Origin of the sequence: Klebsiella sp. CN_Kp113 (assembly GCF_040064585.1) — a bacterium.
In the GTDB taxonomy this organism is placed as follows: domain Bacteria; phylum Pseudomonadota; class Gammaproteobacteria; order Enterobacterales; family Enterobacteriaceae; genus Klebsiella; species Klebsiella michiganensis.
In genome coordinates this window covers 1-57,671 of sequence record NZ_JBEAID010000008.1, presented here as the reverse complement: position 1 = coordinate 57,671, position 57,671 = coordinate 1, and the positions used below count along the sequence as shown (strand labels likewise).

Below are 57,671 nucleotides of genomic sequence, written 5' to 3'. Positions count from 1 at the left end.
CGAAGTCAAAGGTAAAGCGGCTCCGGGCATCACCGCCAAAGACATCGTTCTGGCGATCATCGGTAAAACCGGCAGCGCCGGCGGTACCGGGCACGTTGTTGAATTTTGCGGCGAAGCCATTCGCGATTTAAGCATGGAAGGCCGCATGACCCTGTGCAATATGGCTATCGAAATGGGCGCAAAAGCAGGCCTGGTGGCGCCTGACCAGACCACATTTGATTACGTGAAAGGCCGCCTGCACGCGCCGAAAGGCGAAGATTTTGCCGACGCCGTCGCTTACTGGAAAACCCTGACCACCGATGATGGCGCGACGTTTGACAGCGTTGTCACCCTGCAGGCGGAAGAGATTGCCCCGCAGGTCACCTGGGGCACCAACCCAGGCCAGGTCATCTCCGTCACCGATATCATCCCGGACCCGGCATCATTCACCGACCCGGTAGAGCGCGCGAGCGCGGAAAAAGCGCTGGCCTATATGGGCCTGAAATCTGGCGTACCGTTAACCGACGTGGCGATTGATAAAGTCTTTATCGGCTCCTGCACCAACTCGCGTATCGAAGACTTACGCGCGGCGGCCGAAATCGCTAAAGGCCGCAAAGTCGCGCCGGGCGTTCAGGCGCTGGTCGTGCCAGGCTCTGGTCCGGTAAAAGCGCAGGCCGAAGCCGAAGGCCTGGATAAAATCTTTATTGAAGCCGGCTTTGAGTGGCGTTTACCCGGCTGCTCCATGTGCCTGGCGATGAACAACGACCGCCTGAACCCGGGCGAGCGCTGCGCCTCCACCAGCAACCGTAACTTTGAAGGCCGTCAGGGCCGCGGCGGACGCACTCACCTGGTCAGCCCGGCCATGGCAGCCGCGGCGGCCGTTACCGGTCATTTCGCCGATATCCGTAGCTTGAAATAAGGAAACCATCATGGCAGAGAAATTTACCCAACATACCGGCCTGGTGGTTCCGCTGGACGCCGCGAACGTCGATACCGATGCAATCATTCCAAAGCAGTTCCTGCAGAAAGTCACGCGTACCGGTTTTGGCGCCCATCTGTTTAACGACTGGCGCTTCTTGGACGACAAAGGCGAACAGCCTAACCCGGAATTCGTGCTGAACTTCCCGGAATATAAAGGCGCCTCTATCCTGCTGGCGCGGGAAAACTTCGGCTGCGGCTCTTCGCGCGAGCACGCGCCGTGGGCGCTGACCGATTACGGTTTTAAAGTCGTCATCGCGCCGAGCTTCGCCGATATCTTCTACGGCAACAGCTTTAACAATCAGCTGCTGCCGGTCACCCTGAGCGAAGCGCAGGTCGATGAGCTGTTTAAGCTGGTCCACTCTCAGCCGGGCATTAAGTTTGAAGTCGATCTGGAAGCCGAAGTGGTTAAAGCAGGCGCTAAATCTTACAGCTTTAAAATTGACGCTTTCCGCCGCCACTGCATGCTGAACGGTCTGGACAGCATCGGCCTGACTTTGCAGCATGAAGAGGCGATCTCAGCCTATGAGAAAAAACAGCCGGCCTTTATGAATTAAGGCAGCCGCCATGTATATCTCAGCCCGGACCGCGATCCGGGCTTTTTTTCGCCGGTAAAAATGAGACCTGGCGCACATATATCAATATTCGTCGCTATAACGGGGCGACATTTTCACCGCGATAAAAATAAATCATTATCAATTGGGCATCTATTCAATCATTCCCCTACTCTTTTTGTGTCATTCCACAAGTACAAGTAAAAAATCGATTGAAATATTTAAGGTAAAAACACCAACGTGTAAATAAATTGTTAATCCCATAGAATCACGCTATAGCTCCGCGCAAAAAAAAGCATTATTTTTCTATTAAACGCCTCGTTATCTTTCCCCACAGAGAAATATTAACTTTGGACAGGCCAGAATCGCCGTAAAAGGCCATCAGGCATCCAGTGGAGAGAGCATATGAGCCACTATCCCCATCTTTTTTCCCCGTTGACCATTAACGGAATGACAATAAAAAACCGCATCATCATGCCGCCAATGGGCACTAACCTGGCGAGCCTGAACGGGGAAGTCACGCAGGAGCAGATTGACTACTATGAGCTACGCGCGCGGGGCGGCACAGGACTCATCACTATCGAGAATATTTGCATCGATTTTCCTTTCGCCTCTAACGGCACTACGCAGCTGCGTATCGATAACGATCAATATATTCCGCGCCTGTTCAAATTAACCGAAACCTTACATAAACACGGCGCCTGCGTCAGTATTCAATTAAACCACGCCGGCGCGTCGGCCTATGCGTATCGCCTGAACGGCGAAATGCCGCTGTCTTCTTCCAGCACGCCGTCCAAAAAGAACGGGAATATCCCCCGCCCGATGACGCACGATGAGATATATCATGCCGTCGATAAATTTGGTGACGCGGCGGAGCGCGTTCGCCGCGCTGGATTCGACTGCGTGGAAATTCACGCCGGCCACTCTTATTTAATTAGCCAGTTTTTATCACCGCTGTTTAATAAGCGCACCGATGAATTTGGCGGCAGCGTAGAGAATCGCGCCAGAATATTAACCCTAATCGTCGATAAGGTACGGGCCTGCGTAGGCCCGCGTTTTCCGGTCAGCCTGCGTATTAGCGCCGATGACTTTCTGAAAGGTGGAAATACGCTCGAAGACTCCTTGCAGATCCTCGAACTGTGTCAGGAAAAAGTGGATATTATCAACGTCTCCGCCGCGCAAAACGACAACCTCAATTTCCAGATTGACCAGATGTCTCTGGAAGATGGCTGGAAGCGCTATCTCTCTCGCGCGGTACGCGACAAATTCCACAAGCCCACGGTGATTGCCGGCAACATCCGTACCCCGAAAGTCGCCGAAGATATTATCGCCAGCGGCGATGCCGACCTGATTGCCATTGGCCGCGGCCTGATCGCCGAGCCGGAGTGGGTGCAAAAAGTTCAAAGCGGCAACGAACGTCTGATGCGGAAATGCATCTCCTGCAACATTGGCTGCGCGGATCACCGCATCGCCCGCTCCCGCCCTCTTCGCTGCTCGATCAACCCGGATATCATCCACGGCGACGCGTATAAGCAGCAGCGCGTGATCCGCGATACCAACGTCGTGGTCATCGGCGCGGGTACGGCGGGAATGGAAGCGGCCTGCACCGCGGCTGAAGTCGGCTGCCATACCTGGCTGCTGGAAGAGAAGCACAGCATCGGCGGACTGGCCAGCGAGATCTCCCTGCTGCCGGAGAAAAAGCGTATCGCTGATTTTCCGCAGTTTATGAAAAACCGTATCGCCTCGCTCGATAACCTGATGCTGCAGGTCGGCAGACGCGCCACCGTGGCGTCCGTTTCCGCTCTTCGCCCGGATTTAATCGTCAACGCCACCGGTTCAGTGCCCCTGCTGCCGCCCATTGAAGGACTGCGCGAGAACATCGATGTCGAAGGCGGGAACGTCTTCTCCATTACCAACATGATTCATCATCTGGACCAGTTTGCCGATGCTACAGGTAAACGCATCGCCGTCGTCGGCGCAGGCGCCGTGGGTCTGGACGTCATCGAGTACTTCTCCGCGCGCGGTGCCAGCGCCGTGCTTATCGAGATGCAGGACGCGCCGGGTCGCGATCTGGACATCATTACCAAAAACGCCATGTTGACCATGCTGGATGAACATCACGTGGAACAGCACATGCGCACGCAGCTGGTTGCCGTCACCCCGACGCATTTCACCGTTAAAAACGCGGATGGCACCTTCGACATTCCTTTCGATTACGGCTTCGTCTGCCTGGGAATGCGCGCCAACACCGCCGGTCTCACTGAGATTGAACAATGGGCCAGAGCCAATAACGTAAAAATAATGAACATCGGCGACAGCCTGATGGCCCGGCGAATCATTGATGGCGTGCGCGAAGGGCGCAACGTGCTGGACACCCTCGAAGATATGGGGGCTCTCGGCAACCGCGAATCGACAAAAATTCCATTTCTAACATATTGAGGATTTTATCATGGCAGAACGTATTACTGGACACACCGAGCTGATTGGCCTGATTGCGACTCCGATTCGCCACAGCATGTCGCCAACCATGCATAACGAAGCTTTTGCTCATCTGGGGCTGGACTACGTTTACCTGGCCTTCGAAGTCGGTAACGAAGAGCTGAAAGACGTGGTACAGGGCTTTCGCGCGTTAAAACTGCGCGGCTGTAACGTCTCCATGCCGAACAAAACGGAGATTTGCCAGTATCTGGACAAGCTCTCGCCGGCGGCAGAACTGGTTGGCGCGGTGAATACCGTGGTGAACGACAATGGCGTACTGACCGGCCACATTACCGATGGCACCGGCTATATGCGCGCGCTCAAAGAAGAGGGCATTGATATCATCGGCAAAAAAATGACCGTTCTGGGCGCTGGCGGCGCGGCAACCGCGCTCTGCGTTCAGGCCGCGCTCGATGGCGTCAAAGCGATCTCCATCTTCAACCGCAAAGATAAGTTCTTCGCCAATGCAGAACAGACCGTCGCCAAAATCCGTAACAACACCAACTGCGAGATCCACCTGTTCGATCTGGACGATCATGACAAACTGCGCGCGGAAATCGACAGCAGCGTCATTCTGACCAACGCCACCGGCGTGGGTATGAAACCGTTTGAAGGCCAGATGCTGCTGCCTGATGACAGCTTCCTGCGCCCGGATCTGATCGTGTCTGACGTGGTCTATAACCCGCGCAAAACTTATCTGCTGGAAGTGGCCGAGAAAAAAGGCTGCCGCACCATCAACGGTCTGGGGATGATGCTCTGGCAAGGCGCGCGCGCTTTTGAAATCTGGACGGGCAAAGAAATGCCGGTTGAACACGTCAAAAATATCCTGTTCTAAGGATGGGCGCGATGAAAAATCCATATGTCCCAACGGCGGCTGGGCTCTATCTTAACTACCTGATCCACGGCATGGGGGTTTTGTTAATCACCCTCAATATGGCGAATCTGCAGGAACAGTGGGGAACCGACGCTGCCGGCGTCTCCATCGTCATTTCGTCGCTCGGGATCGGTAAGCTCGCCACGATCGTCACAGGATTCCTGTCCGACCGTTTTGGCCGTAAACCTTTTATCTATCTCGGCATCGCCAGCTATCTGGTGTTTTTCCTCGGTATTTTACTGACGAAAAACATTTATATGGCCTACTTCTTCGGCATTATGGCCGGTCTGGCAAACAGCTTCCTCGATTCCGGAACCTATCCGGCGTTGATGGAGTCTTTCCCTAACTCCGCCAGCCGGGCAAATGTGCTGATCAAAGCCTTTGTCTCTGCCGGGCAGTTCCTGCTGCCGTTCATTATCGGTGCGCTGATTTGGGCGAATATGTGGTACGGATGGTCGTTTATCATCGCCGCTGTATTGATGATTATTAGCGCTATCTACCTGATAAAAATGCCTTTCCCGGACCATCGGGCGAAAAAGGAAACCGCAGAAAAATCGTCGGCCGCCGCCGCAGCCCCGCAGGCGAACGCCGGCAAGCTGGATATGGCCATCTTTACCCTGTACGGCTATATCGGTATGGCGACTTTTTATCTGGTCAGCCAGTGGTTAGCGCAGTACGGCGAGTTCGTTGCCGGCATCCCGCACGAGTCGGCCATTAAACTCCTGAGCGTCTATACTGCCGGTTCCCTGACGTGCGTGTTCGTTACCGCGGCCTTTGTCAAAGAGGTATTTAGCTCGGCCGTCGCCATGATCGTTTACACTTTCCTGTCGATGATGTCACTGCTGATCGTTTGCCTGTTCCCTACGCCAATGATAGTGACCGGCTTCGCCTTTATCATCGGCTTTGCCGCCGCCGGCGGCGTGCTGCAGATAGGCGCGACCATTATGGCCATGAGCTTCCCGAACGGAAAAGGCAAAGCCACCGGGATCTTTTATACCGCAGGAAGTCTGGCCAGCTTTACGATCCCGCTGATCACGGCAAAACTGTCGAAGATGGGTATCGCCAGCATTATGTGGTTCGATCTTCTGATCGCGATCGTCGGCTTTGTGATCGCCCTGTACATCGGTTATCGTCAGCTTCAGGTTCGCGCCGCTGCAAAAACATCCCGGGTTGCAGCAACCGCCTGATGGTCAATGACAAAAAGAATAATGGATACCAACATGACTCAAGCAGTAACAGTAAAAAACATCACCTTCCAGGAAGGGGAAACCTTAATCTGCGTACCGCTGATCGGCAAAACGCTCGCCGAGCTGCAGACTAACGCGCGCGCGCTGGCTACCGCCGGAGCCGATATTATCGAGTGGCGCGTCGATCACTTCACCCAGGTCAGAGAAACGGAGCAGGTACTACTGGCGCTGGGCGAGATTCGCCAGCTGCTGAAAGAGATCCCGCTGCTGTTCACCTTCCGCAGTAAAAAAGAGGGTGGCGAAACGGAAATCAGCGACGAAGCCTATTTTGAGCTGAATCGCCAGGCGGCCGTTAGCGGTCTGACCGACGTGATTGATATCGAGCTGTTCAACGACGAAGCGCAAATTCGCTCGCTGGTGAGCGATGCCCACGCTGCGGGCGTCAAAGTTATCATGAGCAATCACGATTTCCATAAAACGCCGGCTCAGGAAGATATCATCTACCGCCTGCGCCGCATGCAGGATCTTGGCGCTGACCTGCCGAAGATCGCGGTTATGCCGCAGTCGCCGCAGGATGTCCTGACCCTGCTCTCGGCAACCCTGACGATGAAAGAGAAGTACGCGACTCGGCCGTTAATCACCATGTCGATGGGTAAATCCGGCGGCGTGAGCCGGGTAACCGGCCGTTTGTTCGGTTCAGCAATGACCTTCGGTACCGTCGGCCAGGCTTCTGCGCCAGGGCAAATCGCCATTACCCAACTGCGTGAACTGATGGATATTCTTTCCTGATAAAACTTCGCCCGGGGGTCACCCTCCGGGCGATGTTGCTAGCGGATTTTTTGGCTGTCATTAATAATGACATCTTTAAATGACTGAATCGCCGGAGAAAGTACCCGCTCTTTCATCGTTGCCAGATAGATATAACGTGGAGGAATCGCATTTTTAATCGTCAGGATATGCACGTTGTAATACGAGAGCGCGGAAATTCGCGGCATAATCGCAATACCGTAATCAATACTGACCAGCCCCGCCATCGCCGTATCCTCATCAACGTAGCAGGCAATATCCGGCACCAGCTTTTGCTGCATAAACACGTTATCAATAAAGGGGCGTAACCCGCTATTTTCTGAAAAATAGATATAGGGATAGTGGATAGTCTCCACCAGGTCGACTTCATTTTCATAGAGCCTGGCCAGAGGGTGATCTTTTGCCGTTACCACGACCAGCTCCTGCTGAATAATAGGAATAAAGTCGATATCAGGCTCATCCGCAATATAGGAACAAATCGCCAGATCGCTTTTCCCGGCCTTCAGTTCCTGCAGAAGCGTTAACGACGTTCCCTGAGTAAAAGAAAATGTCACATTGTGACGAGATGGTGAAAGGGAATATTTATTAATTAACTGCGGAACAACATATTCGCCCATGGTGTAAATAAACGCAATGCGAATATTCTCCTTGTTCTCGTCGCTATTTTTTTGCAACGTCATGCGGCCATTCTCTAATGAGGCCAGGGCATCTTCGACGTAGGGCAGAAAGCGCTTACCATTCTGCGTAATTTTGACATTACGCCCTTTCCTGGCAAATAGCGCCACGCCAAGCTCTTTCTCCAGTTCAGATATGGCGTGGCTTAGCGAGGGTTGAGTGATAAAAAGACTGGAGGCGGCTTCAGTGTAGTGCTCGGTTTCTGCCAGCCGCTTAAAATAATAAAGTTGCTTTAGGTTCATTATTTTTGCTCGTATAATATAAGAATAAAACTCATGCCCCTAATATACCATACAGACTATCGATGATGAGCCGAAAAGGAGAAATATCGGGGTCATATCAAATATTGTTATGCCATGTCACAGAAGCCGTAACAAAGCGTGACTTATCATCGATAGCGTCAACGTCAAATAGAATATTTTTGCCTGCATAAATTCATGCAAAAATATTTTAAACTTTAAAGGAAATCACTATGAGGACGATCGATGCTCAGGAACGGCCGATTTTGCCGTCGGCCACGCAAAAGCGAACTAAAACGCGAATTGTAATTTTAATGTTACTATCGATAGGGACGATGATAAATTATCTCGATCGGACTATTTTAGGTGTTGTTGCGCCCAAGTTAACGAGCGAAATAGATATTGACCCGGCCATGATGGGGATCGTTTTTTCCGCTTTCGCCTGGACCTACGCTCTGGCGCAAATTCCCGGCGGGATGTTTCTCGATCGCTTCGGCAATAAGCTGACCTACGCGCTTTCTATTTTTTTCTGGTCAACCTTTACCTTACTGCAAAGCTTTTCTGTCGGCCTAAAATCGCTGCTGCTGCTGCGTTTAGGCTTAGGCATCAGCGAAGCCCCCTGTTTCCCGGTTAATAGCCGTGTCGTCAGTAAATGGTTTCCGCAGCATGAACGCGCCCGGGCAACGGCGACTTACACCGTCGGTGAATATATTGGCCTGGCCGCATTCTCTCCGCTCCTTTTTTTAATTCTGGAGCATCATGGCTGGAGAACGCTATTTTTCCTGACCGGTGGATTGGGTATTGCATTTACTTTTGTATGGTGGAAATTTTATCACGAGCCACATGAATCAAAAACGGCAAATAAAGAAGAGCTGGAGTATATCGGCGTAGAAAATACGACATCCGTCAATGAAAACATCCCTTTCAACTGGCATGATGCGAAACGTCTGCTGTGCTGCCGGCAAATCATCGGCGCCAGCCTTGGTCAATTTGCCGGTAACACCACGCTGGTTTTCTTCCTGACATGGTTCCCGACTTATCTGGCTAACGAACGCCACCTCCCCTGGCTTCACGTGGGTTTCTTCGCCTCCTGGCCGTTCCTGGCCGCGGCTATTGGTATCTTTTTCGGCGGTTGGGTATCCGATAAAATAATAAAGAAAACCAACTCAGTAAATATTAGCAGAAAGCTGCCAATTATTTCCGGACTGCTACTGTCGAGCTGCATCATCATTGCTAACTGGGTCGATAGCAACACCGCAGTCATTATTATTATGTCGATTGCATTTTTTGGTCAGGGTATGGTTGGCCTCGGCTGGACGCTTATTTCTGACATTGCCCCTAAGAATATGGGTGGATTGACCGGCGGCATCTTCAACTTCTGTGCTAATATGGCATCAATTATTACCCCATTAATTATTGGGGTTATCATATCCATGACCGGTAATTTTTTCTACGCGCTGATTTATATCGGTTTAACCGCGCTGGTTGGCGTTATCGCGTATGTTTTTATTATCGGCGATATTAAAAGGATCGTGTTGAAATAACCTGTCCAGCCCCTGTCCCGGCATCCTGCCGGGACAGGGGGAGCGATTCAGATATCTTTCACCCTGCTGGTCATAAACAGCGTCACCAGCGAAATTGCGGCAATCGTCCAGTAGACGCTGGCGTGACCATAGCTTTGCGACAGCGCGCCCTGAATCACCCCCGCCAGAATCACCCCGGTGGAAATACTGTTGGTAAACAGCGTCGTCGCGGCGCCCGCCCGTCCGGGCATCAGATCCTGAAACCACAGCATGCCAATCCCGGCAACAATCCCGATAAATACGGCATTAAACAGCTGTAGCACCAGCAGCGCCACGCGGTCGTGGAACAGAATCAGACCGATATAAAACAGCACGCCCGCCGCAACCGCTGTTACCATCATCTTGCGTTTGCCCCAGCGCTTAACGTAGTAGCCCGCCAGGATCATCGCCGGGATCTCCAGCCCGGCAGCGGTGCCCATCAAAATCCCCGCGAGGCTGTCCGGCAGGCCAAGATCGCTGCTGATCCACAGAGGCATATCAATGATATACATGGTATTGCAGGTCCACATCAGCGTGGAGGCGATGAACAGCATCCGCACGTTTTTATCGTGCCATCCTCCGGCCTGCACCAGCACGTCAGCGCCTTCAGAAGGCTGCTCAACGCGGGCGACCGAGGGCAGTTTGACGGCGATCAGCGCCAGGCTTATCACAAAGATCCCGGCGGCAATCGAAAACATGGTGGTGAAGCCATAATTCAGCGCCAGCATAAAAGCCAGCGGTGGACCAATAACCCACGCCAGCGAAAGCTGCGCACGCATTATCGAACTGAACATCACCACTTCGCGCGCCGAGCTATCGGCATATTCCCGCGCCAGGGCAAAAAGCTGCGGCATCGCGGCATTCGCCACCGAGGCCAGCATAACCCCGCAGGTAATCAGCGTCAGATAGTGGCGATTAAAAGCGAACAGCAGCGCGTTTCCCACCGCCATCAGGCAGCAAAACATAATCAGCCGCCGGCGATCGCCCCGGCTGTCGGAGCGTTTAGCCAGCGCCAGGCTGACCAGAATGCCGGCAATGGCGTTAACCGTATAGAACAGTCCTACCCAGAACGGCTGCGCGCCCACTTCGCGGCTGAGGAATAAGCTGAGCGTCGGCGCCTGCAGCGCGCCGGCGATCCCCATCATGAAAGCGACAAGCATAAAAGCGGCGTAAACGCCGTTTAGACGACGCCCCATCGTCATTAACCACAGCATGAAATATCCTTAAGCACGCGAAGAAAACGAAAAAAGCCAGCAGAAGTATTCTGCTGGCGGGTGATTCTATACTCTATGGATTTCGAGTTGCGGGCAGGCGGCCAGAACGTAAGTCCCTGGAAACATAGATAACTATGTGGCCTGGGCGAGCGGGCGCAGCCAACGCACCTGCAGCTTGAAAGACGACGAGTATAACACCAATACTCAGTCACACATGATGTCTGCAAGTCAATGATCCGAGGTCTGCGACGTAACTCCCCACTGCATCAGTTCGCCGAGCATTTTCTGCTGTCTTCCTGCCATCAGGCGGGCCAGCCAGGACGCATCCTGCGACGCAGAAAAGTAGCGTTGGTAGAACTGTTTCATGGTTGACCCCATCATATTCACCTCCTCGCTTCATCGACGTTGATTATTGACTTAATATAGGAAGTAATAAATTGCTGAGTTTTTATCAGGAGTTCCCCTTTTATGTCTTCCGGTCGTTTACAACAGCAGTTCATCCGCCTGTGGCAGTGCTGCGATGGCAAGTCGCAGGAGACCACGCTGAATGCGCTGGCAGAGATGCTAAGCTGCTCGCGCCGCCATATGCGTACCCTGCTCAACATGATGGAAGCGCGCGGCTGGCTGACCTGGGAGGCGGAGGCCGGGCGCGGCAAGCGCTCCCGCCTCTCTTTTCTCTATACCGGTCTCGCCCTGCAGCAGCAGAGGGCGGAAGATCTGCTGGATCAGGACAGAATCGATCAGCTGGTGCAGCTGGTTGGCGATAAAGCCGCCGTCCGGCAAATGCTGGTTTCCCATTTAGGCCGCAGCTTTCGTCAGGGCCGGCATATCCTGCGCGTGCTCTACTATCGGCCGATGAAAAATCTGCTGCCCGGCAGCGCGCTGCGCCGCTCGGAAACGCATATTGCCCGGCAGATTTTTAGCGCCCTGACGCGGGTAAATGAGGAAAATGGGGAACTGGAGGCCGATATTGCTCACCATTGGCAGCAGATCGCCCCCACCCACTGGCGCTTTTTTCTGCGTCCGGGGATTCATTTTCATCATGGACGAGAGCTGGAGATGGAAGATGTCATTACCTCTCTGCAGCGCAGCAACGCCCTGCCGCTGTTCTCTCATATTGAGCGCATCGACTCTCCCACCGCATGGACCCTCGACATTCATCTCCGCCAGCCCGACCGCTGGCTGCCGTGGTTGTTAAGCCAGGTCCCGGCCATGATCCTCCCGCATGAGTGGCGAACGATGGAGAATTTCTCCAGTATCCCCGTGGGGACCGGGCCCTACTCGGTTGTGCGTAATAACCAGAATCAGCTCAAAATTCACGCCTTCGATGACTATTTCGGCTACCGGGCGCTGATCGATGAAGTGAACGTCTGGGTCCTGCCGGAAATCAGCGAAGAACCCAACGGCGGGTTGACGTTACAGGGCACCACGCAAAGCGAAAAAGCGGTGGAAAGCCGCCTGGAAGAGGGGTGTTATTACCTGCTGTTCGACGCCCGCAGCCCGCTGGGCGGTAACAGCGCGGTACGCCAGTGGCTAAGCTATGTGTTCCAGCCCGCTAACCTGCTCTATCACGCGGGCGAGCACTATCAAGGCAACTGGTTCCCGGCGTATGGCCTGCTGCCCCGCTGGCATCATGCGCGCAGCCACGCCTGCGAGAAGCCTGCCGGCCTTGAGACGGTCAGGCTGACCTACTACCAGGATCACGTCGAGCATCGCGTGATGGGCGGGATCATGGCAACGCTGCTGGCCGAGCATCAGGTTAAGCTGGAGATCCAGGAGCTGGAGTATCAGGAGTGGCACCGCGGGGAGGTGGTCAGCGACGTTTGGCTCAACAGCGCCAACTTTATGCTGCCGATCGATTTCTCCCTGTTTGCCTGGCTGTATGAAGTTCCGCTGATTCGCAAATGTATCCCCATCGACTGGGAACAGGACGCCGCTCGCTGGCGCGCGGGCGAGCTGAACCCGGCCACCTGGAGTCAGCAGCTGTTGGCCAATCAAACCGTGGTGCCGCTGATCCACCACTGGCTGATGATCCAGGGGCAGCGCAGCATGCGCGGCGTACGCATGAACACGCTCGGCTGGTTTGACTTTAAGTCCGCGTGGTTCGCACCGCCGGAGCCGTAATGCTTTCCGTTGGCAAACAAAATCATTACACTAACTGCCGTTCTCAACGGGGTGCTAATAAACATACGCAATCTCATTCAAGTTGCCTCAACGCGCGGTTAGCGCAGAAGCAACCCGAAGACAAAGCGTATGGGCTGAGAAAATACCCGTCGAACCTGATCCGGATAACGCCGGCGAAGGGATTTGAGGCCCTCTCAAAATCCTTTGCCACCCCTTTTTCTGAGGTGCAAAGTGTTGAAAAAATTACTCCCCCTGCTGGCGCTGGTCGCCGCGCCCGTTTTTGCCAAACCGCTGCTCACCGTTTATACCTACGACTCGTTCTCCGCCGACTGGGGCCCGGGCCCGGCGGTTAAAAAAGCCTTTGAAGCCGACTGCGACTGCGAGCTGAAGTTCGTGGCGCTGGAAGATGGCGTCTCGCTGCTCAACCGCCTGCGAATGGAAGGCAAAAACAGCAAAGCCGACGTGGTGCTGGGGCTGGATAACAACCTGCTGGAAGCCGCTTCGCAAAGCAAGCTGTTCGCCAAAAGCGGCGTCCCGGCCAGCGCGGTCAGCGTGCCCGGCGGCTGGGACAACGACACCTTCGTGCCGTTCGATTACGGCTACTTCGCCTTTGTTTACGATAAAAACAAGCTGAAAAATCCGCCGAAAAGCCTGAAAGAGCTGGTTGAGGGCGAGCAAAAATGGCGGGTGATTTATGAAGATCCGCGCACCAGTACGCCGGGCCTGGGCCTGCTGCTGTGGATGCAAAAAGTCTACGGCGATAAAGCGCCGGAAGTCTGGCAGAAGCTGGCGGCGAAAACCGTTACCGTTACCAAGGGCTGGAGCGAAGCCTACGGCCTGTTCCTGAAAGGCGAAAGCGATCTGGTGCTGAGCTACACCACCTCCCCGGCTTACCACATTATCGAAGAGAAAAAAGATAACTACACCGCGGCAAACTTCGCTGAAGGCCACTACCTGCAGGTTGAGGTAGCCGCCCGCACCGCGGCCAGCAAACAGCCGGAGCTGGCGGAAAAGTTCCTTAAATTTATGGTATCGCCGGGCTTCCAGAACGCGATCCCCACCGGCAACTGGATGTATCCGGTGACGACGGTTGCGCTTCCGGCAGGCTTTGACGCGCTGATGAAACCGCAAACGACCCTCGAATTCACACCGCAACAGGTGGCCGCCGAACGTCAGAACTGGATTAGCGCATGGCAACGCGCCGTCAGCCGCTAGCTTTCGGCTGGCTCCTGCCGGGACTCACGGCGGCCATCGTTCTGGTCGTCGTGGCGCTGGCCGCCTTTCTGGCGCTATGGTTCAGCGCCCCGGAGACCTCCTGGAACGCGCTTATCCGCGACAGCTATCTCTGGCACGTGGTGCGTTTCTCCTTCTGGCAGGCCTTCCTTTCCGCACTTTTTTCGGTGCTACCGGCGATATTCCTCGCCCGCGCCCTGTACCGGCGGCGCTTCCCCGGGCGCACGCTGCTGCTGCGCCTTTGCGCGATGACCTTAATTCTGCCGGTACTGGTGGCGGTCTTCGGCATTCTTAGCGTCTACGGTCGTCAGGGCTGGCTGGCCCAGCTATGCCACGTTTTTGGCTGGCAGTGGGAATTCTCGCCCTACGGGCTACAGGGGATCCTGCTGGCGCACGTATTCTTTAATATGCCGATGGCCACGCGCCTGCTGCTGCAGACGCTGGAAAATATCCCCGGCGAACAGCGGCAAATCGCCGCCCAGCTCGGCATGCGCGGCTACGTCTTCTTCCGGCTGGTCGAGTGGCCGTGGCTGCGCCGGCAAATTCCACCGGTCGCGGCGCTGATCTTTATGCTCTGTTTCGCCAGCTTTGCGACCGTGCTGTCGCTGGGCGGCGGCCCGCGGGCGACCACCATTGAACTGGCGATTTACCAGGCCCTTAATTTCGACTACGACCCGGCGCGCGCGGCAATGCTGGCGCTTATCCAGATGGTCTGCTGCCTCGGGCTGGTGCTGCTTAGCCAGCGCCTGAGTAAAGCCCTCGCCATCGGGGCCAGCCATATTCGCGGCTGGCGCGATCCCGACGACCGGCTGTACAGCCGGTTATGCGACGCGGCGCTGATTGGCGCGGCGCTTTTACTGCTGCTGCCGCCGCTGCTGGCGGTGATAGGCGACGGGCTGAACAGCAATCTGCTGAGCGTGCTGCATCAGCCGGCGCTATGGCAGGCGCTGTGGACGTCGCTGCGTATCGCGCTTGCCGCCGGGCTCTTAAGCGTCATCCTGACCATGATGCTGCTCTGGAGCAGCCGCGAGCTTCGCGCCCGCCGTCACCCTCTGGCCGGTCAGGCGCTTGAGCTGAGCGGGATGCTGATCCTCGCCATGCCGGGCATCGTGCTGGCCACCGGTTTCTTCCTGTTGCTCAATAACAGCGTGGGCCTGCCCGAGTCCGCCGACGGTATCGTGATTTTCACCAATGCGCTGATGGCAATCCCCTATGCGCTCAAGGTACTGGAAAACCCGATGCGCGATATCGCCGCCTGCTACGGCACCCTCTGCCAGTCGCTGGGGATGCGCGGCTTCACCCGCCTTCGGGTGGTCGAGCTTCGCGCTTTAAAGCGGCCGCTGGCCCAGGCGCTGGCCTTCGCCTGCGTGCTGTCGATTGGCGATTTCGGCGTCGTGGCGCTGTTCGGCAACGAAGATTTCCGTACGCTGCCGTTTTATCTGTATCAGCAAATTGGTTCTTACCGTAGCCAGGACGGCGCCGTGACCGCCCTTCTGCTTCTGCTGCTGTGCTTTTTACTCTTTAGCGTGATTGAAAAACTTCCGGGACGCGATGCTAAAACTGAATGATGTGACCTGGCTTTACCAGCATCTGCCGATGCGTTTTACGCTTTCCGTCGAACGCGGTGAGCGCATCGCGGTTCTTGGCCCGAGCGGGGCCGGAAAAAGCACGCTGCTGAACCTGATTGCCGGTTTTTTAACGCCCGCCAGCGGCAGTATCGCGCTCGACGGCCAGCCCCATACCCACACGCCGCCCGCGCGTCGTCCGGTATCGATGCTGTTTCAGGAAAATAATCTGTTCAACCATCTCACCATCCGCCAGAACATTGCGCTGGGAATGCACCCGGGGCTCAAGCTGAACGCGGATCAATCCGCCCATCTGCAGGCGATTGCCGGACAGATGGGGATTGACGCGATGTTAGAGCGGCTGCCGGGCGAGCTTTCCGGCGGCCAGCGCCAGCGTGCGGCGCTGGCGCGCTGTCTGGTGCGCCAGCAGCCGGTACTGCTGCTGGATGAGCCCTTCTCGGCGCTCGATCCCGCGCTGAGGCTGGAGATGCTGACGCTGGTTGCCGACGTCTGCCAGCAGCGGCAGCTGACGCTGCTGATGGTCTCGCACAGCGTGGAAGATGCGGCGCGCATCGCGCCGCGGTCGGTGGTCGTGGCTGAGGGACGCATTGCCTGGGATGGCGCGACCGCCGCGCTGCTCAGCGGCAACAGCAGCGCCTCGGCGCTGCTGGGAATTAGCGCAAAATAACCTTATGCAGAATGTCGAGATAGACCGGCATCAGCGGATGACGGAAGGCAAACACCAGCGCCGCGCCGGCGGCGCACACCATGAGCGGAGCGAGCCACAGCAGGCGCGAACGCGGCAGAAAACGGGTGAGACGATCGCCAGCGCTTTTGGCGCTGCGCCACAGCCGCCAGCATAGCCACGCCGCCAGCCACGCCAGCAGCGCCGCCCCCAGCAGCAGCCACTTAAAGCTGGCGCTATTCTCATCGGCCGGGATATCAATGGCCGCCCCGGCAAGGATTCCCGGTAAGAAGTAGAGCGGCGGCCACAGCAGGCAGCCGATGATATTCGGCGGGATGAACTTCGCGACCGGCAGATCGAGCATCCCGGCGACCATCGGCACCAGCGGGCGCGTCGGCCCGACGAAGCGGCCAATCAGAATCGTAAACATGCTGTGCTGATGCAGCGCATGTTCGGTTTTATCCAGCAGCGCTTTGTTTTTCTTCAAAAAAGACCAGCGATGCAGCGGCTTTTTAAACCGCCAGCCAAGCCAGAATGAAATCCAGTCGCCGAGCAAACAGCCGATAATCCCCGCCAGCCACGCCTGCCAGAAGTTAACCTCGCCGCTGCCGATCAGCGCCCCCAATCCGGCCATCATCACCGTTCCCGGTAAGATAAGCCCCACCAGCGCCAGCGACTCGAGGAAGGCGACCAGCAGAACGGCTATCAGAGAATAGACCGTGGATTGAGTAATAAAGTGTTCCAGCAATGCTTGCATAATGTACCCGGTTTAAAAACGAAGCACGGATTCTCCGGAGCCGTTCATACTTCGTCAAGCCATCATTTGTTTGTATAGTTTACTGGCTGTGTTAAAAATCCGGGCCATCATTTCACTTTCTTTACTTTTTATTCACACCCTGCGCGAAACTCGCTCGGGCTGGCGCCGGTGCATTTCTTAAACACGCGCGAAAAGTAGAGCTGGTCCTCAAAACCGACGTTACGGCCAACGGTCGCGATCGGCATCCGCGTCGTGCTCAGCAGCAGCTTAGCCTGGCTAATGCGCTGATCCTCCCGCCACCCCAGTACGCTGATCCCCAGCTGCTGGCGGAACAGATGCGACAGGCGCGACGGCGACAGGCACACGTGCTGGGCGACGCTGGCAATATCGAAATGGCTGTCCGCCAGATGATCGCTGATGTACTGGCAGGCATCGCGCACCCGGTTATCCAGCGGCGGATGCAGCGATTCGTTGATAGCTTCCATGCGCCTGAGCAGCAGCTGCTCCATAAGATTGATCGCCAGCAGCTCGGAGTAACGCCCGGCGCCCTGCCCGGCCTCCACAATCTGCCCGAACAGTTCGCCAAAGCGCGCCTGCCACTGCTCATCCGGGCGGAAAAAGCCGGTCTGGGCAAAAATCGTTGGCCAGTTAAGCCATTCATGCCAGTAGGCGCGCGGCCGGAAATAGACCCACTGGTGATACCACTCGCGGGCATCGGGATGGCGGCCATAATGGTGAATCTCTCCCGGCGGGAACAGCAGCATATCGCCAGGCCGGCAGATAAACTGCTCCCCGTGGTTATTGATCACCCCTTCGCCGCGAATCGTCAGATTAAGGATATAGCCCTTCATGCCCAGCGGACGGTCAATAAAGAAATCAAGATAGCCATCGGCTTCAATTGGCGTCAGGCCCGTCACCAGATGGGCGTTAAAAGAGTAACCCGGCAACAAAGGATCGTTTTGCGTTTCGGCCATAAACTCTGCTCTCCAGGAGACGTTAAGGACACCAATTGTCCATACCTTGTATTTTATCCTCTGGCTGGTCGCTCATGCTGCGACGCGGGTTAGAAAATGAATTAAAACCCGCCTCTTCTCGATAAAAACTGAGCACGGCGCACAGTTCAGGCGCTTTCAGCGCATAACTGAAGTGTCTATAAAGACGGCAGGAAAGTCCACATTGAATATTTGCACGGCGTCACACTTTGCGACGTCACAGCAATATAGTCCATAAGATTAGCGAATACGGCCTGACGGTTTTCAGCCCAGATATCTACTGTTTCACCATGAATGATTTTTAGCATGGAGTAACAGTATGGCAATTGCGATTGGCCTCGATTTTGGCAGTGATTCAGTACGCGCCCTGGCGGTAGAGTGCGCGACCGGCGAAGAGCTCGCCGCAGGCGTCGAGTGGTATCCGCGCTGGCAGGAGGGGCTATTTTGCGATGGTCCGAACAACCAGTTCCGCCATCATCCACGCGACTATATCGAATCAATGGAAGCCGCGCTGAAAAGCGTCCTCGCATCCCTTAGCGCCGAACAGCGCGCTGCCGTGGTGGGTATCGGCGTTGACAGCACCGGCTCCACCCCCGCGCCCATCGACGCCGACGGCAACGTGCTGGCGCTGCGCGACGAGTTCGCCAGCAACCCCAACGCCATGTTCGTGCTGTGGAAGGACCATACCGCGGTGGAGGAGGCGGAGGAGATTACCCGCCTGTGCCACCAGCCGGGCAAAGAGGATTACTCCCGCTATATCGGCGGTATCTACTCCAGCGAATGGTTCTGGGCCAAGATCCTCCACGTGACCCGCCAGGACAGCGCCGTCGCCGAGGCCGCCGCGTCGTGGATTGAGCTGTGCGACTGGGTGCCAGCCCTGCTTTCCGGGACCACCCGCCCGCAGGATATTCGTCGCGGCCGCTGCAGCGCCGGGCACAAATCCCTTTGGCATGAAAGCTGGGGCGGACTGCCGCCTGCCGGTTTCTTCGATGAACTCGACCCGATAATCAACCAGAGCCTGGCCTACCCGATGTTCAGCGATACCTGGACTGCGGATATCCCAGTCGGCACGCTCACCGCCGAATGGGCCGCGCGCCTGGGCCTGCCGCAAACCGTCGCCATCTCCGGCGGCGCATTCGACTGCCATATGGGCGCCGTCGGCGCCGGTGCGCAGCCAAACGCGCTGGTCAAAGTTATCGGCACCTCCACCTGCGACATTCTGATCGCCGATAAACAGAGCGTTGGCGAGCGCACGGTGAAAGGGATTTGCGGCCAGGTCGACGGCAGCGTCGTGCCTGACTTTATCGGTATGGAAGCGGGGCAATCCGCTTTTGGCGACATCTACGCCTGGTTTGGCCGCATTCTCGGCTGGCCGCTGGAGCAGCTGGCGCAGGCCCACCCGGAACTCAAAGAGCAGATCAAAGCCAGCCAGAAACAGCTGCTGCCCGCGCTGACCGACGCATGGGCAAAAAATCCGTCTCTTGACCACCTGCCGGTGGTGCTGGACTGGTTTAACGGCCGCCGTACGCCGAATGCCAACCAGCGTCTGAAAGGGGTCATTACCGATCTGAACCTCGCCACCGACGCCCCGGCGCTGTTCGGCGGACTGATTGCCGCCACCGCCTTTGGCGCCCGCGCCATTATGGAGTGCTTCACCGAACAGGGGATCCCGGTCAATAACGTGATGGCGCTCGGCGGCATCGCGCGCAAAAACCCGGTGATCATGCAGGCCTGCTGCGATGTGCTGAATCGCCCGCTGCAAATCGTCGCGTCCGATCAGTGCTGCGCCCTGGGCGCGGCTATCTTCGCCGCCGTTGCCGCCGGCGTATACCGCGATATCCCTGCCGCACAGGAAAACATGGCCAGCCAGGTGGAAAGTACCCTGCAGCCTCGTCCGGCGCAGGCGCAACGCTTCGAACAACTCTATCAGCGCTACCAGCAGTGGTCGCTCAGCGCGGAACAACGTTATCTCCCTTCGACTGCAAAAGCGGAATCCGCGCCGCAATCTCAGGCAGCCCTCACCCATTAAGGACATGAAAATGACGATTTTTAATAACTATGAAGTGTGGTTCGTTATCGGTAGCCAGCATCTGTACGGCCCTGAAGCGCTACGTCAGGTGACAAAGCACGCAGAACATGTGGTGAACAGCCTGAATGCGGAAGCCAAACTGCCGTGCAAACTGGTGCTTAAGCCGCTGGGTACCACGCCGGATGAGATCACCCATATCTGCCGCGACGCAAACTACGATGATAAGTGCGCCGGGATGGTGGTGTGGCTGCATACCTTCTCGCCGGCGAAAATGTGGATCAATGGCCTCACGATCCTGAATAAACCGCTGATGCAGTTCCATACCCAGTTCAACGCGGCCCTGCCGTGGGACAGCATCGATATGGACTTTATGAACCTGAACCAGACCGCCCACGGCGGCCGCGAATTTGGCTTCATCGGCGCCCGCATGCGTCAGCAGCACAGCGTGGTGACCGGCCACTGGCAGGATAAAGAAGCCCATCAGCGCATCGGCGCGTGGATGCGCCAGGCGGTCTCTAAACAGGATACCCGCCACCTGAAAGTGTGCCGTTTCGGCGATAATATGCGCGAAGTGGCGGTCACCGACGGGGATAAAGTCGCCGCGCAGATTAAGTTTGGCTTCTCGGTTAACACCTGGGCGGTGGGCGATCTGGTGCAGGTCGTCAATGCGGTCACCGACGGTGAAATCAGCGCCCTGGTGGATGAGTACGAAAGCAGCTATCGCCTGACCCCCGCGGTGCAAATCCACGGTGATAAGCGGCAGAACCTTCTCGATGCCGCGCGCATTGAGCTGGGGATGAAGCGCTTCCTGGAACAGGGCGGCTTCCACGCGTTCACCACCACCTTTGAAGATTTACACGGCCTGAAACAGCTTCCGGGTCTCGCCGTGCAGCGTCTGATGCAGCAGGGCTACGGCTTTGCGGGCGAAGGCGACTGGAAAACCGCCGCTCTGCTTCGCATCATGAAGGTGATGGCAACCGGTCTGCAGGGCGGCACCTCCTTTATGGAGGATTACACCTACCACTTCGAGAAAGGCAACGATCTGGCGCTGGGCTCGCATATGCTGGAAGTCTGCCCGACCATCGCCACCCCTGAAAAACCGATTCTCGAAGTGCAGCCGCTGGGCATCGGCGGGAAAGCCGATCCGGCGCGCATCATCTTTAACACCCAGACCGGCCCGGCGATCGTCGCCAGCCTGATCGATCTCGGCGATCGCTATCGTCTGCTGGTGAACACCATTGAAACGGTGAAAACGCCGCACGAACTGCCGAAGCTGCCGGTGGCCAACGCCTTGTGGAAAGCGCATCCGGATCTGCGCACCGCGTCCGAAGCCTGGATCATCGCTGGCGGCGCGCACCACACCGTCTTCAGCCATGCGCTCACCCTCGACGATATGCGCCAGTTTGCTGAGCTGCAGGATATCGAGCTGACCGTGATTGATAACGAAACCCGTCTGCCCTCCTTCAAGGACGCGCTGCGCTGGAACGAAGTGTATTACGGTTCAAAACGCTAAGGGGCCGTCCCCTCACCCTCTCCCTGAGGGTGCGGGTGAGGGGAACTGACTCGCCAGCAATTCGGAGCACAGTATGTTAGAAGATCTTAAACGCCAGGTTCTCGAAGCCAACCTGGCCCTGCCAAAGCACAATCTGGTTACCCTCACCTGGGGCAACGTCAGCGCCGTCGACCGTGAACGGGGCGTGCTGGTGATTAAACCCTCCGGCGTCGACTACAGCGTCATGACCGCCGAGGATATGGTGGTGGTCAGCCTGGAGACCAGCGACGTGGTGGAAGGCAAGAAAAAGCCCTCTTCGGATACGCCAACCCACCGTCTGCTGTATCAGGCATTCCCGACGCTGGGCGGCATTGTTCATACCCATTCGCGTCACGCCACCATCTGGGCGCAGGCCGGACAGTCGATTCCCGCTACCGGCACCACCCACGCCGACTATTTCTACGGTGCGGTCCCCTGTACCCGTTTGATGACCGACGATGAGATCAACGGCGAGTACGAATGGCAAACCGGCGAAGTGATCGTTGAAACCTTCCGTGAGAAAGGCATCGATCCGGCGCAAATGCCCGGCGTGCTGGTGCACTCGCACGGCCCGTTTGCCTGGGGGAAAAACGCCGAAGACGCGGTGCATAACGCTATCGTGCTGGAAGAGATCGCCTATATGGGTATCTTCTGCCGCCAGCTGGCGCCGCAGCTGCCGGAGATGCAGCAAACGCTGCTGGATAAACACTATCTGCGCAAGCACGGCGCGAAAGCCTATTACGGGCAGTAACGCCGCAGCATTCCCGGCTCGCGCTGCGCTTAGCCGGGCTACAGGCTGGTAGCCCGGCTAAGTCCGGGAAGCAGCGCGCCACACCTGTATAAAACCCCAGCATCATTCGGTGAACCAGGCTATAATCAGGCCTGGTTTTTACTGATGAGAGCACGGCGTGACGCAGCCACGAGCAGGTTTTTTACTCACCCGTCACTGGCGGGATACCCCGCAGGGCACCGAACTGACATTCTGGCTGGCGACCGATGACGGCCCGCTTGAGGTCACCCTGCCGCCGCAGGAATCCGTCGCGTTCATTCCCGAATCGCAGCGCCCGCAGGCTGAACGCCTGCTGCAGGGCGAAAACGGCCATCGCCTTGCTGCGCTCACTCTGCAAGATTTTCATCGCCAGCGGGTGTTTGGTCTCTACTGCCGCGCTCACCGCCAGCTGATGCGGCTGGAAAAAAAGCTGCGCGAAAACGGCGTCACGGTATATGAAGGCGACGTTCGCCCGCCGGAGCGCTATCTGATGGAGCGCTTTATCACCGCCCCGGTGTGGGTTGAAGGCGAGGCGCGCGGCCAGCGGCTGGTCAACGCGCGGATGAAGCCCAATCCCCACTACCGGCCGCCCCTGAAGTGGGTGTCGCTGGACATCGAAACCAGCCGCCACGGCGAGCTCTACTGCATCGGCCTTGAAGGCTGCGGCCAGCGGGTCGTCTATATGTTAGGGCCGGAACCTGCCACCCCGCCTGCCGTCGATTTCGAACTGGAGTACGTCGCCAGCCGCCCGCTGCTGCTGGAAAAGCTTAACGCCTGGTTTGCCGCCCACGACCCGGACGTGCTGATCGGCTGGAACGTGGTGCAGTTTGATTTACGCGTCCTGCAAAAGCACGCCGAGCGCTATCGCATCCCGCTGCTGCTCGGCCGCGGCAACAGCGAACTGGAGTGGCGCGAACACGGTTTTAAGAATGGCGTCTTCTTTGCTCAGGCCAACGGCCGCCTGATTATCGATGGCATCGAGGCGCTGAAATCCGCGTTCTGGAACTTCTCCTCTTTTGCGCTGGAGTCGGTCGCCCGCGAGCTGCTCGGCGAGGGCAAAGCCATTGATAATCCCTGGGATCGGATGGATGAAATCGATCGCCGCTTTCACCTGGATAAACCGGCGCTGGCCACCTATAACCTGCAGGACTGCGAGCTGGTCACGCGCATCTTCCACAAAACCGAGATCATGCCGTTTTTGCTGGAGCGCGCGACGGTCAACGGCCTGCCTGCGGATCGCCACGGCGGTTCGGTCGCCGCCTTCAGCCATCTCTATTTCCCGCGCATGCACCGGCTCGGCTACGTCGCGCCGAACCTCGGTGAAGTGCCGCCGCAGGCCAGCCCCGGCGGCTACGTGATGGACTCCCGCCCCGGCCTCTACGACTCGGTGCTGGTGCTGGATTACAAAAGCCTGTACCCGTCGATTATCCGCACCTTTCTGATCGACCCGGTGGGACTTGTGGAAGGTCTGGCGCAGCCCGATGACGCTCACAGCACCGAAGGCTTTCTCGGCGCGCGCTTCTCGCGAGAAAAACACTGCCTGCCGGGGATCGTCGGGCAAATCTGGCACGGGCGCGACGAGGCCAAGCAGCATAAAAACAAACCGCTGTCGCAGGCGCTGAAAATCATTATGAACGCCTTCTACGGCGTGCTCGGTACCAGCGCCTGCCGCTTTTTCGATCCGCGTCTGGCCTCATCCATCACCATGCGCGGCCACGCGATTATGCGCCAGACCAAAGCGCTGATTGAATCCCAGGGCTATGACGTTATCTACGGCGATACCGACTCCACCTTCGTGTGGCTCAAACGGTCCCACAGCGAAGAGGAAGCCAGCAGCATCGGCCGCTCGCTGGTGGCCTTTGTCAACGAATGGTGGGCGGCGGAGCTGAGCAAAGAGGGGCTTGTCAGCACCCTCGAGCTGGAGTTCGAAACCCACTTCTGCCGCTTTCTCATGCCCACCATTCGCGGCGCGGATACCGGCAGTAAAAAGCGCTACGCCGGGATGATTCAGGAAGGCAGCGAGCAGCGCATGGTGTTTAAAGGGCTGGAGACGGTACGCACCGACTGGACGCCGCTGGCCCAGCAGTTTCAGCAGGAGCTTTATCTGCGCATTTTCCGCCATCAGCCCTATCGCGATTACGTGCGCGAAACCATTGATAAGCTGATGAACGGCGAGCTTGACGATCGGCTGGTCTACCGCAAGCGCCTGCGCCGTCCGCTGGCGGAGTATCAGCGCAACGTGCCGCCGCACGTGCGCGCGGCCAGGCTCGCTGATGAGCAAAACGTCAGGCTGGGCAGGCCGCAGCAGTATCAGCAGCGCGGCAGCATTAAATACGTCTGGACCACCGGCGGGCCGGAGCCGGTGGATTATCAGCAATCACCGCTGGATTATGAACACTATCTTTCTAAGCAATTAGAGCCTGTCGCCGAAGGAATACTTCCCTTTGTCGACGACGATTTTGCTACAATAGTGACGGGGCAGCTGGGGCTATTTTGATTTTTTCTCACTCATTCCGCTGGCGCAAAAGCCGCAAAATGAAGGGTGAGGAGGACGTGACGAACGTTCCGCCATCCAGTAATATAGCGCCCTTTCCATTCCTGGACCCAATTTTGACGTATCTCCGATTCTCCATGGAGATGCTCAACTATTGCCTGCAATCAAAGAACTAAAGAGCCGAACATATATGCCTTTTACACTTGGTCAACGCTGGATTAGCGACACAGAGAGCGAACTGGGATTAGGGACGGTCGTTGCGCTGGACGCGCGCATGGTGACCCTGCTTTTCCCCGCCATCGGCGAAAACCGTCTGTACGCACGCAACGACTCCCCAATCACCCGCGTGATGTTTAACCCGGGCGATACCATCACCAGCCACGAAGGCTGGCAACTCCAGGTTGACGAAGTTAATGAAGAGAACGGTCTGCTGGCCTACACCGGCACCCGCCTCGATACCCAGGAAGCCAACGTTACCCTGCGTGAAGTGCTCCTCGACAGCAAGCTGGTCTTCAGCAAACCGCAGGACCGTCTGTTCGCCGGACAGATCGACCGTATGGATCGTTTCGCCCTGCGCTATCGCGCGCGTAAATTCCAGAGCGAACAGTACCGCATGCCGTGGAGCGGCCTGCGCGGCCAGCGCACCAGCCTGATCCCGCATCAGCTGAATATCGCCCACGACGTTGGCCGCCGCCACGCGCCGCGCGTCCTGCTGGCGGATGAAGTAGGTTTAGGTAAAACCATTGAAGCCGGGATGATCCTGCATCAGCAACTGCTCTCCGGCGCCGCGGAACGCGTCCTGATCGTCGTCCCGGAAACCCTGCAGCACCAGTGGCTGGTGGAAATGCTGCGCCGCTTTAACCTGCGCTTCTCGCTGTTTGACGATGAGCGTTATGCCGAAGCGCAGCACGACGCGATTAACCCGTTCGAAACCGAACAGCTGGTGATCTGTTCGCTGGATTTCGTGCGCCGCAGCAAGCAGCGCCTGGAACACCTGTGCGAAGCCGAATGGGATCTGATGGTCGTTGATGAAGCGCACCACCTGGTCTGGAGCGAAGACGCCCCGAGCCGGGAATATCAGGCGATTGAACAGCTGGCCGAATGCGTGCCGGGCATTCTGCTGCTCACCGCGACGCCGGAGCAGCTGGGAATGGAGAGCCACTTCGCCCGCCTGCGCCTGCTCGACCCCAACCGTTTCCACGACTTCGCCCAGTTTGTTGAAGAGCAGCAGAACTACCGTCCGGTTGCCGACGCGGTCGCCCTGCTGCTGGCCGGTAATAAGCTGAGCGACGCCGATCTGAACGCGCTGAGCGATCTGATCGGCGAACAGGATATTGAACCATTATTGCAGGCCGCCAACAGCGATCGCGATGATGCCCAGGCCGCTCGTCAGGAGCTGGTGTCGATGCTGATGGACCGCCACGGCACCAGCCGCGTGCTGTTCCGCAACACCCGTAACGGTGTCAAAGGTTTCCCGAAACGCGAGCTGCATACGATTCGTCTGCCGCTGCCGACCCAGTACCAGACGGCCATTAAAGTTTCCGGCATTATGGGCGCCCGCAAAACCGCCGAAGAGCGCGCCCGCGACATGCTCTATCCGGAGCAGATTTATCAGGAATTTGAAGGCGATACCGGCACCTGGTGGAACTTCGATCCGCGCGTTGAATGGCTGATGGGCCATCTCACCAGCCACCGCTCGCAGAAAGTACTGGTCATCTGCGCCAAAGCGGCCACCGCGCTGCAGCTGGAGCAGGTCCTGCGCGAGCGCGAAGGCATTCGCGCCGCGGTGTTCCACGAAGGGATGTCGATTATCGAACGCGACCGCGCCGCCGCCTGGTTCGCCGAGGAAGATACCGGCGCTCAGGTGCTGCTGTGTTCTGAGATCGGCTCCGAAGGCCGTAACTTCCAGTTCGCCAGCAATCTGGTGATGTTCGACCTGCCGTTCAACCCGGATCTGCTGGAGCAGCGTATCGGCCGTCTTGACCGTATCGGCCAGGCTCACGATATTCAGATCCACGTTCCCTATCTGGAAAGAACCGCCCAGTCGGTGCTGGTGCGCTGGTATCACGAAGGCCTGGACGCGTTCGAGCACACCTGCCCGACCGGCCGTACCGTCTACGACAGCGTGCATAACGAACTGATCAACTATCTTGCCACGCCGGAAAATACCGACGGCTTCGACGACCTGATCAAAGCCTGCCGCCAGCAGCATGAAGCGCTGAAAGCGCAGCTGGAACAGGGCCGCGACCGCCTGCTGGAGATCCACTCCAACGGCGGAGAAAAAGCCCAGCAGCTTGCAGAAAGCATTGAAGAACAGGATGACGACACCAGCCTGATCGCCTTCTCCATGAACCTGTTTGATATCGTCGGCATCAACCAGGACGATCGCGGTGAGAATCTGATTGTCCTGACCCCCTCCGACCATATGCTGGTCCCGGATTTCCCGGGCCTGCCGGAAGATGGCTGCACCATTACCTTTGAGCGTGACGTCGCCCTGTCCCGCGAAGACGCGCAGTTCATCACCTGGGAGCATCCGCTGATTATCAACGGTCTGGATCTGATCCTCTCCGGCGATACCGGCAGCAGCACCATTTCGCTGCTGAAGAATAAAGCGCTGCCGGTAGGTACTCTGCTGCTGGAGCTGATTTACGTCGTTGAAGCGCAGGCGCCGAAGCATCTGCAGCTCAACCGCTTCCTGCCGCCGACGCCGGTGCGCATGCTGCTCGACAAAAACGGCAACAACCTCGCCGGTCAGGTGGAGTTCGAAAGCTTCAACCGTCAGCTGAGCGCGGTTAACCGCCACACCGGCAGCAAGCTGGTCAACGCCGTCCAGCAGGACGTCCACGCGATTTTACAGCAGGGCGAAGGCCAGGTAGCCAAAGCGGCCCAGGCGCTGATCGACGCCGCGCGTAAAGAAGCCGACGATAAGCTGACGGCCGAGCTGTCGCGCCTTGAAGCGCTGCGCGCCGTGAACCCGAACATCCGCGATGATGAACTAGCGGCTATCGAGAGCAACCGTCAGCAGGTTATGGACGCGCTGGCGCAGGCGGGCTGGCGCCTGGATGCGCTGCGCTTAATCGTGGTCACCCACCAGTAACGGAACGCGAATATGGCGATGGAAAACTACAATCCGCCGCAGGATCCCTGGCTGGTTATCCTCTACCAGGATGAGCACATTATGGTGGTCAACAAGCCAAGCGGCCTGTTGTCCGTTCCGGGCCGGCTTGCCGAGCACAAAGACAGCGTGATGGCGCGCGTTCAGCGCGACTTCCCGCAGGCCGAGTCGGTGCACCGGCTGGATATGGCGACCAGCGGCGTGATTGTGGTGGCCCTGACCAAAGCGGCAGAGCGCGAGCTGAAGCGGCAGTTCCGCGAACGGGAGCCGAAAAAGCAGTACGTCGCCCGCGTCTGGGGGCATCCGGAGAAAACCGAGGGTCTGGTGGATTTACCGCTGATTTGCGACTGGCCGAACCGGCCAAAGCAGAAGGTGTGTTACGAAACCGGCAAAGCGGCGCAAACCGAGTATGAAGTGCTGGAGTTGGCGGCGGACAACACCGCCCGCGTGCGCCTGAAGCCGATTACCGGGCGTTCGCATCAGCTGCGCGTGCATATGCTGGCGCTGGGCCATCCGATTCTTGGCGACCGCTTTTATGCGTCGCCGGAAGCGCTGGCCATGGCGCCGCGTCTGCTGCTGCACGCCGAAACGCTGACCATCACCCACCCCGCTTTCGGTAATACGATGACGTTTCGCGCGCCGATCGACTTCTGACCGTACCTCTCTGTCCCGGGTCGTGCCGCCAGCGGCTCACCCGGGCTACTCCTCGCTCATCAATGCCGCGGAAAACGGACGTCAGTCGCGGGCAAACCACGCATCAATCATCTGCTCAACGCGGGCCACAACCTGCCCGGTGTCATGACGGCGGCTGCGCGCGCAGGCGTGCGCGGGCTCGTCGCACAGCAGGCAGCGGCGCTGGTTCTCCCCCATTGACTGACGGCCAACCAGGCCATTTTTCGGGCAAATGACGTCAATATCCCACAGGCGTCCCAGCGGATGGGTATGCTCAAGATCGGTACAGAAGGCTTTGATTTCACTGGCGGCGTGATCGACGCACCACAGCGCTTCCGGCCCGGTCGGCAGCCACAGCACCTGGCGATCCAGCGTCTGCCAGCGGTGTTTCCACAGCATCTGATCGCAGGCCTGCAGCGCCACCCCCATCATATTACGGTAGCGAATGCTGTCTTTCACCGCGCCCGGCGTCACCAGGGTCAGCGAAATCACCGGCCGCTGATAATGGGCTAACCAGTCGGCCTGGCGCGCGGCGCGCTGCTCTTTCGCCGCCAGCAGCGCTTCCATGCTTACGCCCTCACGGGCGAGAGTATCGACTGACATTTGTTTCTCTCCTCACTTAATAAAAGGCAGCGGACAGGCTGCCGTCGCAGTCGCGAATAATGGCGCTGATTGTATCGCTAAACGATCCCTGTTTTGGAGACGGGGCGCAGATATTTTCTGCGCCATTTAGCACGAAAAAGCAGACTTAGCGGTTATAAAAAAGTTAAATCAGGCCAGAAAGTGACTGAGGAACAGCAGACCCAGCGAAACATTAATCGCGCCGCCGATCCGGGTTGCGATCTGCGCGAACGGCATCAGGTTCATGCGGTTGCCGGAGGTCAGAATCGCCACGTCGCCGGTACCGCCCTGACCGCTCTGGCAGCAGGAGACAATCGCCACGTCAATCGGGTACATGCCAATCTTTTTGCCGACCAGGAAACCGGTCGCCACCAGCGCCGTTACGGTGCTGATAATCACCAGCAAATTGGTCACGGTAAAGGCGTTGACCAGCTCCTGCCACGGGGTGATCGCCACGCCGACGGCAAACAGAATCGGATAGGTGACCGCCGTGCGGAAGAACTTATACACCATCTGCGAGCCCTCCTGCAGGCGCGGAGAGACGCCGTTCACCAGCTTCAGCAGCACCGCGAGGAACAGCATGCCCACCGGCGCGGGCAGGCCGATGGTCTTCTGCCCCAGCATACCCAGCATATAGAGCAGCACCGCCAGCAGCGCGCCGGAGGCCAGCGTCGTCACGTCCATTTTGCCCTCGGCGGGCGTTTCGCGATGCGTCTCGTTGCGGCGGTTCGGCATCAGCTGCCCCTCCCCGGTCAAATGCGGGAAACGCTTGCCCAGTTGGTTCAAACAGCCGGAGATAACGATCGCCGTCAGGCTGCCCAGCATCACCATCGGCAGCACGCGCCCAAGCGCCACGCCCTGATCCATATGCATCAGCGCGGCGTAGCCAATCGACAGCGGGATCGCCCCCTCGCCGACGCCACCGGCCATGATCGGCAGGACGATAAAGAAGAACACCTGAAACGGCTCCAGCCCCAGCGCGGTACCGACGCCGACGCCGACCACCATGCCGACGATTTCGCCGCACAGCATCGGGAAGAAAATCCGCAGAAAGCCCTGAATCAGCGTGGTGCGGTTCATGCTCATAATGCTGCCGACGATAATGCAGCAGATATAAAGATAAAGAATGTTGGTCGACTTATAGAATTTAGTGGTCGATTCCACCACCACCTCCGGCAGCAGGCCGTAATGCACCAGCGCAGAAGGGATAAAGGTCGCGCAGATGGCCGCCGCGCCGAGCTTGCCGAGTACCGGCAGCCGTTTACCGAATTCGCCGCAGGCAAAGCCGAAAAAGGCCAGCGTCGCTACCATCACGACGATATCGCTCGGCAGCTTGCCGCCCAGGCAGTCCAGCGCGATCAGGCCGCCGGCCAGCAAAAAGAGCGGCAGCGGGATAATACCGACTTTCCAGTTATCGAGGATATGCCACCAGCGCTGCTTAAGCGCGGGTTTCGGCGTATTAATAGGGTCGATGGTTGCAGAGAATGCATTGTCTGTGGTGCTCATAATTAAGCCCTCTGGTTATTATTACTTTTCAGGTTAGAGGGCCACGCGCGGAGTTAATGTGAGGATCGGCAGATTAAAAAAGAAGTTTTAATGGTCACTATGGTTTTTATGGTTTCTATTATTATTGTGAAACCGCTCTGATTTATTGCCGTGGTTTTTAAGGTTTTTAAATCCAGCGCCTGATTAACCTTGATAAATTCCCCGCCAGCGGATAATTCTGGTTCCCGGACGCTCTTGTGACGTTCACCGGTTTCCCTCAGCCACGATGCCGGCAGCGAAAAAATGATACGCTGCCGTATCCCTGATACTGTGCATTATACTTATGAAGGTTTCATTTCAGTTTAAGCTGTTCATTTCGCTGGTCGCTTTTTTCTCAGTGCTGTTTGCGCTGCTGGGCGTGTATTACTATTTCGACGCCAGCCATCAGCTTTATCAGGAAATGAGCGCCCGCGCGAAAATACAGGCAGAAGAAATCGCGCTGATGCCGGATTTACGTCAGCAGGTGGCGCGTGAAGACGCGCTGGCGATAAAGCCCTTTATGCAAAATATCGCCGCCCACAGCGACGCCAGTTTTATCGTCATTGGCGATAAGCGGGGCGTGCATCTGTTTCACTCTGTCCATCCGGAGTGGGTCGGCACGCGGCTGGTTGGCGGCGATAACCAGCCGGTACTTGAGGGGAAAAGCACGACCACCATCCGCAAAGGGGGACTCGGTATTTCCCTGCGCAGCAAAGCGCCCATTTTCGATGACGCGGGTCGGGTCGTTGGCATTGTCTCCGTCGGCTACCTCACCAGCTATCTCGACAGCATCACGCTGGCAAAAGTCATCAATATCTTCATCGCCGCGGTGCTGCTGCTTATCGCGCTGTTTATCTTCTCCTGGTACTTCACCCGCAGCATTAAAAAACAAATTTTCTCGCTGGAGCCGCGGGAAATCGGCCTGCTGGTGCGTCAGCAAAAAGCGATGATGGAGTCGATATACGAAGGGGTGATTGTGATTGACCATCACCGGCGTATTGAAGTGATAAACCACGCCGCCCGCAGCCTGCTCGGACTGAGCCAGCCCGCGCACCAGCTGCGCGGTAAGTCTATCGATAGCGTCATTACGCCGCAGCCGTTTTTCGCCGGCGGAGAGATGTTCGAAAGCGATACCCACGACGAGCTGTGCCGTTTTAATCAGCTGACGGTACTCGCCAGCCGGGTGCGAATCATGCTGGAGAATGCGCTCCAGGGCTGGGTGATCACCTTCCGCGACCGCGATGAAATCAACTCCCTGAGCGCCCAGCTCAGCCAGGTAAAACGCTACGTTGATAATCTGCGCATCATGCGCCATGAACAGCTCAACCGGATGACGACCCTCTCCGGCCTGCTGCATATGGGCCACTATGATGAGGCGATTCGCTATATTCAGGCGCAGTCGGAGCATGCCCAGGAGCTGCTGGACTTTATTTCATCGCACTTTAATTCGCCGACGCTGTGCGGCCTGCTGCTGGGTAAAGCCGCCCGCGCGCGGGAAAAAGGGGTTGAGCTGAGCTTTGACCCGGCCTGCCGCATCGACCGCCCGCTGCCGTCGTTGATGGAGTCCGAGCTTATCTCTATCATCGGTAATCTGCTGGATAACGCCATTGAAGCCACCCAGCGCGCTGAACTGCCGCACGAACCGGTCGAGATCCTGATTCAGCTCAACGCCCGGGAATTAATGATTGAAGTCGCCGATCGCGGCGTCGGTATTCGTCCGGAGATCCGCGAGCATATATTTGAGCGCGGCGTCACCACCAAAACCCGCGGCGATCACGGTATTGGACTGTATCTTATTGAGCGCTATGTCACCCAGGCTGGCGGCACGATTGAAGTGGCCGACAACGCGCCGCGCGGGGCGATTTTCACGCTGTTTATTCCCGCCAGCGGGCCAGCCCATCCGCAAGAAGAGACGCCCTATGCATCATGACCTGGTCGATGTCCTGATCGTTGAAGATGAAAGCGAACTGGCGCGGCTGCACGCCGAGCTTATCCAGAAACACCCGCGCATGCGGCTGACCGGCACGGCGGCCTCTCTCGCCCAGGCGCGGCAGATACTCAACGCCAGACCGCCGCAGCTGGTGCTGCTGGATAACTACCTGCCGGACGGCAAAGGGGTCACCCTGATGAACGACCCTATTATGGCCCATGCTAACTGCTCGGTGATCTTTATCACCGCCGCCAGCGACATGGAAACCTGTAGCCAGGCAATCCGCAACGGCGCCTTCGACTACATTCTTAAGCCGGTATCATGGAAGCGCCTGAGCCAGTCCCTTGAACGGTTCGTGCAGTTCTACGATCAGCAGCGCGAATGGAAGATCGTCGACCAGCAGAACGTGGATTCGCTGTATCAGCTACAGGCTAAAAACTACCGAGCCGATAGCGGCAGTAAAGGCATTGAAGAAAAAACGCTGGCGCTGGTGCAGAGCCTGTTTACCGGCGAAGAAGAGCGCTGCTTTTCGGTTGATGACGTGGTGAGCGAGGCTGGCTTGAGCAAAACCACGGCCCGTCGCTATCTGGAGCACTGCGTGGAAATCGGCTTTCTGGAGGTGGAAATGCTGTACGGCAAGATTGGCCATCCGCGGCGTATGTACCGCCGCGCCGCCGGCGCATCGTGACGCCTCTCCCGCCCGGGAGAGGCCGGTCGTTTAGAAGCCGCGCTGCTCTTTAATCAGCTCCCAGGCTTTCTGGATCTCCTGCGCTTTCTGCTTAGCCATCTCCATCATTTCCGGCGGTAGCCCTTTCGCCACCAGCTTATCCGGATGGTGCTCGCTCATCAGCTTACGATAGGCGCGCTTGACGGTGGCGGCATCGTCGGTCGCTTTGACGCCCAGCACATTGCAGGCATCTTCAAGGGTTGGCCCGCGCTGCGCCTGCTGCCAGCCGGCGTTGCCGCCGCGCTGGCCGTAAGATTGCTGCTGCGAACCGCCGCCAAACTGTGCCCCGCCCTGCATCATGCGCAGGAACTGTTCGAACTGAGCGCGGGAGATGCCCAGCTCGTCGGCAATCACAAACAGCACGTCACGTTCGTTGGGATGCAGTTCGCCGTCGGCGAAAGCCGCCTGCAGCTGAATTTCCAGAAACATCCGAATTAAATCAAAACGCCCAAAGCAGACGCTGCGCAGCTGGCGCATTTTCTCCCGCAGCGGGTAATCATCTGATTTCCCTACGCGAAACGCGTGCTGGGCCGCGGTACGCGCTTCGCCGTGCAGGTTCATGCGATCCATCAGCAAATTGGCGACCTGAATATCGGCTTCGGTAACGCGCCCTTTCGATTTGGTCAGATGCCCCATCACTTCAAACGTCGTCGAGAAGAACAGCGACTGGCGCTCCTGCTGATTGGCAAAGACGTTCAGCCGGCGGCTGCGCGCGCGGTCAAACATATGTCCGATTAAGAAGCCCAGCACCACGCCCCAAAAGCCGCCGCCCATCATCAACGCAACCGCAACGCCAATTATTTTACCCAAATACTGCATAGACTCCCCAATCTCTCTGCCGCCAGTTAAGCTATATCTGACCGCACGTTACAAAGCGTTTACGCCTCGGTCAATTGTGGGACATAGCCTATAATTTGCTTTATCATACTCGTCATTCTACACGGTGCCTAACGCTCGGACTCGAAACGGGCAGGATTAACACTAGCGCGATTTAGACGAGTACGTTAGGCTCTGACCGTTTGCAAGCCGCTGCCACACGATGACGGAACAACAAATACAACGTATGAAAAAACGTATTCCCAGCCTCCTGGCCACCATGATTGCCAGCGCCTTGTATAGCCAACAGGGCCTCGCTGCCGATCTCGCCACGCAGTGTATGCTTGGCGTACCAAGCTACAATCGTCCTTTGGTTGAAGGGAAACCCAACGACCTGCCGGTGACGATCGATGCCGATCATGCGAAAGGCAACTATCCTGATAACGCCGTATTTACCGGCAACGTTGATATCAATCAGGGGAACAGCCGACTGCAGGCCGATGAAGTGCAGCTTCACCAGCAGCAGGCCGCGGGCCAGCCGCAGCCGGTGCGCACGGTCGACGCCCTCGGCAACGTTCACTATGATGACAATCAGGTGATCCTCAAAGGGCCGAAAGCCTGGTCGAATCTGAACACCAAAGATACCAACGTCTGGCAGGGCGATTACCAAATGGTTGGCCGTCAGGGGCGCGGTACCGCTGACCTGATGAAACAGCGCGGTGAAAACCGCTATACCATCTTAGAAAACGGCAGCTTCACCTCCTGTTTGCCGGGCTCTGACACCTGGAGCGTGGTCGGCAGTGAAGTCATCCACGACCGCGAAGAACAGGTCGCTGAGATCTGGAACGCCCGCTTCAAGCTCGGTTCCGTACCGATTTTTTATAGTCCCTACCTGCAGCTGCCGGTGGGCGACAAGCGTCGTTCGGGCTTCCTGATCCCCAACGCCAAATACAGCACCAAAAACGGCGTCGAGTTCTATCTTCCTTACTACTGGAACATCGCCCCGAACTTCGACGCCACGCTGACGCCGCACTATATGAGCAAGCGCGGCGGCGTCATGTGGGAGAACGAATTCCGCTATCTGACCAAAGCAGGAACCGGCTTAATCGAGTTCGACTACCTGCCTTCGGATAAAATTTACCAGGACGATCACTCCGGCGACAGCAATAGCCGCCGCTGGCTGTTCTACTGGAACCATTCTGGCGTCGTAGACCAGGTGTGGCGCTTCAACGCCGACTACACCAAAGTCAGCGACCCGGACTACTTTAACGACTTCAGCTCTAAATACGGTTCCAGTACCGATGGCTACGCGACGCAGAAGCTCAGCGCCGGCTACGCGAATCAGAACTTTGACGCCACCGTATCGACCAAGCAGTTCCAGGTCTTTAACCGCGACTCAAGCAACGCCTATTCCGCCGAGCCGCAGCTGGACGTGAACTACTACCAGAACGATGTCGGCCCGTTTGATACCCATCTTTATGGCCAGGCGGTGCATTTTGTTAACTCGAACAGCAGAATGCCGGAAGCAACGCGCGTTCACTTCGAGCCAACCATCAATCTGCCGCTGTCTAACGGCTGGGGAAGCATCAATACTGAGGCAAAACTGCTGGCAACCCATTACCAGCAAAGCAACCTTGATGACTACAACGCGGCCAACGGTACCGATTACAAAGACTCCGTTAACCGCGTCATGCCGCAGTTTAAAGTCGATGGTAAAATGGTTTTCGAGCGCGATATGCAGGAGAACTATACTCAGACGCTTGAGCCGCGGATGCAGTATCTGTATATCCCCTATCGTGACCAGAGCAAGATCGGCAGCTACGACTCAACCCTGCTGCAGTCGGACTACAGCGGCCTGTTCCGCGACCGTACCTATAGCGGCCTCGACCGTATCGCTTCCGCCAACCAGGTCTCCACCGGCGTCACATCTCGCGTTTATGATGCCGCCGCCGTTGAACGTTTTAATATTTCCGTTGGTCAAATCTACTATTTCACCGAGGCACGTACCGGTGACGACAACATCAACTGGGAGAACAACGACACGCGAGGTTCACTGGTATGGGCTGGCGATACCTACTGGCGCATCGCCGATGACTGGGGTTTACGCGGGGGAATTCAGTACGATACGCGTCTGGATAACGTCGCAACCGGCAGCGGAACCGTGGAATACCGTCGCGACGAAAACCGTTTAGTACAACTTAACTATCGTTATGCGAGCCCGGAATACATTCAGGCGACCCTGCCGTCTTATTCCACCGCTAAGCAGTACAAAGATGGTATCTCGCAGGTGGGGATGACCGCCAGCTGGCCAATCGTCGATCGTTGGGCAGTCGTCGGCGCTTATTACTACGACACGAATACCAGAAAGTCAGCGAACCAGATGTTAGGGGTTCAGTATAGCTCCTGCTGCTACGCTATCCGCGTCGGCTATGAACGTAAGATCAACGGCTGGGATAACAGCAGCAGCGAAAGCAAATACGACAACACCTTCGGCTTTAACATTGAGCTGCGCGGCCTGAGCTCCAACTACGGTCTCGGCACCCAGCAGATGCTGCGTTCGAACATTTTACCGTACCAGAGCTCCCTGTGATGTGGCTGGTTTACACGTAATCCGCAATTGCGGTTAATTGAAATGGAAAAAGTATGAAGAACTGGAAAACGCTGCTTCTCGGTATCGCCATGATCGCGAATACCAGTTTCGCTGCCCCACAGGTTGTCGATAAAGTAGCGGCTGTCGTCAATAATGGCGTTGTTCTTGAAAGCGACGTCGATGGCTTGATGCAATCGGTAAAACTGAACGCCGGCCAGGCCGGGCAGCAGCTGCCGGATGACGCCACCCTGCGTCATCAGATCCTTGAGCGTCTGATCATGGACCAGATTGTCCTGCAGATGGGCCAGAAAATGGGCGTGAAGATCTCTGACGATCAGCTCGACCAGGCCATCGCCAACATCGCCAAACAAAACAACATGACCATGGATCAGATGCGCAGCCGTCTGGCCTATGACGGTATCAACTACAGCACCTACCGTAATCAAATTCGTAAAGAGATGCTGATTTCGGAAGTACGTAACAACGAAGTCCGTCGTCGTATCACCGTTCTGCCGCAGGAAGTTGAAACCCTGGCCAAACAGATTGGCGATCAGAACGACGCCAGCACCGAGCTGAATCTCAGCCACATTCTGATCCCGCTGCCGGAAAACCCAACGTCCGAGCAGGTGGCGGAGGCTCAGGATCAGGCCAATTCAGTGGTTCAGCAGGCGCGCAGCGGCGCGGACTTTGGCAAACTGGCTATCACCTACTCTGCCGACCAGCAGGCGCTGAAAGGCGGCCAGATGGGCTGGGGCCGGATTCAGGAACTGCCGGGCATCTTCGCCCAGGCGCTGAGCACCGCGAAAAAAGGCGATATCGTCGGCCCGATACGTTCCGGCGTGGGCTTCCATATCCTGAAAATTAACGATATGCGCGGCGGCAGCCAGAACATCTCCGTGACCGAAGTTCACGCTCGCCATATCCTGCTGAAACCGTCGCCGATCATGAACGACGATCAGGCTCGGGCGAAGCTGGAGCAGATCGCGGCTGATATTAAGAGTGGAAAAACCACCTTTGCCAAAGCGGCAAAAGAGTTCTCTGAAGATCCGGGCTCTGCCAACCAGGGCGGTGATTTAGGCTGGGCGACGCCGGATATCTTCGATCCGGCCTTCCGCGACGCCATTCTGCGCCTCAATAAAGGCCAGACCAGCGCTCCGGTTCACTCCTCCTTCGGCTGGCACCTGATTGAGCTGCTGGATACCCGCAACGTCGACAGAACCGACGCCGCGCAGAAAGATCGCGCTTACCGCATGCTGATGAACCGTAAGTTCTCTGAAGAAGCGGCGACCTGGATGCAGGAACAGCGCGCCAGCGCCTACGTGAAGGTTCTGAGCAACTAATTGCATTAGCCTCATACACAACATCGCTCAGGGTGTATCGAGGCGGCTGAGCAAATCGCCCCGGTCTCTGACGGGGGCGACGAAGCGCAGCCAGTAAGAGACCGCCTGAAGGATGACGTGTATGAATCGAGTTGTTATCACTCCCGGTGAACCCGCCGGGATTGGCCCCGACCTCGTTGTGCAGCTTGCGCAGCGCGACTGGCCGGTAGAGCTGGTGATCTGCGCCGATGGCGCTCTGCTGTCTGACCGGGCGAACCTGCTCGGTCTTCCTTTATCGCTTCTGCCATACAACCCCACCGCTCCCGCTACGCCGCAGCGTGCAGGCACCCTGACCCTTCTCCCCGTCGCGCTCAACGCGCCGGTTGAACCGGGCGTGCTCAACGTCAGCAACGGCAGCTACGTGGTGGAAACGCTGGCCCGCGCCTGCGATGGCTGCCTGAACGGCGAATTCGCCGCGCTGATTACCGGGCCGGTGCACAAGGGCATTATTAACGATGCGGGGATCGCCTTTACCGGTCATACCGAGTTCTTTGAAGAGCGCTCGCAGGCCAGTAAAGTGGTGATGATGCTGGCGACCGAAGCGCTGCGCGTGGCGCTGGTGACCACTCACCTGCCGCTAAAAGCGATAAGCGATGCGATTACCCCTGAGCTGCTGCGGGAAATCATCACTATCCTGGATCACGATCTGCGAACCAAATTTGGTATCAGCAACCCGCACGTGCTGGTTTGCGGCCTGAACCCGCACGCGGGCGAAGGCGGCCATATGGGGACGGAAGAGATCGATACCATCATTCCGGTGCTCGAAGAGATGCGCGCGAAGGGGATGAATCTCAGCGGCCCGCTGCCGGCGGATACCCTGTTTCAGCCGAAATACCTCGACCATGCCGATGCGGTACTCGCGATGTATCACGATCAGGGCCTGCCCGTGCTAAAATACCAGGGCTTTGGCCGCGGCGTGAACATTACGCTCGGTTTACCATTTATTCGCACTTCCGTTGACCACGGCACCGCGCTTGAACTTGCGGGCCAGGGGAAAGCGGAAGTCGGCAGTTTTATCACGGCGCTTAATCTCGCCATTAAAATGATTGTTAATACTCAATGAATAATCGAGTCCATCAGGGCCACTTAGCCCGTAAGCGCTTCGGGCAAAACTTTCTCAACGATCAGTTTGTGATCGACAGCATTGTCTCGGCCATCAATCCACAAAAAGGCCAGGCGATTGTTGAAATCGGCCCCGGCCTCGCCGCGCTGACCGAACCGGTCGGTGAACGCCTCGACCAGCTCACCGTTATCGAGCTGGACCGCGACCTGGCCGCTCGTCTGCAGACGCATCCGTTCCTCGGACCTAAGCTGACGATTTATCAGCAGGACGCGATGACCATGAACTTCGGCGAGCTGTCGCAGAGCATGGGCCAGCCGCTGCGCGTATTCGGCAACCTGCCGTACAACATCTCGACCCCGCTGATGTTCCATCTGTTCAGCTATACTGATGCCATTGCCGATATGCACTTTATGCTGCAAAAAGAGGTCGTCAATCGCCTGGTTGCCGGGCCGAACAGTAAGGCGTATGGTCGGTTAAGCGTAATGGCGCAGTACTACTGCCAGATCATTCCGGTGCTTGAAGTTCCGCCGAGCGCCTTTACGCCGCCGCCTAAAGTCGATTCCGCCGTGGTGCGTCTGGTGCCTTACCGCACGCTGCCGCATCCGGTGAAAGAAGTGCGCGTACTGAGCCGTATCACGACGGAAGCCTTTAACCAGCGTCGGAAAACGATCCGCAACAGTCTCGGCAACCTGTTCAGCGTTGAGGTTCTGACCGAACTGGGCATCGATCCGGCGAAGCGCGCAGAGAATATTTCCGTAGCGCAGTACTGTCAGCTAGCTAACTGGTTATCTGAGAACGCGCCCACCAAGGAGAGCTAACCATGATTAATTCGCCCCGAGTTTGTGTACAGGTGCAAAGCGTCTACATCGAATCGCAATCTTCTCCGCAAGAAGAGCGCTACGTCTTCGCTTATACCGTGACCATTCGCAATCTGGGGCGGACGCAGGTTCAGCTTCTTGGCCGCTACTGGCTTATCACCAACGGCCACGGTCGTGAGACCGAAGTCCAGGGTGAAGGCGTGGTCGGCGAGCAGCCGCATATTCCGGCCGGCGGCGAATATCAATATACCAGCGGCGCGGTCATTGAAACGCCGCTGGGCACCATGCAGGGACATTATGCGATGATCGATGTGAACGGCGCGCCGTTCACCATCGAAATCCCTGTTTTCCGTCTCGCAGTACCCACTCTCATCCATTAAAACATGTCTACATACCTTATTGGCGACGTTCACGGTTGCTACGATGAACTGATCGCATTATTAGAGCAGGTGGAGTTTAACCCTGAGACTGATACGCTGTGGCTCACGGGCGACCTGGTCGCGCGCGGTCCCGGTTCGCTCGAAGTACTGCGTTTCGTGAAACAGCTTGGCGATAGCGTACGCCTCGTCCTGGGCAATCATGACCTGCACCTGCTGGCGGTCTTTGCGGGCATTAGCCGCAATAAACCCAAGGATCGGCTGAAATCGCTGCTTGAGGCGCCGGACGCCGACGATCTGCTCAACTGGCTGCGTCGTCAGCCGATGATGCAAATCGATGAAGAGAAAAAGCTGGTCATGGCCCATGCCGGGATCACCCCGCAGTGGGATCTGGAAACCGCCAAACAGTGCGCCCGCGATGTGGAAGCCGTACTTGCCAGCGACTCCTATCCGTTCTTCCTTGATGCGATGTACGGCGATATGCCGAACAACTGGAGCAACGAACTCAGCGGCCTGGCGCGCCTGCGCTTTATCTCCAACGCCTTTACCCGCATGCGCTACTGCTTCCCGAACGGGCAGCTGGATATGTACGCCAAGGAGGCGCCGGAAAACGCGCCCGCGCCGCTCAAGCCGTGGTTTGCTATTCCCGGGCCGGTGGCCAGCGAGTACAGCATTGCCTTCGGTCATTGGGCTTCGCTGGAAGGGAAAGGCACGCCGGAAGGGATTTACGCGCTGGATACCGGCTGCTGCTGGGGCGGCGATCTGACCTGCCTGCGCTGGGAAGATAAAACGTACTTCACGCAGCGATCGAACCGGCAGAGCAATCTTGATGAAGGCGAGGCGATCGCCTCCTGAAGAGAGTCACCCCGGTGAGCGAACGTCACCGGGGAAAACCTTAGCGGCGCTCCAGAATCTCGAAGCAGTAGCTATGGGAATTCTGCGCATCGGCATCGTGGAACTCGCTGAATACCGACTCCCACTCATCCGGATCGTAATCCGGGAAGTGGGTATCCCCTTCCACTTCCGCATCAATATGGGTCAGATAGAGCTTGTGCGCTTTCGGCAGGAACTGCTCGTACACGCGTCCGCCGCCGATCACCATCATCTCTTCCACGTCGCCGCAGGCGGCAATGGCTTCATCTACCGATTTGACCCACTGCACGCGATCGTCGGTGCCGGGCTGGCTGCTAATCACGATATTTTTACGCCCCGGTAACGGACGACCGATGGATTCCCAGGTAAGACGTCCCATCACTACCGGTTTGTTTAAGGTATTGCGCTTAAACCAGGCGAGATCGGCAGGCAGATTCCATGGCATGGCGTTTTCCATACCAATGACGCGATCTACCGCTAACGCCGCAATCAGACTGATCATTGAATAATTCCCGAATGCAAAAAATTGTCGCCACTATACGGAAAGCGTAATACTTCGTCGACTGGGCGAAGAGTAAAGAATCAGAAAATTTTAAGATTTGCTGGCGAGCCCACGTAAGCCCCGTGAGCCGCCAGGCAGGATTTAAATTGAAAACAAAATGTTACTTGTAAAGCTAACGTAACACCCTGAATTCTCCCTTATGCCGAGGGCTTATTTTGCGGCTCATCGGCGATGTCACCGGTATGCCGTCCCTCTTCCGTTCCTTGCCAGCCGTGACGCTGAACCAGCGATAAATGATTGCGGTCTTCGTTGATAATGCCGGTCAGCATATCGCTGGTGCGCTTGAATACCGCCACCCGGGAAGCCGCGTCGTTTTCCGCCATCGCCACCATCTCTTCCACCATTTGCAGATTGAAACGGCGGAACAGATCGGCCCGTTCGCGGGCCTCGTAGGCGCCCAGGCCCAGCGCCTCCAGCGTCATGCGTCCGGACTTCAGCGCCGCTTCGAAGGTTTCACGCTCCGGCGCTTCGACCCCGGCCTGGCGCAGCTTGATGTAATGATCGACATCGCGGGCGCGGGAGATGATCTGCAGATGCGGGAAATGCTCTTTTGCCAGCTCCGCCAGCTGCAGGTTCGTCTGCGGATCGTCGATGGCGTTAATCAGCACTTCCGCCTTTTCCGCCCCCGCCGACTCCAGCAGGTCCACCCGCGTCGCATCGCCGTAGAACACCTTCATATCAAATTTACGCAGGGTGTCGACGTGGTCAGGATCGTGATCGAGAATCACCATCTTCACCCCGCTGGAGAGCAGTACGCGGCCGGCGATCTGCCCGTAACGGCCAAAGCCGGCGATAATCACCCGCGGCTGCTCTTCGTCAATTTCATCGGCTTCGCGCTCCTGGCCGCTGGCGGATTTCTCCAGGCGGGTCAGCAGCACCAGCAGGATTGGCGTGGCCGCCATTGATAGCGCCACCGCGAGGGTCAGCGCCTTCGCCCATTCGCCGTCCAGGACATCGGCCATCTGCGCCGCGCCGAAGACCACAAAGGCGAATTCGCTCCCCTGCCCCAGCAGCACCGCAAACCAGCGGCGCTGGGCGCGCGGAACGCCTAACGGCCGGGCGATCAGCCACAGCATCAGGGATTTAATCACCAGGAATCCCACCAGCAGAATCAGGATCCGCAGCGGATGGGTCACCAGGGTACCGAAGTCGATAGACATCCCGACGCCGATAAAAAACAGCCCCAGCAGCAGGCCCTTAAACGGTTCAATATCGCTCTCCAGGGCGTGGCGGTACTCCGAGCTCGCCAGCAGCACGCCGGCGAGGAAGGCCCCCATCGCCATCGACAGCCCGACCTCTTCCAGCAGCAGCCCGAAGCCAAACACCAGGAACAGCGCCACGGCGCTGAAGACTTCACGCAGGCCGGAGCGCGCGACAAAACGCAGCATCGGCCGGGTCAGATAGCGTCCGAGCGCCACCACCAGCGCCAGCGCGCCCGCTACTTTCAGGGCCGAGAGCGCAAACGCGCCCAGCGTCGTCGAGCCGCCGCTCGCCGCCAGCAGCGGGATCATCGCCACCAGAGGAATGGCCGCGATATCCTGGAACAGCAGCACCGCAAAGGCGCTGCGGCCCAGCTGGGTAACCGTCAGGTTACGTTCGTTCATCGCCTGCATAGCGATCGCCGTTGAGGAGAGCGCCAGGGTCATGCCAATCAGTTCGGCAACCTGCCAGCGCAGACCCAGCGACATGCAGAACAGGCCAATCAGCACGCCGCAGACGACCATCTGCAGCGCCCCGCCGCCGAACACCGAGGCGCGCAGTTTCCACAGCCGCTGGGGATCGAGCTCAAGACCGATAACGAAAAGCATCAGCACCACGCCGATTTCCGCGAAGTGCAAAATCGACTCGGCGTCGGTGACCAGCCGCAGCCCCCACGGGCCAATAATACATCCGGCAATTAGGTAGCCGAGCACCGACCCCAGCCCAAGGCGTACGGCAATGGGCACGATCAGCGCGGCGGATCCTAAATAGATCAGCGCCTGTATCAGCGTATGGCTATCCATTATTGTGCGCCTCCTGCCATTCGATTAAACGTTGACGGTAGTGGCGCGCCTGCGCCTGAAGGGTTTCGTCATCGCAGATAAAAGTGCAATGCATCGCGAACGGCGGCAGCCATTTCATGCCGCAATACAGCGCGGTCGCCTGCAGCGGCTGCGCCAGGACGTCGAAACCGGGAAAGGAACCAATATCAAAATGGCTTTCGCCGCCGCCGGTGGTCACCGCCCACATCAGCGATTTACCGCGCAGCGCGATACCGTTGTGCCCGTATGCCCAGCCGTGCGCCAGCACTTTGTCCATCCACAGCTTGAGCAGCGGCGGCACGCTGTACCACTGCATCGGATGCTGCCAGATGACCAGATCGGCACGGGCCAGCGCCGCCTGCTCGGCAGCGATATCGATATTGAAATCGGGGTAAAGTTGATAGAGAGAGCGTATCTCGACGCCGTCAAGCGTCCCTGCCTGCTCAAGCATCCGCTTATTCGCATGCGAGTGCTGCGGATAAGGGTGCGCATAAATTATGAGGATCATTGATTAGCCTGCGTTAGCTCTTGTTGTAATCAGCAAGAGTGTAGACAGTTAATCGAACCGCTTACAGTGATAAGTGTGATTTATCTCTCGTTCAGGGCGAGGATCGGTCAGGCAAGCGTGACCCCGCGGTACGGGGCCGTGGATAACGCTTAGTTATCCAGTTCGTCCATGGACTTAACCTGATCGCGATTGATCTGCTCGGTGCGGCCGGTTTCCGCGTTTTTGTAAGACACCAGGCCTGTGTCGTCATCCACCTGCGGTTTGCCATCGGTGACAATGGTTTTTCCGTCGGTCGTTTTTAGCGACTGATTAGATGAACAGCCGGCCACGGTGAACAGTGCGGCAGCGGCGAAGATAGCAGCGGTGAGGGGCTTGTTGTGCATGGTGTTTCTCTCCCGTTATTAAGAGCCTATCCCATTAGGACTATTTCACTTGCCATTTTGGACCTGGGCAGTGCTCGAAATCCTCACGTACTACGTGTACGCTCCGGTTTCTCCGCGCTGTCCGTATCCAAACTGGCTGCGCCAATAACGCCTACTGGGATAGGCTCTAAGTCATATTCATTATCACCCTAACCACTTTAGGCTAGCTGACTGTCCGGCGAGAGAAAACCAGAACTCTCCGAAGTGGCCTGTTAACGCCGATCCCCCTGTTTTTGTTCGACGTTCAGCGCCGAGGGGAGCGTCACTTTATTCCGCCCAGGCTTATCGTCACGCAAAAAAAAGCGCCTCCGGCGTGGCCACCGGAGGCGCTTTTACTGGCAGATAATATTACTTTTTAATCTGCGCGTGCATTTCCTGCACCGAGGTCACTTTTTCCATCGCATTGGCATTCAGCGCCATTGCGGTCGCGAAACCGCCGTTCAGCGTGGTGTCGTAGTGCACTTTGTATTGCAGGGCGCTGCGGCGAATCAGCTTGGAGTCTTCAATCGCCTGGCGGCCCGCGGTGGTGTTGATGATGTAGGTGTATTCGCCATTCTTGATGCGGTCCTGAATGTGCGGACGGCCTTCATGCACCTTGTTCACCAGACGCGGGTTGATGCCGGCTTCGCCCAGCACAATCGCGGTACCGTGGGTCGCATCCAGCTCGAAACCAAACTTCAGCAGTTTTGCCGCCAGATCCACCACGCGCTCTTTGTCGCCTTCGCGAACGGAGAGCAGCGCGCGTCCCTGTTTCTTCATCGTCGAGTTGCTGCCCAGCTGCGCCTTGGCGAACGCTTCCGCGAAGGTGCGGCCTACGCCCATGACTTCACCGGTAGAGCGCATTTCTGGCCCTAACAGCGGGTCGACGCCCGGGAATTTGTTAAACGGCAGCACCACCTCTTTCACTGAATAGTACGGTGGGATGATCTCTTTCGTGACGCCCTGCTGAGCCAGCGTTTTCCCGGCCATCACGCGCGCCGCGACTTTTGCCAGCGGTACGCCGGTGGCTTTCGAGACGAACGGGACGGTACGCGCCGCGCGCGGGTTGACTTCAATCAGGTAGACTTCGTTGTTTTTGACCGCAAACTGCACGTTCATCAGGCCGCGCACCTGCAGCTCAAAGGCCAGCTTCTGCACCTGCTCGCGCATCACGTCCTGAATTTCCTGGCTCAGGGTGTAGGCCGGCAGCGAACACGCGGAGTCGCCGGAGTGCACGCCCGCCTGCTCGATATGCTCCATGATGCCGCCAATCAGCACCATTTCGCCGTCGCAGATCGCATCGACGTCGACTTCAACCGCATCGTCAAGGAAGCGGTCCAGCAGCACCGGCGCATCGTTAGAGACGCTGACGGCGGTCTGGAAGTAGCGACGCAGGTCGATTTCGTCGTAGACGATTTCCATCGCGCGGCCGCCGAGAACGTAGGACGGACGCACCACCAGCGGGTAGCCAATCTCTTTCGCCTTTTCGACCGCCATTTCGATCGCGGTCACGGTGGCGTTCGCCGGCTGCTTCAGCTTCAGGCGGTCAACCGCGTGCTGGAAGCGCTCGCGGTCTTCCGCACGGTCGATAGCATCCGGGCTGGTGCCGATAACCGGCACGCCTGCCGCTTCCAGCGCGCGCGCCAGCTTCAGCGGCGTCTGGCCGCCGTACTGCACGATAACGCCTTTCGGCTTCTCAATGCGCACGATTTCCAGCACGTCTTCCAGCGTCACCGGCTCAAAGTAGAGGCGGTCGGAGGTGTCGTAGTCGGTAGAGACGGTTTCCGGGTTACAGTTGACCATAATGGTCTCGTAGCCGTCTTCGCGCAGCGCCAGAGAGGCATGGACGCAGCAGTAGTCGAACTCGATGCCCTGGCCGATACGGTTCGGGCCGCCGCCGAGCACCATGATTTTGTCGCGGTCAACGGACGGGTTGGCTTCGCACTCGTCTTCATAAGTGGAGTACATGTAGGCGGTGTCGGTAGCGAATTCCGCCGCGCAGGTATCCACGCGCTTGTAGACCGGGTGCAGGTCATACTGGTCGCGCAGCTTGCGGATTTCCGCTTCGCGCACGCCAGCCAGCTTCGCCAGACGCGCATCGGCAAAGCCTTTACGCTTGAGCTGACGCAGGAAGTCGGCGTCGAGGCCGGTAATACCGACTTCAGCCACTTTCTCTTCCAGACGCACCAGCTCTTCAATCTGCACCAGGAACCAGCGGTCGATATTGGTCAGGTTGAACACGCCATCAACGGAGAGGCCCGCGCGGAAAGCGTCAGCGATGTACCAGATACGCTCAGCGCCCGCGTCTTTCAGCTCGCGGCGAATCTTGGTCAACGCTTCCGGGTCATCGAGGCTCACTTTCGGGTCGAAACCGGTAGCGCCCACTTCCAGGCCGCGCAGCGCTTTCTGCAGGGACTCCTGCTGGGTACGGCCAATCGCCATCACTTCGCCCACCGACTTCATCTGGGTGGTCAGACGGTCGTTCGCGCCGACGAATTTTTCAAAGTTGAAGCGTGGGATTTTGGTCACGACGTAGTCGATGGACGGCTCAAACGACGCCGGGGTGCGGCCGCCGGTGATATCGTTCATCAGCTCATCAAGGGTGTAACCAACCGCCAGCTTCGCCGCCACTTTAGCGATCGGGAAGCCGGTGGCTTTCGAGGCCAGCGCCGAGGAGCGGGAGACGCGCGGGTTCATTTCGATAACGATCAGGCGACCATCTTTCGGGTTCACCGAGAACTGAACGTTGGAACCGCCGGTCTCTACGCCGATTTCACGCAGTACCGCCATCGAGGCGTTACGCATGATTTGGTACTCTTTGTCGGTCAGGGTCTGCGCCGGCGCCACGGTGATGGAGTCGCCGGTGTGGATGCCCATCGCGTCGAAGTTTTCGATGGAGCAGACGATGATGCAGTTGTCGTTTTTATCACGCACTACTTCCATCTCGTACTCTTTCCAGCCGATCAGCGATTCATCAATCAGCAGCTCGTTGGTCGGGGAGAGATCCAGACCGCGTTCGCAGATCTCTTCGAACTCTTCGCGGTTGTAGGCGATACCGCCGCCGGTGCCGCCCATCGTAAAGGACGGACGGATGATGCACGGGAAGCCAACTTCAGCGGCAACCGCCAGCGCTTCTTCCATGGTATGCGCGATACCGGAACGCGCGGTATCGAGACCGATTTTCTTCATCGCCACGTCGAAACGGCGGCGGTCTTCGGCTTTATCAATCGCGTCGGCGGTCGCGCCAATCATGGTCACGCCGAACTCGGCCAGCACGCCCTGACGCTCCAGCTCCAGCGCGCAGTTCAGCGCCGTCTGGCCGCCCATGGTCGGCAGAACCGCATCCGGACGCTCTTTCTCAATGATCTTGCGCACCACTTCCCAGTGAATCGGCTCGATGTAGGTGGCATCAGCCATTTCCGGGTCGGTCATGATAGTGGCCGGGTTAGAGTTCACCAGAATAACGCGGTAGCCCTCTTCGCGCAGCGCTTTACACGCCTGGGCGCCGGAGTAGTCAAACTCGCACGCCTGACCGATAACAATCGGGCCCGCGCCCAGAATCAGGATGCTTTTTATATCTGTACGTTTTGGCATGGTTCTCTTAACTCCTGATTATTTCGCGGACTGACGGTACTGCTCAATTAATTCGATAAAATGGTCGAACAGCGGTGCGGCATCGTGCGGGCCGGGGCTCGCCTCCGGATGTCCCTGGAAGCTAAACGCCGGTTTATCGGTACGGTGAATCCCCTGCAGGGTGCCGTCGAACAGCGACTTGTGGGTCACGCGCAGGTGGGCGGGCATAGACGCCTCATCCACCGCAAAGCCGTGGTTCTGCGCGGTGATCATCACCACGTTATTATCAATATCTTTTACCGGATGGTTGCCGCCGTGGTGGCCGAACTTCATCTTCACGGTCTTCGCGCCGCTCGCCAGAGCCAGCAGCTGGTGGCCGAGGCAGATGCCGAATACCGGAATATCGGTCTCCAGGAACTTCTCAATCGCTGCGATAGCGTAGTCGCAGGGCGCCGGGTCGCCGGGACCGTTGGACAGGAAGATACCGTCCGGATTCATTTTCAGCACCTCTTCAGCGGAGGTCTTTGCCGGCACCACCGTCAGACGGCAGCCGCGATCGACCAGCATGCGCAGGATGTTGCGCTTGGCGCCGAAATCGTAGGCCACCACGTGGAACGGCAGCTCGCTTTCCGCTTTGGCTTCCGGCAGGTCGCCCGCCAGCGTCCAGCTCCCCTGCGTCCAGCTGTAGGTTTCTGCGGTGGTCACTTCCTTCGCCAGATCCATGCCGTTGAGGCCCGGGAACGCTTTCGCTTTTTCCAGCGCCAGCTGCGCATCCGGGCTATCGCCGGCGATGATGCAGCCGTTCTGCGCGCCTTTTTCGCGCAGCAGGCGGGTCAGCTTACGGGTATCGATATCGGCAATCGCCACGATATTGTGGCGCTTCAGATAAGAAGAGAGGTCTTCGGTATTGCGGAAGTTGCTGGCAATCAGCGGCAGATCGCGAATGACCAGACCCTGCGCATGTACCTGAGAAGATTCTTCATCGGCGGCATTGGTGCCGACGTTGCCGATATGGGGATAAGTTAGAGTGACGATTTGGCGGGAATAGGAAGGATCAGTGAGGATTTCTTGATAACCGGTCATTGAAGTATTGAAAACGACTTCCCCAACCGCCGTGCCGGTAGCCCCAATGGCCCGACCGTGAAACTGGGTTCCGTCTTCCAGAACCAATAGCGCTGACTTAATCAAAACACCCTCCAGAGAATATCCACTCACTTTATTTGCATATTAATTCATAATGTAGATCTGAATCAATGCAAATCTGTTGCCCGCAGAATTTTGGCAAACGGCGGCATTCTGGAGAGATGGCGGGTAAAAGTCAACTTAAAGCGGATATTTTTAATCTTGTTTCAGGCCACTATTCAGTAATACCTGCCTTAACGGGCAAAAAGATCACCTAACTCGCCCGGGAAAACGCTTGCGGAGGAGGATGTTTGTAAAATCGCCGGGCAGGGATTGAAAAAGTAGACCATATGGTCAAAATTTACAATAAAACAACAAAAACAAGGCGGATAAGATAGTATTTTTCAGTCTTGGCGATAAAAAAACGGTTAAACACCAAAAATAAAAAAGGGCAATAAAACATTGCCCTTTGCAATCAATTACTTATTGAAAGCAATAACCACATCACGATGGGTAATAATCGTTATAAAGAGTTCAATTCAAGCACATCACGCATATCAAAAAGACCGTTTTTCTTGCCTTTTAGCCATAATGCAGAACGAACGGCACCATTTGCAAAAGTCATCCGGCTGGAAGCCTTATGGCTGATCTCAATACGTTCGCCGATATCCGCAAACATCGCCGTATGTTCGCCGACGATATCCCCGGCGCGCACGGTCGCAAAGCCGATGGTGCCGGGAACGCGTTCGCCGGTATAGCCTTCGCGACTGTAGACCGCACACGCTTTCAGATCTTTATCCAGCGCTCCGGCAATCGCCTCGCCCATCGCCAGCGCCGTACCCGATGGCGCATCCACTTTGTGACGATGATGCGCTTCGATAATCTCAATATCGGTATAGTCGCCCATCACCTTCGCCGCTTTTTCCAGCAGCTTAAGCATCACGTTGACGCCGACGCTGAAGTTGGCGGCAAACACGATGGCGATCTCCTGCGAAGCGTCGCGAATCGCCTGCTTCCCGGCGTCGTCAAACCCGGTGGTGCCGATAACCATGCCTTTGCCGTGTTGACGGCAAAACGCAAGATGGGCCAGCGTGCCTTCCGGGCGGGTAAAATCGATGAAAACGTCAAAATCGTCTTTTACCGCCTCGAGGCTGCTTTGCACCACCACCCCTGACCTGCCCGCGCCCGCCAGCTCGCCCGCATCGCTGCCGAGCAGCGAGGAACCTTCGCGCTCCAGCGCCGCGCCAAGCGCCGCGCCGTCCATCTGTTGTACCGCCTGAATTAACTGGCGTCCCATCCGGCCGCCCGCGCCCGCGATGGCCACGCGGATTTGTGCATCATGCATAGCTATTCTCTTTTGTTAACACTACGTAAATTGTTTTCAGAGTAACCAGCTCATTGATGGGCCGCTACTCAAAAACACCGATAATTAGAAATTTATGACAAACTGCCGCCGATATCAGTAAAAACTATAAGATTGTGTCGGGAATTTGCCGTGGAGTAGTGAGGAGCGAGGAGCGCGCAGTCCGCAACCCCGGCCCGGCCCTGTATGGCCAATCCGGGGAATACGGCGACAGAAAAGCAGCGACTAGTGCAGGAACAGCTCGCCGGCCGGGAAACCGGACAGGAACCAGGTGACCGCCAGCAGGTCGGCGCTGCCGCCCGGGCTAAGGTGGCGAATAATCAACTCATCATCCAGCCGGCGCAGCGCCTCCAGCCCGCCATCGGTCAGCACTCCGCCTTCCCACAGCAGCTTTTGCGCCTGCTGCTGCACAAAATTGAGCCCTTCCAGCCCGCCGCGCGACACCAGATTGGTATCGTCATTCCAGGCCATCAGGTGCAGTAGAGTCTGCAGTAACGCCAGATTGGTATCGCCGGTGTCCGCCATAACGCGATTGAAGACCGGCATCGCCTGGGTGCGCACGGTGCGAAAGCCGCTCTCCGCTTCGCCTCTGGCGCCGGAGAGCCCGTAGCGCAGGAAATGCCCTTCGCCTTTACTGACCTTCATTCCTTCAGGAGAGGAGAGCTCGCGCCCGACCAGGCCGCGGCAGAAGCGGGCCACCCGATCGCAAACCCGGTGCTGTTCAACCGGCTCCCCTCTGGCCACCAGCCTTCCCGCCGCCGCGCTGAGCAGGCCAAAAGCGAAGATCGCGCCGCGATGGGTATTCACCCCGCCGGTAGCCTCCAGCATATCCGTCTCGCACGCCATGCCCACCGGACGCAGCATCGTCAATACCTGCTCCGGCGTGATATTGGCCGTGTCGTGGCCCATAATGAAAAACTTCTCCATCCATGGCGCGACAGCCGCCGTGCTGGCCTCAAAAGAGGCCAGATCCATATCCCGATGCGCGCCGGCGTTACGAATATCCACCAGGCCCGGTTTCGGCGTCAGGCGGACTTCGGTCAGCAGCGCCCGTTCCACGCGAGAAACCATCTCCTCCGCCGTCACCGTTTGACGGCTCAACGGGCGACGCTGGCTTATCATCACTTCGCTCATGCCTTTCTCCTCAGCGCGTTTAACCGGCGCTTTTAACCTGATGAATGACATCAATCACTGACCCGTCGCGATAGCGCACCACGGCCACCACCCGATCGGTGAAGGCGATCGGGTCAGGCTTGCCGGTCAACAGTTCGGCGCGCTGCTGCAGCTCTTCAATGGTCAGCAGCGGGATACCCGCGTTACGCAGGTTATCAATCAGGTCCTGACGCGCCGGGTTGACGGCGATACCGTGATCGGTGACCAGCACATCCACGCTGGCGCCCGGCGTCACGCGAGTCAGCACCTTCTCCACCACGCACGGGATGCGCCCACGCACCAGCGGCGCGGTGATAATGGTTAAATCCGCGCCCGCTGCCGTATCGCTGTGGCCGCCGGACGCGCCGCGCAGCACGCCGTTGGAGCCGGTCATCACGTTAACGTTGAATCCGGTATCGATCTCCAGCGCGCTCAGCATCACCACGTTCAGGCGTTCGCAGGAGACGCCTTTCGAACCGGGATTGGCGTACTGATTAGCGGAAATTTCAATATGGTTAGGGTTATTGGCCAGCGAACGCGCGGCATCGCCGTCAAAAGACTGGGTATCCAGCAGCGCTTTGATCAGCCCCTTTTCGTGCAGATCGACCATCGTGCCGGTGATCCCGCCCAGACCAAAGCTGGCGGTAATGTTGTTACGACGCATCTTATCTTCGAGGAAACGGGTCACCGCCAGCGATGCGCCGCCGGTCCCCGTCTGCAAAGAGAAACCGTCTTTGAAATAGCCAGAGTGTTCGATCACCTTCGCCGCCTGGCGGGCGATCAGCAGTTCGCGCGGGTTGCTGGTCAAACGGATCGCCCCGGCGGTGATTTTCGCCGGATCGCCGACCTCATCGACCTGCACGATCAGATCCACCCGATCCTGGGCGATGCTGGCCGGATAGTTTGGATAATCTACCCACTCTTCGGTGAGCAGCACCACGCATCCGGCGGCCTCGGCATCCACTCTGGCGTAGCCCAGCGATCCGCAGCGGGATTTACCGCTAAAGCCGTTGGCGTTGCCATATTCATCGCAGCACGGCACGCCGAGGAACGCCACATCAATGCGTAGCTCACCGGTTTGCACTAAATGCGCCCTGCCGCCGTGAGAGTGGATTTGTACCGGGTTTTCCATCAGCCCGGCGGAGATCGCTTCGCCCAGCTTACCGCGCAGACCCGAGGTGTAAATCTGCCGGATCACGCCATTCTTAATATGCTCAATCAGCGGCCAGTGGGCATCGATAAGCGAGCTTGAAGCCAGCGTCAGATCGCGAAAACCCATCTCAGCCAGCTTCGCCACCACCATATTGACCACCTTGTCGCCGCCGCGGAAGGCGTGGTGAAAAGAGATGGTCATGCCGTTTTGCAGCCCGGAACGGCGAATCGCCTCCTCCAGCGAGGCGCAGATTTTACGCTGCCGCTTTTCGCTTTCGCTGGCCAGCCACGGGCTCTGCGCCGTCACGCCCGCATAGGGCGCTAATCCTTCCGGCATCACGTACTGCTGATTAAGCATTGCTACGGTCTCTTTCATTATTTACTCCTTAATCACGAATGCCGGAAGCCGACAGCGCCACGACTTTGCGCGCATGATCGATAATCGGTCCATCTATCATCTTGCCGTTCAGCGATACCACGCCCAGCCCGCGCGCTTCCGCCTCTTCCGCCGCCGCGATCACCTCCCGCGCATGTTCAACGTCTTTCAGCGTGGGGGCATAAACCTGGTGCAGCAGCTCAATCTGGCGCGGGTTGACCAGCGATTTACCGTTAAAGCCAAGATTCTTCGCCAGATTCGCTTCCGCGAGGAACCCCTCTTCATTGTTAATATCCGACCACACCACGTCGTACGCCGCGATCCCGGCGACTCGCGCCGCGTGCAGCACCGCGCAGCGGGCGTAAAACAGCTCGGTGCCGTCGCCGCGGCTGGTGCCCATATCCATAACGTAATCGAAGGCCGCCAGCGCGATGGCCGACAGGCGCGGGCTGGCGCGAGCGATCTCAACCGCGTTCACTACGCCCAGCGCCGACTCTATCGCCGCCATTAATTTCGTGCTGCCCACTTCCCGGCCGCATTCGCGCTCAATCCGCTCGACCTGCGCTTCCAGCTCATGGATATCTTCTTTGCTATCGGTTTTCGGCAGGCGCACCATATCGACGCCCGCGCGCACCACCGCCTCAAGGTCGGCGAGACCAAACGGCGTGCTGAGCGGGTTAATGCGCACCACGGTTTCCACATCCCGGTAGAGCGGATGCTGTAGCGCATGATGCACCAGCAGGCGGGCGGTATCTTTTTCACGGAGCGAGACGGCATCTTCGAGGTCGAACATCACCGCGTCAGCGCCGTAAACAAATGAGGTGCTTAACATCGCGGCGTTGGCGCCGGGGATAAACAGCATACTGCGACGAGGTTTCATAGCTGACTCCAGTGCGGTTGAGATTGTTGCGCCGCGCGCAGCGCCGCGGCCTGAACCCGAGCCTTCAGTACGCATTCGAGCGCGCCTTTATCATCGACGACGACGTTCGCCCGGCTCACCCCAAGCTGCGTCAGCGTCTCTCTGACCACCCGCTCAATCGCCGCGCCAAACTGCTGCTTCACAATGCTGTCGATTTCAAGCTGAATACCTGGCTCATTCGCAGGCCCGATCCTGACCATCACATCGCTGGATTCCAGTGTGCCGGCCAGGGCGTCAATCATCATTTCCATAGAGGCTGATCCTTAGTTATGGAGGTAAATCAGGCGGTTTGGTGTTCGCTTTCCGCCAGATGTATCAGAAAAGAGAGGGTTCCCGGCGGCACCAGCGGCGCAATCGACGACCACTGGCGCTGCTGATACAGCCTGCGCACCCGGGAAGCGGAAATGGGCGCGCCCTCTTTCTCAACCCGCGCCAGCTCAACCACCTGAATCGCCGGCGCGTCGCCGGGCGCTTCCAGCAGCTGGCGCATGCGCTGGTTGTAGCGACGGGTTAATTCACACAGCGGTTCGCTGCCGACAAAGCGGTGGGTCACCCCCAGCGCCGGGGCTAAACGTTCGCGAAAGAGCTGCAGATCGATCTGGCTGTGGCAATCGTCAACCACGCCTTTGTCTTTCAGGAAGTAGCCGGGAAAAGTGGCGCGCGAGATCAGATAGGCCGACCCCGGATGCAGGGTCACGTTGGCGATCCCGGCGATCCCCTGTTCAATCAGCGCCACGCGATCGCGGTAGCGGAAAAACGAAGCATCTTCCTTCACCACGAACAGATGCAGCCAGTCGCAGCGTTGAGCCGCCTGCTCCACCAGCCAACGATGCCCCAGGGTAAAGGGATTGGCGTTCATCACGATGGCGCCGATTTTTTCGCCGGGCTGACGATACATCGTAAGCTGGCGGCAATAGCGGGCCAGACGTTCGCGGCTATTTTCCATTAACACGGCCTGTTCCCCCGCGCGGGCGATAGGCCAGAACCCGGCGCAGGAGAAGAGCTCCGCGTTATAGGGTTTAGTGAACAGAAACAGCTCGCTGCGGCCCAGCTCATACGCCAGGGTCATCAGTTCAGTCAGCAGCTTCAGGCTGAGCCCTTCCCCCTGCAGCGACGGGTCGACGGCAATACACTTCAGAACGCATCCGGCAATGGCGCCGCAGCCGACAATGCGCCGCTGGTACTCGACGATAATCGCCCATTCGCAGTCCGCCTCCAGCGAGAGCTGGTGCTGATGAAGAAAGAGGTCAACGGCCTCTCGCCGCCGGGGGTCGAGCTGTACCGCGACGCGTTTTACTATCAGATTCATTTTTTTCGCGCTTCATTGACCAAAACGAGCTGTATTTCGCCATCGTTCCCGCAGCGGTTCTTTTATTTCAATCACATTTTTTCGCGTACCTTAATTGGCTTTATGGTTTTTATGTTGTTAATTAATTCAGAAGAATAAAAACAATTAAATTAATTAAAAACACGACTAATCAGTGAAGATAATCACATATCGCCGGGGAACATATTTATTATTATGCCGCCGTCCTATTATTGTTTTTTCTAACGGCATTAATACACAAAATCATTCAAGTTGCATCGAGGCGGTAACTGAATGAATCCCCAGGAGCTTACGCATAGTAAGTGACTGGGGTGAGTGAAGGCTGCCAACAAAGAGGCAGCTTGAAGGATGATGTGTATATTCCTTTTTTTAACAGGGTGACGTCATATGACTAATATGAGCCAGGCTCCATCTGCGGAGAAAAAAGGGGTTAGCGATATTCTGGGGTTTAAAATCTTCGGCATGTCGCTACCGCTTTACGCCTTTGCGTTAATCACTTTACTACTTTCACACTTTTATAATGCCCTGCCGACCGACATTGTTGGTGGCTTCGCGATCATGTTTATTATTGGCGCCGTTTTTGGCGAAATTGGCAAACGCCTGCCAATCTTCAATAAATATATTGGCGGCGCGCCGGTGATGATCTTCCTCGTGGCCGCCTATTTCGTTTACGCCGGCATTTTCACCCAGAAAGAAATTGATGCAATCACTAATGTGATGGATAAAAGTAACTTCCTGAACTTATTCATCGCAGTATTGATTACCGGCGCAATCCTCTCGGTTAACCGTAAGCTGCTGCTGAAATCTCTGCTGGGTTATATTCCGACCATTTTAATGGGGATCCTCGGCGCATCCATCTTCGGGATTATCATTGGTCTGTGCTTCGGTATCTCCATCGACCGCATCATGATGCTGTACGTCCTGCCGATTATGGGCGGCGGCAACGGCGCGGGCGCGGTGCCGCTGTCTGAAATTTATCACTCCGTCACCGGTCGTTCGCGTGAAGAGTACTACTCCACCGCGATTGCTATCCTGACCATCGCCAACATCTTTGCCATCGTCTTTGCTGCACTCCTCGATATTATCGGTAAAAAACACACCTGGCTGAGCGGTGAAGGCGAACTGGTGCGTAAAGCCTCCTTTAAAGTCGACGACGATGAAAAAGCGGGCCAGATTACCCATCGCGAAACCGCCGTCGGCCTGGTGCTCGCCACCACCTGTTTCCTGCTGGCCTACGTTATTGCCAAGAAAATTTTGCCAAGCATTGGCGGCGTCTCTATCCACTATTTCGCCTGGATGGTGCTGATCGTCGCGGCGCTGAACGCTTCCGGCCTCTGCTCGCCGGAGATCAAAGCCGGGGCCAAACGCCTGTCTGACTTCTTCTCTAAGCAGCTGCTGTGGGTACTGATGGTCGGCGTCGGCGTGTGCTACACCGACCTGCAGGAAATTATCGACGCGATTACCTTCGCGAACGTCATCATCGCGGCGGTGATCGTGGTGGGTGCGGTCGTCGGCGCGGCCGTCGGCGGCTGGATGATTGGCTTCTTCCCGATTGAGTCCGCGATCACCGCCGGTCTGTGCATGGCCAACCGCGGCGGCTCGGGCGACCTGGAAGTGCTCTCGGCCTGTAACCGTATGAATCTTATCTCTTATGCGCAAATATCCTCCCGTCTGGGCGGCGGTATTGTGCTGGTCATCGCCAGCATTGTGTTCGGCATGATGATGTAACCAACACGCACGATGGCGATGTTTGAGCGTCAACCACAGCGGTGCTCTTTAGGGTCCAGAGCCGGGGGCGGCTTCGGGAAATCCTCCCTACTCCTTAGCCGGAAGTATCGTTTGGTTAGCCTTCAAACACGCCGTCGTGCCCTTACTTTAGGGTCTTTCAATGACTGAAGCTGTACTGCTGGGTGAAGGCTTCACCCTGATGTTTCTCGGCATGGGGTTCGTGCTGGCGTTTCTGT

46 protein-coding genes, 1 pseudogene and 1 riboswitch (1 of these 48 running past the window's edge) are annotated in these 57,671 nt (G+C 57.5%); of the genes and pseudogenes, 27 read left to right on the top strand and 20 right to left on the bottom strand.

Annotation, left to right across the window (positions count from 1 at the left end; all coding sequences use genetic code 11):
• The 6 genes from leuC to aroD all read left to right on the top strand — a co-directional run.
• Positions 1-898, top strand: partial view of a 3-isopropylmalate dehydratase large subunit gene (leuC, locus tag ABLV30_RS02530; protein ID WP_046877804.1) — the 3' portion only. It extends 503 nt beyond the left edge of the window; 898 of the gene's 1,401 nt are visible here — the last part of the coding sequence; its start codon lies beyond the left edge, outside the window; it ends in the stop codon at positions 896-898.
• A gap of 10 nt (positions 899-908) precedes the next feature.
• On the top strand, positions 909-1,514 hold the full coding sequence (gene leuD, locus ABLV30_RS02525) for a 3-isopropylmalate dehydratase small subunit (RefSeq protein WP_032694425.1): 606 nt from the start codon (positions 909-911) through the stop codon (positions 1,512-1,514).
• 402 nt (positions 1,515-1,916) lie between these two features.
• Entirely contained in the window at positions 1,917-3,950 is a 2,034-nt protein-coding gene (locus ABLV30_RS02520) for an FAD-dependent oxidoreductase (RefSeq protein WP_064377744.1), read from the top strand.
• A gap of 10 nt (positions 3,951-3,960) precedes the next feature.
• Positions 3,961-4,824, top strand: a complete 864-nt coding sequence (locus ABLV30_RS02515) for a shikimate dehydrogenase (RefSeq protein ID WP_004108154.1) — start codon at positions 3,961-3,963, stop codon at positions 4,822-4,824.
• A gap of 11 nt (positions 4,825-4,835) precedes the next feature.
• A complete protein-coding gene (locus ABLV30_RS02510; protein WP_265801388.1) occupies positions 4,836-6,050 on the top strand; it encodes an MFS transporter in 1,215 nt (404 codons plus the stop codon).
• A gap of 33 nt (positions 6,051-6,083) precedes the next feature.
• The gene (gene aroD, locus ABLV30_RS02505; protein ID WP_014837399.1) at positions 6,084-6,839 is read left to right on the top strand and encodes a type I 3-dehydroquinate dehydratase; all 756 of its coding nucleotides are present in this window, start codon (positions 6,084-6,086) and stop codon (positions 6,837-6,839) included.
• 38 nt (positions 6,840-6,877) lie between these two features.
• Here aroD and ABLV30_RS02500 read toward each other — a convergent pair whose 3' ends face one another.
• Positions 6,878-7,774, bottom strand: a complete 897-nt coding sequence (locus tag ABLV30_RS02500) for a LysR family transcriptional regulator (RefSeq protein WP_014227908.1) — start codon at positions 7,772-7,774, stop codon at positions 6,878-6,880.
• Between the two features lie 230 nt (positions 7,775-8,004).
• On the opposite strand from ABLV30_RS02500, the gene ABLV30_RS02495 reads away from it, so the two are divergent.
• The gene (locus ABLV30_RS02495) at positions 8,005-9,315 is read left to right on the top strand and encodes an MFS transporter (RefSeq protein WP_025106482.1); all 1,311 of its coding nucleotides are present in this window, start codon (positions 8,005-8,007) and stop codon (positions 9,313-9,315) included.
• Positions 9,316-9,362: 47 nt separating this feature from the next.
• Here ABLV30_RS02495 and ABLV30_RS02490 read toward each other — a convergent pair whose 3' ends face one another.
• Both ABLV30_RS02490 and sgrT read right to left on the bottom strand, forming a co-directional pair.
• Complete coding sequence (locus ABLV30_RS02490) at positions 9,363-10,547, bottom strand: sugar efflux transporter (RefSeq protein WP_009654594.1); 1,185 nt, start codon at positions 10,545-10,547, stop codon at positions 9,363-9,365.
• Between the two features lie 228 nt (positions 10,548-10,775).
• Positions 10,776-10,928 (bottom strand): glucose uptake inhibitor SgrT, encoded by a 153-nt coding sequence (sgrT, locus tag ABLV30_RS02485; protein WP_265801384.1) that lies wholly within the window; start codon positions 10,926-10,928, stop codon positions 10,776-10,778.
• Positions 10,929-11,015: 87 nt separating this feature from the next.
• On the opposite strand from sgrT, the gene sgrR reads away from it, so the two are divergent.
• The 4 genes from sgrR to thiQ all read left to right on the top strand — a co-directional run bounded on the left by sgrR (position 11,016) and on the right by thiQ (position 16,157).
• Complete coding sequence (sgrR, locus tag ABLV30_RS02480; RefSeq protein WP_265801382.1) at positions 11,016-12,671, top strand: HTH-type transcriptional regulator SgrR; 1,656 nt, start codon at positions 11,016-11,018, stop codon at positions 12,669-12,671.
• Positions 12,672-12,708: 37 nt separating this feature from the next.
• A riboswitch (TPP riboswitch) is annotated at positions 12,709-12,871 on the top strand.
• Between the two features lie 31 nt (positions 12,872-12,902).
• Entirely contained in the window at positions 12,903-13,886 is a 984-nt protein-coding gene (thiB, locus tag ABLV30_RS02475; RefSeq protein WP_348865516.1) for a thiamine ABC transporter substrate binding subunit, read from the top strand.
• The gene (gene thiP, locus ABLV30_RS02470; protein WP_265801378.1) at positions 13,862-15,472 is read left to right on the top strand and encodes a thiamine/thiamine pyrophosphate ABC transporter permease ThiP; all 1,611 of its coding nucleotides are present in this window, start codon (positions 13,862-13,864) and stop codon (positions 15,470-15,472) included. The genes thiB and thiP overlap by 25 nt, the downstream gene beginning before the upstream one ends.
• Positions 15,456-16,157, top strand: coding sequence for a thiamine ABC transporter ATP-binding protein ThiQ (gene thiQ / locus ABLV30_RS02465; RefSeq protein ID WP_014227903.1), 702 nt, complete (start codon positions 15,456-15,458; stop codon positions 16,155-16,157). Before thiP ends, thiQ begins: the two co-directional genes overlap by 17 nt.
• Here the strand turns inward: thiQ and ABLV30_RS02460 are convergent.
• Positions 16,144-16,911: a DedA family protein gene (locus ABLV30_RS02460; RefSeq protein WP_014227902.1), complete on the bottom strand. Its 768-nt coding sequence runs from the start codon at positions 16,909-16,911 to the stop codon at positions 16,144-16,146. The genes thiQ and ABLV30_RS02460 overlap by 14 nt on opposite strands.
• Before the next feature lie 128 nt (positions 16,912-17,039).
• Positions 17,040-17,885 carry an arabinose operon transcriptional regulator AraC gene (gene araC, locus ABLV30_RS02455; protein WP_004098545.1) on the bottom strand — a complete coding sequence of 282 codons (846 nt, stop codon included), beginning with the start codon at positions 17,883-17,885 and terminating at the stop codon, positions 17,040-17,042.
• Positions 17,886-18,222: 337 nt separating this feature from the next.
• Between araC and araB the strand changes: the two genes are divergently transcribed.
• From araB to rluA, 6 genes are all read left to right on the top strand, one after another.
• Complete coding sequence (araB, locus tag ABLV30_RS02450) at positions 18,223-19,932, top strand: ribulokinase (protein ID WP_265801375.1); 1,710 nt, start codon at positions 18,223-18,225, stop codon at positions 19,930-19,932.
• 10 nt (positions 19,933-19,942) lie between these two features.
• Positions 19,943-21,445 carry an L-arabinose isomerase gene (araA, locus tag ABLV30_RS02445; protein ID WP_348865515.1) on the top strand — a complete coding sequence of 501 codons (1,503 nt, stop codon included), beginning with the start codon at positions 19,943-19,945 and terminating at the stop codon, positions 21,443-21,445.
• A 73-nt stretch (positions 21,446-21,518) separates the two neighbouring features.
• Positions 21,519-22,214 carry an L-ribulose-5-phosphate 4-epimerase gene (gene araD, locus ABLV30_RS02440; protein ID WP_265801373.1) on the top strand — a complete coding sequence of 232 codons (696 nt, stop codon included), beginning with the start codon at positions 21,519-21,521 and terminating at the stop codon, positions 22,212-22,214.
• Positions 22,215-22,371: 157 nt separating this feature from the next.
• Positions 22,372-24,729: a DNA polymerase II gene (gene polB, locus ABLV30_RS02435; protein ID WP_128696690.1), complete on the top strand. Its 2,358-nt coding sequence runs from the start codon at positions 22,372-22,374 to the stop codon at positions 24,727-24,729.
• Between the two features lie 187 nt (positions 24,730-24,916).
• Entirely contained in the window at positions 24,917-27,823 is a 2,907-nt protein-coding gene (gene rapA / locus ABLV30_RS02430; RefSeq protein ID WP_025106476.1) for an RNA polymerase-associated protein RapA, read from the top strand.
• 12 nt (positions 27,824-27,835) lie between these two features.
• A complete protein-coding gene (gene rluA / locus ABLV30_RS02425) occupies positions 27,836-28,495 on the top strand; it encodes a bifunctional tRNA pseudouridine(32) synthase/23S rRNA pseudouridine(746) synthase RluA (RefSeq protein WP_004098537.1) in 660 nt (219 codons plus the stop codon).
• 81 nt (positions 28,496-28,576) lie between these two features.
• On the opposite strand, the gene citX is transcribed toward rluA, so the two are convergent.
• Together citX and ABLV30_RS02415 are read right to left on the bottom strand one after the other, a co-directional pair.
• Positions 28,577-29,116, bottom strand: a complete 540-nt coding sequence (gene citX, locus ABLV30_RS02420) for a citrate lyase holo-[acyl-carrier protein] synthase (protein WP_004098536.1) — start codon at positions 29,114-29,116, stop codon at positions 28,577-28,579.
• 168 nt (positions 29,117-29,284) lie between these two features.
• Positions 29,285-30,640, bottom strand: a complete 1,356-nt coding sequence (locus ABLV30_RS02415) for a 2-hydroxycarboxylate transporter family protein (protein WP_004098535.1) — start codon at positions 30,638-30,640, stop codon at positions 29,285-29,287.
• Positions 30,641-30,962: 322 nt separating this feature from the next.
• Here ABLV30_RS02415 and ABLV30_RS02410 point away from each other — a divergent pair, with 322 nt between their 5' ends.
• Together ABLV30_RS02410 and ABLV30_RS02405 are read left to right on the top strand one after the other, a co-directional pair.
• On the top strand, positions 30,963-32,588 hold the full coding sequence (locus ABLV30_RS02410; protein ID WP_182158084.1) for a sensor histidine kinase: 1,626 nt from the start codon (positions 30,963-30,965) through the stop codon (positions 32,586-32,588).
• Positions 32,578-33,276, top strand: coding sequence for a response regulator (locus ABLV30_RS02405; RefSeq protein WP_025106473.1), 699 nt, complete (start codon positions 32,578-32,580; stop codon positions 33,274-33,276). Before ABLV30_RS02410 ends, ABLV30_RS02405 begins: the two co-directional genes overlap by 11 nt.
• 30 nt (positions 33,277-33,306) lie before the next feature.
• On the opposite strand, the gene djlA is transcribed toward ABLV30_RS02405, so the two are convergent.
• The gene (djlA, locus tag ABLV30_RS02400; protein WP_014837387.1) at positions 33,307-34,134 is read right to left on the bottom strand and encodes a co-chaperone DjlA; all 828 of its coding nucleotides are present in this window, start codon (positions 34,132-34,134) and stop codon (positions 33,307-33,309) included.
• Positions 34,135-34,378: 244 nt separating this feature from the next.
• Here djlA and lptD point away from each other — a divergent pair, with 244 nt between their 5' ends.
• The 6 genes from lptD (at position 34,379) to apaH (ending at position 41,213) form a co-directional block, all read left to right on the top strand.
• Positions 34,379-36,721: an LPS assembly protein LptD gene (gene lptD / locus ABLV30_RS02395; protein ID WP_014227893.1), complete on the top strand. Its 2,343-nt coding sequence runs from the start codon at positions 34,379-34,381 to the stop codon at positions 36,719-36,721.
• Between the two features lie 53 nt (positions 36,722-36,774).
• Positions 36,775-38,061, top strand: a complete 1,287-nt coding sequence (gene surA / locus ABLV30_RS02390) for a peptidylprolyl isomerase SurA (RefSeq protein ID WP_004098530.1) — start codon at positions 36,775-36,777, stop codon at positions 38,059-38,061.
• 112 nt (positions 38,062-38,173) lie between these two features.
• The gene (gene pdxA / locus ABLV30_RS02385; protein WP_025106472.1) at positions 38,174-39,163 is read left to right on the top strand and encodes a 4-hydroxythreonine-4-phosphate dehydrogenase PdxA; all 990 of its coding nucleotides are present in this window, start codon (positions 38,174-38,176) and stop codon (positions 39,161-39,163) included.
• Positions 39,160-39,981: a 16S rRNA (adenine(1518)-N(6)/adenine(1519)-N(6))-dimethyltransferase RsmA gene (gene rsmA / locus ABLV30_RS02380; RefSeq protein WP_004098527.1), complete on the top strand. Its 822-nt coding sequence runs from the start codon at positions 39,160-39,162 to the stop codon at positions 39,979-39,981. The genes pdxA and rsmA overlap by 4 nt, the downstream gene beginning before the upstream one ends.
• A gap of 2 nt (positions 39,982-39,983) precedes the next feature.
• Positions 39,984-40,361, top strand: a complete 378-nt coding sequence (gene apaG / locus ABLV30_RS02375) for a Co2+/Mg2+ efflux protein ApaG (protein WP_004098526.1) — start codon at positions 39,984-39,986, stop codon at positions 40,359-40,361.
• A gap of 3 nt (positions 40,362-40,364) precedes the next feature.
• Positions 40,365-41,213: a bis(5'-nucleosyl)-tetraphosphatase (symmetrical) ApaH gene (apaH, locus tag ABLV30_RS02370; RefSeq protein ID WP_014227890.1), complete on the top strand. Its 849-nt coding sequence runs from the start codon at positions 40,365-40,367 to the stop codon at positions 41,211-41,213.
• 40 nt (positions 41,214-41,253) lie between these two features.
• On the opposite strand, the gene folA is transcribed toward apaH, so the two are convergent.
• From folA to citC, 12 genes are all read right to left on the bottom strand, one after another.
• Positions 41,254-41,733 carry a type 3 dihydrofolate reductase gene (gene folA, locus ABLV30_RS02365; protein WP_004098524.1) on the bottom strand — a complete coding sequence of 160 codons (480 nt, stop codon included), beginning with the start codon at positions 41,731-41,733 and terminating at the stop codon, positions 41,254-41,256.
• Between the two features lie 197 nt (positions 41,734-41,930).
• Positions 41,931-43,796, bottom strand: coding sequence for a glutathione-regulated potassium-efflux system protein KefC (gene kefC, locus ABLV30_RS02360; RefSeq protein ID WP_014227889.1), 1,866 nt, complete (start codon positions 43,794-43,796; stop codon positions 41,931-41,933).
• Positions 43,789-44,322: a glutathione-regulated potassium-efflux system oxidoreductase KefF gene (kefF, locus tag ABLV30_RS02355; protein WP_004098522.1), complete on the bottom strand. Its 534-nt coding sequence runs from the start codon at positions 44,320-44,322 to the stop codon at positions 43,789-43,791. Before kefF ends, kefC begins: the two co-directional genes overlap by 8 nt.
• A 149-nt stretch (positions 44,323-44,471) precedes the next feature.
• Entirely contained in the window at positions 44,472-44,705 is a 234-nt protein-coding gene (locus ABLV30_RS02350; RefSeq protein ID WP_014227888.1) for a YgdI/YgdR family lipoprotein, read from the bottom strand.
• Between the two features lie 387 nt (positions 44,706-45,092).
• Positions 45,093-48,317, bottom strand: coding sequence for a carbamoyl-phosphate synthase large subunit (carB, locus tag ABLV30_RS02345; protein ID WP_014837385.1), 3,225 nt, complete (start codon positions 48,315-48,317; stop codon positions 45,093-45,095).
• Between the two features lie 18 nt (positions 48,318-48,335).
• Positions 48,336-49,484, bottom strand: a complete 1,149-nt coding sequence (gene carA / locus ABLV30_RS02340) for a glutamine-hydrolyzing carbamoyl-phosphate synthase small subunit (RefSeq protein WP_014837384.1) — start codon at positions 49,482-49,484, stop codon at positions 48,336-48,338.
• Positions 49,485-49,941: 457 nt separating this feature from the next.
• Complete coding sequence (gene dapB / locus ABLV30_RS02335) at positions 49,942-50,763, bottom strand: 4-hydroxy-tetrahydrodipicolinate reductase (protein WP_004098517.1); 822 nt, start codon at positions 50,761-50,763, stop codon at positions 49,942-49,944.
• 243 nt (positions 50,764-51,006) lie between these two features.
• Positions 51,007-51,915, bottom strand: coding sequence for a triphosphoribosyl-dephospho-CoA synthase CitG (gene citG / locus ABLV30_RS02330; RefSeq protein WP_049080582.1), 909 nt, complete (start codon positions 51,913-51,915; stop codon positions 51,007-51,009).
• 19 nt (positions 51,916-51,934) lie between these two features.
• A complete protein-coding gene (gene citF / locus ABLV30_RS02325) occupies positions 51,935-53,461 on the bottom strand; it encodes a citrate lyase subunit alpha (protein WP_085520376.1) in 1,527 nt (508 codons plus the stop codon).
• A gap of 10 nt (positions 53,462-53,471) precedes the next feature.
• Positions 53,472-54,341, bottom strand: a complete 870-nt coding sequence (citE, locus tag ABLV30_RS02320) for a citrate (pro-3S)-lyase subunit beta (protein WP_025106468.1) — start codon at positions 54,339-54,341, stop codon at positions 53,472-53,474.
• Entirely contained in the window at positions 54,338-54,631 is a 294-nt protein-coding gene (gene citD / locus ABLV30_RS02315; RefSeq protein WP_004098513.1) for a citrate lyase acyl carrier protein, read from the bottom strand. Before citD ends, citE begins: the two co-directional genes overlap by 4 nt.
• Positions 54,632-54,660: 29 nt before the next feature.
• Positions 54,661-55,689: a [citrate (pro-3S)-lyase] ligase gene (citC, locus tag ABLV30_RS02310; protein WP_182094633.1), complete on the bottom strand. Its 1,029-nt coding sequence runs from the start codon at positions 55,687-55,689 to the stop codon at positions 54,661-54,663.
• A gap of 405 nt (positions 55,690-56,094) precedes the next feature.
• Between citC and citS the strand changes: the two genes are divergently transcribed.
• Both citS and ABLV30_RS02300 read left to right on the top strand, forming a co-directional pair.
• Positions 56,095-57,435 carry a citrate/sodium symporter CitS gene (gene citS / locus ABLV30_RS02305; protein WP_185219618.1) on the top strand — a complete coding sequence of 447 codons (1,341 nt, stop codon included), beginning with the start codon at positions 56,095-56,097 and terminating at the stop codon, positions 57,433-57,435.
• Between the two features lie 160 nt (positions 57,436-57,595).
• A pseudogene (locus ABLV30_RS02300) lies at positions 57,596-57,671 on the top strand (oxaloacetate decarboxylase gamma chain); the annotation flags it as partial.

Bases quoted from the DNA above. Each gene is read 5' to 3' on its own strand.
- leuD (WP_032694425.1), top strand. From the start codon at position 909: ATGGCAGAGAAATTTACCCAACATACCGGCCTGGTGGTTCCGCTGGAC.
- ABLV30_RS02520 (WP_064377744.1), top strand. From the start codon at position 1,917: ATGAGCCACTATCCCCATCTTTTTTCCCCGTTGACCATTAACGGAATG.
- ABLV30_RS02515 (WP_004108154.1), top strand. From the start codon at position 3,961: ATGGCAGAACGTATTACTGGACACACCGAGCTGATTGGCCTGATTGCG.
- ABLV30_RS02510 (WP_265801388.1), top strand. From the start codon at position 4,836: ATGAAAAATCCATATGTCCCAACGGCGGCTGGGCTCTATCTTAACTAC.
- aroD (WP_014837399.1), top strand. From the start codon at position 6,084: ATGACTCAAGCAGTAACAGTAAAAAACATCACCTTCCAGGAAGGGGAA.
- ABLV30_RS02500 (WP_014227908.1), bottom strand. From the start codon at position 7,774: ATGAACCTAAAGCAACTTTATTATTTTAAGCGGCTGGCAGAAACCGAG.
- ABLV30_RS02495 (WP_025106482.1), top strand. From the start codon at position 8,005: ATGAGGACGATCGATGCTCAGGAACGGCCGATTTTGCCGTCGGCCACG.
- ABLV30_RS02490 (WP_009654594.1), bottom strand. From the start codon at position 10,547: ATGCTGTGGTTAATGACGATGGGGCGTCGTCTAAACGGCGTTTACGCC.
- sgrT (WP_265801384.1), bottom strand. From the start codon at position 10,928: ATGATGGGGTCAACCATGAAACAGTTCTACCAACGCTACTTTTCTGCG.
- sgrR (WP_265801382.1), top strand. From the start codon at position 11,016: ATGTCTTCCGGTCGTTTACAACAGCAGTTCATCCGCCTGTGGCAGTGC.
- thiP (WP_265801378.1), top strand. From the start codon at position 13,862: ATGGCAACGCGCCGTCAGCCGCTAGCTTTCGGCTGGCTCCTGCCGGGA.
- thiQ (WP_014227903.1), top strand. From the start codon at position 15,456: ATGCTAAAACTGAATGATGTGACCTGGCTTTACCAGCATCTGCCGATG.
- ABLV30_RS02460 (WP_014227902.1), bottom strand. From the start codon at position 16,911: ATGCAAGCATTGCTGGAACACTTTATTACTCAATCCACGGTCTATTCT.
- araC (WP_004098545.1), bottom strand. From the start codon at position 17,885: ATGGCCGAAACGCAAAACGATCCTTTGTTGCCGGGTTACTCTTTTAAC.
- araB (WP_265801375.1), top strand. From the start codon at position 18,223: ATGGCAATTGCGATTGGCCTCGATTTTGGCAGTGATTCAGTACGCGCC.
- araA (WP_348865515.1), top strand. From the start codon at position 19,943: ATGACGATTTTTAATAACTATGAAGTGTGGTTCGTTATCGGTAGCCAG.
- araD (WP_265801373.1), top strand. From the start codon at position 21,519: ATGTTAGAAGATCTTAAACGCCAGGTTCTCGAAGCCAACCTGGCCCTG.
- rapA (WP_025106476.1), top strand. From the start codon at position 24,917: ATGCCTTTTACACTTGGTCAACGCTGGATTAGCGACACAGAGAGCGAA.
- rluA (WP_004098537.1), top strand. From the start codon at position 27,836: ATGGCGATGGAAAACTACAATCCGCCGCAGGATCCCTGGCTGGTTATC.
- citX (WP_004098536.1), bottom strand. From the start codon at position 29,116: ATGTCAGTCGATACTCTCGCCCGTGAGGGCGTAAGCATGGAAGCGCTG.
- ABLV30_RS02415 (WP_004098535.1), bottom strand. From the start codon at position 30,640: ATGAGCACCACAGACAATGCATTCTCTGCAACCATCGACCCTATTAAT.
- ABLV30_RS02410 (WP_182158084.1), top strand. From the start codon at position 30,963: ATGAAGGTTTCATTTCAGTTTAAGCTGTTCATTTCGCTGGTCGCTTTT.
- ABLV30_RS02405 (WP_025106473.1), top strand. From the start codon at position 32,578: ATGCATCATGACCTGGTCGATGTCCTGATCGTTGAAGATGAAAGCGAA.
- djlA (WP_014837387.1), bottom strand. From the start codon at position 34,134: ATGCAGTATTTGGGTAAAATAATTGGCGTTGCGGTTGCGTTGATGATG.
- lptD (WP_014227893.1), top strand. From the start codon at position 34,379: ATGAAAAAACGTATTCCCAGCCTCCTGGCCACCATGATTGCCAGCGCC.
- surA (WP_004098530.1), top strand. From the start codon at position 36,775: ATGAAGAACTGGAAAACGCTGCTTCTCGGTATCGCCATGATCGCGAAT.
- pdxA (WP_025106472.1), top strand. From the start codon at position 38,174: ATGACGTGTATGAATCGAGTTGTTATCACTCCCGGTGAACCCGCCGGG.
- rsmA (WP_004098527.1), top strand. From the start codon at position 39,160: ATGAATAATCGAGTCCATCAGGGCCACTTAGCCCGTAAGCGCTTCGGG.
- apaG (WP_004098526.1), top strand. From the start codon at position 39,984: ATGATTAATTCGCCCCGAGTTTGTGTACAGGTGCAAAGCGTCTACATC.
- apaH (WP_014227890.1), top strand. From the start codon at position 40,365: ATGTCTACATACCTTATTGGCGACGTTCACGGTTGCTACGATGAACTG.
- folA (WP_004098524.1), bottom strand. From the start codon at position 41,733: ATGATCAGTCTGATTGCGGCGTTAGCGGTAGATCGCGTCATTGGTATG.
- kefC (WP_014227889.1), bottom strand. From the start codon at position 43,796: ATGGATAGCCATACGCTGATACAGGCGCTGATCTATTTAGGATCCGCC.
- kefF (WP_004098522.1), bottom strand. From the start codon at position 44,322: ATGATCCTCATAATTTATGCGCACCCTTATCCGCAGCACTCGCATGCG.
- ABLV30_RS02350 (WP_014227888.1), bottom strand. From the start codon at position 44,705: ATGCACAACAAGCCCCTCACCGCTGCTATCTTCGCCGCTGCCGCACTG.
- carB (WP_014837385.1), bottom strand. From the start codon at position 48,317: ATGCCAAAACGTACAGATATAAAAAGCATCCTGATTCTGGGCGCGGGC.
- dapB (WP_004098517.1), bottom strand. From the start codon at position 50,763: ATGCATGATGCACAAATCCGCGTGGCCATCGCGGGCGCGGGCGGCCGG.
- citG (WP_049080582.1), bottom strand. From the start codon at position 51,915: ATGAGCGAAGTGATGATAAGCCAGCGTCGCCCGTTGAGCCGTCAAACG.
- citF (WP_085520376.1), bottom strand. From the start codon at position 53,461: ATGAAAGAGACCGTAGCAATGCTTAATCAGCAGTACGTGATGCCGGAA.
- citE (WP_025106468.1), bottom strand. From the start codon at position 54,341: ATGAAACCTCGTCGCAGTATGCTGTTTATCCCCGGCGCCAACGCCGCG.
- citD (WP_004098513.1), bottom strand. From the start codon at position 54,631: ATGGAAATGATGATTGACGCCCTGGCCGGCACACTGGAATCCAGCGAT.
- citC (WP_182094633.1), bottom strand. From the start codon at position 55,689: ATGAATCTGATAGTAAAACGCGTCGCGGTACAGCTCGACCCCCGGCGG.
- citS (WP_185219618.1), top strand. From the start codon at position 56,095: ATGACTAATATGAGCCAGGCTCCATCTGCGGAGAAAAAAGGGGTTAGC.